The sequence below is a fragment of the Serratia sp. CY31944 genome (assembly GCF_052169175.1).
Taxonomy (GTDB): Bacteria; Pseudomonadota; Gammaproteobacteria; order Enterobacterales; family Enterobacteriaceae; genus Serratia; species Serratia sarumanii.
The window spans coordinates 55,453-111,109 of record NZ_JBJNLG010000020.1 but is presented as its reverse complement, the minus strand read 5'-3'; the positions used below and the strand labels follow the sequence as shown (position 1 = coordinate 111,109).

Genomic DNA, 55,657 nt, shown 5'->3' with positions numbered 1-55,657 from the left:
ATCGGCGGCAGCGACGATCTGGAAACTTTCCTGTCAGCTTAATAAGTAATAACAAAGCCAACGTGAACTTTGGCGGGCTACGGCCCGCCCTTTTTTTACCTTTCAGGAGCGGATATGAAACTGTTGAACGTTGATGTTGCGGTCATCGGCGGCGGCACCGCAGGGCTCGGCGCCTATCGCGCGGCCAAACTGTCTACCCCCAGCGTGGTGATGATCGAAGGCGGGCCTTACGGCACCACCTGTGCGCGCGTTGGCTGCATGCCATCCAAGTTGCTGATCGCCGCTGCCGAAGCGGTACATCAAATCGAACGCGCGCCGGGCTTTGGCGTGCACCCAACCGGTAAAACCCGCATCGACGGGCGCGAAGTGATGGCGCGCGTCAAACGCGAACGCGATCGCTTCGTCGGCTTCGTGCTGGAAGGCGTGGACGAGATCCCGGCCGGCGACAAAATTCAGGGCTATGCCCGCTTTATCGACGACAACACGCTGCAGGTCGACGAGCATACGCGCATCGTGGCGCAGCGCATCGTGATCGCCACCGGTTCCCGCCCCAGCTGGCCGGCGCCGTGGAACGAACTGGGCGATCGTCTGATCGTCAACGACGATCTGTTCAACTGGGATGATTTGCCGCAGTCCGTAGCGGTATTCGGCCCTGGCGTCATCGGGCTCGAGCTGGGGCAAGCGCTGCACCGCCTCGGTGTCGACACCAAGGTCTTCGGCATCGGCGGCGCCGTCGGGCCGCTGACCGACAGCGCCGTGCGCGACTACGCCGCCAACGCGCTGGGGGAAGAGTTCTATCTCGACGCCGACGTGAAGGTAGAGATGATGCAGCGCGAAGGCGACCGCGTATTTATCCGCTATCGGGATCTGCAGGGCCAACCGCAGGAGATCTTGGTGGACTACGTGCTGGCCGCCACCGGCCGCCGCCCCAACGTCGATCGGCTGGGCCTCGAAAACACCGGCTTACAGCTCGACGCCCGAGGCGTGCCGTTGGCCGACCGCCTGACGATGCAAACCAGCGTGCCGCATATTTTCATTGCCGGCGACGCCAGCAACCAGCTGCCGCTGCTGCATGAGGCCAGCGATCAGGCGCGCATCGCCGGCGCCAACGCCGGCAGCTTCCCGGAGATCAATCCGGGCCTGCGCCGCAGCGCGATTTCAGTGGTGTTCTCCGATCCGCAGATCGCCATGGTCGGCTCGACCTTCCGCGAGCTGAGCGAGAAGTTCAGCGCCTGCGGCTGCTTTGAAGTGGGCAAGGTCTCGTTTGAGAATCAGGGCCGCTCGCGGGTGATGCTGCGCAACAAAGGCATTCTGCACGTCTACGGCGAGCAAGGCACCGGCCGTTTCCTCGGCGCGGAAATGATCGGCCCGGACGCCGAACACATCGCGCACCTGTTGGCCTGGGCGCATCAGCAACAGATGACCGTCGATCAGATGCTGGACATGCCGTTCTATCACCCTGTGATCGAGGAAGGCTTGCGCACTGCGCTGCGTGACCTGCAGGCGAAACTCAAACTCGGCACGACCGAAATCGAGCGCTGCCAGCGCTGCCCGGGCGAATAACCTCTCATTCTCCGCTCATCCCCACCGGGCCTTCAGGCCCGGTTTTTTTGCGCAGCACTTTCCACATTTTCCTCCCTCCTCTTGCCTCACGGCCCTTCTGCGTTCATTTTTTATGCTTCGACATTGAAGCGATACCAATAACGATACTAGAATAAAGAAGGGAGCCAGAATGGAGGAAGAACATGGAAAAGCATGAACACTATACCTATCGCATCACCTGGTCAGCGGATGATCGTGAATATGTCGGGCTATGCGCCGAATTCCCCTCGTTGTCCTGGCTGGCGGCCACGCGTACCGGCGCACTGGAGGGTATCGAAAAAGTGGTGAGCGAAACGATCGCCGATATGTTGGCGCAAGGCGAAACGCCGCCGCAGGCGCTGGCGGAAAAGAACTTCAGCGGAAAACTGGTGTTGCGCATGACGCCGGAACAGCATCGGCGGCTGGCGATCGGCGCGATGGAGGAAGGCGTGAGCCTGAACCGCTATCTGTGTGCACGTCTGGCGGGGTAAAGGTTCAAGGGCGGCGCCGGGCCGCCCTTGTCGTCGTCAGGCCAAACGCTGTTTCGCTGCGGCGATTGCCGCGGCCACCTGCTGCGGTGCGACGCCGCCTTTGGCCGCACGCTTGTCCAGGCAGGATTGCAAGGCCAGGATCGGGTAAACGTCGTCGCCGATCGTCGCGCTGAACTGCTGCAAGTCCGCCAGCGGCAACGCTTCCAGCGGTTTGCCCTGGCGAATCGCTTCTACCACCGCCTCGCCGACGATATGGTGCGCCTCGCGGAACGGCACGCCCTTGGCGACCAGGTAATCCGCCAGTTCGGTGGCGTTGGCATAGCCCTGCTCCGCCGCTTCCTGGCAGCGCGGGCGCTTCACCTGAATGCCGTCCAGCACCAGCGCCGCCATCTGCAGGCAGTCCATCCAGGTGTCGAGCGCGTCGAACAGCCCTTCTTTATCTTCCTGCATGTCTTTGTTGTACGCCAGCGGCAGGCCTTTCAGCGTCATCATCATGCCGGTCAGCGCGCCCTGCACGCGGCCGCATTTGCCGCGGATCAGCTCCAGCGCGTCCGGGTTTTTCTTCTGCGGCATCAGCGAAGAGCCGGAGGTCACGCGGTCGGACAGCTCGACAAACGCCGCTTCACCGCTGTTGAAGAAGATCAGGTCTTCGGCGAAGCGCGACAAGTGCACCATGCTGATGGCAGCATTGGACAGCAGCTCCAGCACGTGATCGCGATCGGATACGCTGTCCAGGCTGTTGCGGGTCGCCGAGGCGAAGCCCAGCCAGCCGGCCAGCTGCTCGCGATCGATAGGATAAGCGGTGCCGGCCAGCGCGCCGCTGCCCAGCGGGCTGACGTCCAGCCGTTTCAGGGTATCCTGCAGGCGGCTCTCATCGCGCGCCAGCATCTCGACATAGGCCAGGCACCAGTGCGCGAAAGTCACCGGCTGCGCGCGTTGCAGATGCGTATACCCCGGCATCACCGCATCCTGGTTGGCTTCGGCGGTTTCCACCAGCGCCTGCTGCAGCTGGCCGATCGCCTGATGCAGGTCGCCGACTTGCTGTTTGCACCACAGCTTCAGATCGGTCGCGACCTGATCGTTGCGGCTGCGGCCGGTGTGCAGTTTCTTGCCCAAATCGCCGACCTTCTCGATCAGCTTCTGCTCCACCCAGCTGTGGATGTCTTCGGCATCGCTTTGGACGATCGCCAAAGGATCGGCCTGGACTTCCGTCAGTAGCGCATTCAGCGCCTGCTCCAGCTGCTGTTGCTCCGTTGCCGTCAACACGTTAACGGTCACCAGCGCCTTCGACCAGGCCACCGAGCCCACGATATCCTGCTCCGCCAGGCGATAATCGAACCGCAGCGAATCGTTGAGTTGCTTGAACCGCTGATCCGCCGCCTGAGTGAACCGTCCGCCCCAAAGTGCCATATCTTACTCCTGAATTTTTATGCGAAAGGGCGCAGCATGCTGCGCCCTTGCAGAGTCACGCCAATCGATTATTTATTCTTTTTCTCGTTCAACGCGCGGATGCGTGAAGACAGAGAGAACAGGCGGATAAAGCCGCCCGCGTGGCTGTGATCGTAAACTTCGTCTTCACCGAAGGTGGCGAACTCTTCGGAGTACAGGCTGTTGGCGGATTTTTTCTGGGTCGCCGTCACCTGGCCTTTGTACAGCTGCAGCACGACTTCGCCGTTCACCTCTTCAGCCAGCGCCTCGGCGGAAGCCTGCAGCGAGCGGCGCAGTGGCGCAAACCAGCGGCCGTCGTACACCACATAAGACATCTCCAGGCCCAGCTGCTCGCGCCATTTGAAGCTGTCGCGGTCCAGCACCAACTGCTCGACGGCGCGCAGCGCCGCCACCATGATGGTGCCCCCCGGGGTTTCATAGCAGCCGCGGGATTTGATGCCCACCAGGCGGTTTTCCACGATGTCGATACGGCCGACGCCGTGTTTGGCGCCCAGCGCGTTCAGGGTTTCCAGGCACTGGTACGGCGACAGCGCTTTACCGTTAACCGCCACAACGCGGCCTTTCTCAACGGTCACGGTCACCTGCTCAGGCTGGTCCGGCGCTTCCTGCGGATCGACGGTCCACACCCAGCAATCTTTGTTCGGCGCATTCCACGGGCTTTCCAGCACGCCGCCTTCGGTGGAGATGTGCCAGGCGTTTTCATCGCGGCTGTAGATCTTCTCCAACGACGCGGTAGTCGGGATATTGCGCTCTTTCAGGTAATCCAGCAGCGCTTCACGGGAACGCAGATTCCACTCACGCCACGGCGCCACCACCTTCAGCTGCGGCGCCAGCGCGGTGTAGGTGGTCTCGAAACGCACCTGATCGTTGCCTTTGCCGGTCGCACCGTGGCACAGCGCGTCGGCGCCCACTTTCAACGCCAGCTCGACCTGCGCCTTGGCGATGATCGGCCGCGCCATCGAGGTGCCCAGCAGGTAGCTGCCCTCGTACAGGGCGCCGGTCTGCAGCACCGGATAAACGTAATCGCGGATAAATTCTTCACGCAGATCGACCACGTGACATTCAGAGGCACCGGACTGCAGGGCTTTTTGCTCCACGCCTTCCAGATCGCTGCGCTCCTGACCGATGTCCGCCACGAACGCCACCACTTCACAGCCGCCGTAGTTCTCTTTCAGCCATGGAATGATGGCCGAGGTATCCAGGCCGCCGGAGTACGCCAGAACGATTTTTTTGATGCCTTGGTTTTGCATGATCTATTCCTTTCTAATTCTAAAATTAAGCGAGGATCCGGGTGCCAATCGACACGCCGTTAAACAAAGCAGGAAGCTGATCGGCATGGCGCCAGCTGGCGATATCCACCGGGCGGCCGAGGGTGCGGGCAGCGTCAAGCGCCGCATTCACCTTCACCACCATACCATCGGTGATAATGCCTTGCGCGATCAGTTGTTCCGCTTTTTGCGCCGTCATTTCCGCAATGCGTTGCCCCTTGCCGTCGAGGATGCCGCTGACGTCCGACAGCAGGATAAGATCCGCCCCCAGCGTCGCCGCCAGCGCCGTCGCCGCCTGATCGGCGTTCACGTTCATTAACTGCCCATCGGCGGTGATGCCGATGGAGCTGACAACCGGCAGGTAGCCGGCGCTCAGCAGGGTATTGAGCAGCGCGGGGGAACCGGGCTGCGCGTTGCCGACGTGGCCCAATGCCGGATCGAGTGGGGTCACGACTGCGCTGCCGCCGTCCGCCAGGCTCAGGCCGACGGCGTTGATTTGGTGTTTAATCGCCCACGCCAGCAGCGTTTTGTTGGCGGTGCCAGCCAGCGCGCCGGTGATGATGTCGATCTGATCGGCCGGCGTGACCCGCAGGCCGTTCTTTTTCACCACCGGCAAAGAGAGCTGCTTCATCAGTTCGTCCACCACGCAGCCGCCGCCGTGCACGATCACCAGCGGGCGCTGATGCTGCTGCCGGTAGCTGTCCAGCGCGGTAAACAGACGCTCCAGCGCTTCTTCACTGTCTAATAACACGCCACCTAACTTGATAATTAACGGGTTCATTGCTGTTTACTCACGCTGGTTTAAAGGAGTGACTGGGTTTCCGGGAAGCCGAAACGGATATTCAGGCATTGCACCGCCTGCGCCGCCGCGCCTTTCAGCAGGTTGTCTTCCACCGCCACGGCAATCAGATGCTCGCCCTGCACCGCAAAGCCGATGTCGCAGAACGGCAGCCCCACCACCGCTTTCAGCGCCGGCACGCCCTGGTCGTACAGCCGCACCAGCGGCTTGTCGTCATAGGCGGCGTGATAGGCGGCGGCCACGTCCTGCGCGGTCACGCCGGCCTTCAGGCGGCAGGTGATGGTTTCAAGGATGCCGCGCGGGAAGTTGCCCAAGTGCGGCGTAAAGATGACCGGCACGCCCAGGTGCGCGGCGATCTCCGGCTGGTGCCGGTGGGTGAAAATACCGTACGGCTGCAGGCTCACTTCGCAGAAGCTGGTGGTCATGCTGGCCTTGCGCCCGGCGCCGCTGACGCCGCTGGTGGCGTTGATCACCGGCCACTGGTCGAGGTTCAGCAGCTGTTTTTCGATCAACGGTTTCAGCGCCAGCTGCGCCGCCGTCGGGTAACAGCCCGGCACGGCAATCAGCTGCGCCTGTTTAATCTTGTCGCTCTGCCATTCCGCCAGGCCGTACACCGCCTGCTCCAGCAGGGTGCCATGCTGATGCTCGAAACCGTAGTACTGGCTATAAAAACCGGCGTCCTGCACGCGGAAGGCGCCCGACAGGTCGAACACCACGCAGCCCGCCGCCAGGAAGGCCGGTGCGATATCGTGGCTGACTTCATGAGCGGTGGCGAGGAACACCACGTCGATGCCCTGCGCCGCCTTGGCGACGTCGGTCAACGGCTGCAGCGGCAGATCGACGATGCCTTTCAACTGGGGATGGAGATCGGAAAGCAACTTTCCTGCATCTGCACTTTGCGCTGAAACCGCTAAAGCGGTTATGTTCATGTGTGGGTGGCGATTCAGGTAAGCCGTGAGCTCCGCTCCGGCGTAACCGCTGGCACCAACGATCAGCGTATTCAACATGTGGCCTTTCACCTTCTAAACTGACGTGCGGTCGCTTGCGACCCAGGTAACAGGGCTAGCCAGCGTTGTTGCGCCGTTCACCCACGGAGCCTGGCGTTGATGCTTTTATAAACATCCGGGTATCGGGTTCCCTTACGCGTCGGCTTACTGTATTTTTATTCAAAATAAATGCATGAATATTGATACTATCCTAACCAAAGGCTGTCAACAGTGAAGATGAAATTACCTCCATTTATTGAGCTGTACCGGGCGTTGATCGCAACGAAGTCGATCAGCGCCACCGATGCCGGCCTCGATCAGAGCAATGAGGCGTTAATCAACTTGCTGGCCGGCTGGTTTGCCGACCTGGGCTTTCGCGTCGACGTACAGCCGGTGCCGGAATCGCGCCACAAATTCAACCTGCTGGCCAGCATCGGCGAAGGCAGCGGTGGCCTGCTGCTGGCCGGCCATACCGATACGGTGCCTTACGACGAAGGCCGCTGGACGCGCGATCCCTTCACCCTGACCGAGCACGACAACAAGCTCTACGGCCTGGGCACCGCCGACATGAAAGGCTTCTTCGCCTTTATTCTGGATGCGGTGCGCGACATCGACGCGAGCAAATTGACCAAGCCGCTGTACATTCTGGCGACCGCAGATGAAGAAACGACGATGGCCGGCGCACGTTATTTCGCCGCCTCCACCGCCATTCGTCCGGATTTCGCCATCATCGGCGAACCGACCTCGCTGCAGCCGGTGCGCGCGCACAAGGGCCACATGGCCAACGCCATTCGCATCGTCGGCCAGTCTGGCCACTCCAGCGATCCGGCGCGCGGCGTCAACGCCATCGATCTGATGCACGAATCCATCGGCCGCCTGATGGAGCTGCGCAAAACCCTGCAGGAGCGCTACAACAATCCGGCGTTCGCCGTGCCTTATCCCACCATGAACTTCGGCCATATCAGCGGCGGCGACGCGGCCAACCGCATCTGCGCCTGCTGCGAGCTGCACCTGGATATCCGTCCGCTGCCTGGCATGACGCTCGACAACATCAACGAGCTGATGCATCAGGCATTGGAGCCGGTGAGCCAACGCTGGCCGGGCCGCCTGACCATCGAAGAGCTGCACGCGTCGGTGCCGGGTTACGAATGCCCGACCGACCACCGCATGGTGGCGGTGATCGAGGAGCTGCTGGGCACCCGCACCCAGGTGGTCAACTACTGCACCGAAGCGCCGTTCGTGCAGCAGGTCTGCCCGACGTTGGTGCTCGGGCCCGGTTCCATCGATCAGGCCCACCAGCCGGACGAATACATCGACACCGCGTTTATCGAACCGACGCGCAAACTGCTGGGCCAGCTGGTCAATCACTTTTGCCGGCAGTAAACCCGACATTTAACAGGGGAAACGCGCTATGCTTCCCCTAACTCAAAATAAGTAGAAAACGGCGAAATAAGCCACGCTGATAACCGATGCGGCGTAATTAAATTTCAGAAAATGCGCCGATTTTGATGTTTTTTTGCTAAAAATAGTGTCAATTGACGATTGGACAGGAACGCGATGTGATCAGGCAGGCGATCTGCGCCTGACGCGTGAAATTTATTTACAAGATAAAAATCATACAGAACTGGGTCAGGGGTTATATGAACGAACAATATTCGGCAATGCGCAGTAATGTCAGTATGCTCGGCAAATTGCTCGGCGATACCATCAAAGAAGCGCTGGGCGAGCATATTCTCGATCGCGTTGAGACCATCCGTAAGCTTTCCAAATCTTCACGCGCCGGCAACGAAGCGCATCGCCAGGAGCTGCTCTCCACCCTGCAGAACCTGTCCAACGACGAGCTGCTGCCGGTGGCGCGCGCCTTCAGCCAGTTCCTCAACCTGACCAACGTCGCCGAGCAGTACCACAGCATTTCGCCCAACGGCGAAGCCGCCAGCAACCCGGAAGCGCTGGCGCAGCTGTTCAGCCGCCTCAAAGACAAAAAGCTCAGCGACAAAGAGCTGCAGCACGCGGTGTCGCAACTTTCCATCGAGCTGGTGCTGACGGCGCACCCGACGGAGATCACCCGCCGCACCCTGATCCACAAGCTGGTGGAGGTCAACACCTGTCTCAGCCAGCTCGATCACAACGATCTGGCCGACTACGAGCGCAACAAGATCATGCGCCGCCTGCGCCAGCTGGTGGCCCAGTCGTGGCACACCGATGAAATTCGCAAACATCGCCCTTCCCCGATCGACGAAGCCAAATGGGGCTTCGCGGTGGTGGAAAACAGCCTGTGGGAAGGCGTGCCGGCGTTCCTGCGCGAGTTCAACGAGCAGTTGGAAAACTCCATCGATTACAGCCTGCCGGCGGAAGCGGTGCCGGTGCGCTTCACCTCCTGGATGGGCGGCGACCGCGATGGCAACCCGAACGTGACCGCCGAAATCACCCGCCATGTGCTGTTGCTCAGCCGCTGGAAAGCCTGCGACCTGTTCACCCGCGATATTCAGGTGCTGGTCTCCGAGCTGTCGATGACCGAATGCACCCCGGAGCTGCGCGCCCGCGCCGGCGGTGACGAAGTGCAGGAACCGTACCGCGAAATCATGAAGCAGCTGCGCAGCCAGCTGATGAGCTCCCAGGCCTATCTGGAAGGCCGCCTGAAAGGCGAACGCGTGCTGAAGCCGCGCGACCTGCTGGTGAACAACGAGCAGCTGTGGGAGCCGCTGTATGCCTGCTACCAATCGCTGCAGGCCTGCGGCATGGGCATCATCGCCAACGGTCAACTGCTGGATACCCTGCGCCGCGTGCGCTGCTTCGGCGTGCCGCTGGTGCGCATCGACGTGCGCCAGGAAAGCACCCGCCATACCGAGGCCATCGCCGAGCTGACCCGCTACCTGGGGCTGGGCGACTATGAAAGCTGGTCGGAAGCCGATAAACAGGCGTTCCTGATCCGCGAACTGAACTCCAAACGCCCGCTGGTGCCGCTGAAATGGCAACCGAGCGCCGACACGCAGGAAGTGCTGGAAACCTGCCGGGTGATCGCCGAAGCGCCGCAGGGCTCGATCGCTGCCTACGTGATTTCGATGGCGCGCACGCCTTCCGACGTGCTGGCGGTGCACCTGCTGCTGAAAGAGGCCGGCTGCCCGTTCGCGCTGCCGGTCGCCCCGCTGTTCGAAACCCTCGACGATCTGAACAACGCCGACGACGTGATGACTCAGTTGCTGAACATCGACTGGTATCGCGGCTTTATTCAGGGCAAACAGATGGTGATGATCGGCTACTCCGACTCGGCGAAAGACGCCGGCGTGATGGCCGCGTCCTGGGCGCAGTACCGCGCGCAGGACGCGTTGATCAAAACCTGCGAAAAGGCCGGCGTGGCGCTGACGCTGTTCCACGGCCGAGGCGGCTCCATCGGCCGCGGCGGCGCGCCGGCGCATGCGGCGCTGCTGTCGCAGCCGCCGGGCAGCCTGAAGGGCGGCCTGCGCGTCACCGAACAGGGCGAGATGATCCGCTTCAAGTTCGGCCTGCCGGAAGTCACCATCAGCAGCCTGGCGCTGTATGCCGGCGCGATCCTCGAGGCCAACCTGCTGCCGCCACCGGAACCGAAGAAAGAATGGCGGGCGCTGATGGACGATCTGTCAGACACCTCATGCCGGATGTATCGCGGCTACGTGCGTGAAAACCCGGACTTCGTGCCTTACTTCCGCGCGGCCACGCCGGAGCTGGAGCTGGGTAAACTGCCACTGGGCTCACGCCCGGCCAAACGCAAGCCGAACGGCGGCGTGGAAAGCCTGCGCGCCATTCCGTGGATCTTCGCCTGGACGCAGAACCGCCTGATGCTGCCGGCCTGGCTCGGCGCCGGCGCCGGATTGCAGGAAGCGGTGAAAGCCGGTAAGCAGGCGGAACTGGAGGCGATGTGTCGCGACTGGCCGTTCTTCTCCACCCGCATCGCCATGCTGGAAATGGTGTTCGCCAAGGCCGACCTGTGGCTGGCGGAATACTACGATCAGCGCCTGGTGGATAAATCGCTGTGGCCGCTGGGCCAGCAGCTGCGCGATCAGCTGGAAAGCGACATCAAGGTGGTGCTGACCATCGCCAACGATGCGCACCTGATGGAAGACCTGCCGTGGATCGCCGAATCCATCGCGCTGCGCAACGTTTATACCGACCCGCTGAACGTCTTGCAGGCCGAGCTGCTGCACCGTTCACGCCAGCAGGATCAGCCGGACGCCCGCGTCGAGCAAGCGCTGATGGTCACCATCGCCGGCGTCGCCGCCGGGATGCGCAACACCGGCTAGTGAGCCTAATCGCGGCCCCGTTTATCGGGGCCGTTTTTTTATGTTTCCCCACAAAAAAAGGGCGCCGCGGTAAAGCGGCGCCCTTTTTCAACAGAACAGGCCTGTCAGGCGGCGGCCACCGGGCGCACGCCCAGCGTGTGGCAGATCGCGTAGCTCATCTCGGCGCGGTTCAGCGTATAGAAGTGGAAATCTTTCACCCCTTCGCGGCTGAGGATCTTCACCATGTCCATGGCGATGTTGGCGCCGACCATTTTGCGGGTCTCCGCATCGTCGTCCAGCCCTTCGAACATGCTGGTCATCCAGCTTGGCACCCGCACGTTGGTCATGGTGGCGAAGCGCTGCAGCTGCTTGAAGTTGGACACCGGCAGAATGCCTGGCACGATTTCCACGTCGATACCGGCGGCGACGCAGCGGTCGCGGAAACGCAGGTAGCTCTCGACGTCGAAGAAGAACTGGGTGATGGCGCGGCTGGCGCCGGCGTCGATCTTGCGCTTCAGGTTAATCAAATCGGCCTGGGCGCTCTTCGCCTCCGGATGCACTTCCGGGTAGGCGGCGACGGAAATGTCGAAGTCGCCCACGTCTTTCAGCAGCGCCACCAGATCGGTCGCGTACATGTCCGGCTTGCCGCCGCCCGGCGGCAGATCGCCGCGCAGCGCCACGATATGGCGAATGCCGCTGTTCCAATAATCGGCCGCGATGTCGCGCAGCTGCGCCGGGCTGGCGTCGATGCAGGTCAGGTGCGGCGCCGCCTCCAGGCCGGTGCGCTCCTTGATCCCTTTGATGATGCTATGGGTGCGATCGCGCTCGCCGGAGTTGGCGCCGTAGGTGACGGAAACGAATTTGGGTTTAAGGATGCTCAGACGATCGATCGACTGCCACAGGGTCTCTTCCATCTCGCTGGTGCGCGGCGGGAAGAACTCGAATGATACGTTAATCTGGCCGTTCAACTCCGCCAGACTCTGATTCAGCGCTTCCCGCTGGTTTGCGTGGAAAAAACTCATACCCTGCTCACCTCTTATCAATCACTGTTTTTTTCATCTTGATGAGCGTCTATACGTTTAGACGTCTAGATAGAAAATGCCGCATGTTGGCTAAAGAGTCAACAGGAAAATGAGGGGAATAAGATGATTAATCTTCACCCGCTCAACGAGGGAATTTCATGACGGCGGCAGGGATAAGTATGGCAGGAAAAGCAAAGGGGCGCGGTGAACCCGCGCCCGCAGAGGATTAAAGCAGCTGCGCCAACCGGTTAAGGTCTGACTGGATCGCTCCGGCGGTCACGTCGCGGCCGGCGCCCGGCCCGCGGATCACCAGCGGATTATCGCGATACCAGCGGCTTTCGATGGCGAACACGTTGTCGCACGGCAGCAGCGAGGCCAGCGGATGCTCAGGACGCACCGCCTCCACGCCGACCCGCGCCTTGCCGTTGGCGTCGAAACGCGCCACGTGACGCAGCACCAGGCCCATTTCGCTGGCGGCCTCAAAGCGCTGCTGCATCTGCTGGTTCAGCGCCTCGCCGTTCTCGAAGAACTGATCGACGGAGCCCTGCTCGCAGCCCGCCGGCACCAGCGACTCGACCCGCACCTGGTTAGGTTCGATGTCGTAGCCCGCTTCGCGCGCCAGGATCACCAGCTTGCGCATCACGTCCTGGCCGGAGAGATCGACCCGCGGATCCGGTTCGGTCAGCCCCTGCTGCCAGGCCTGATCCACCAGCTCGGTGAACGGCACCGTGCCGTCATACTGCAAGAACAGCCAGGAAAGCGTGCCGGAGAAGATGCCGCTGATTGCCAAAATGCTGTCGCCGCTGTCGCGCAGATCGCGCACCGTATGGTTGACCGGCAGACCGGCGCCGACGGTGGCGTTGTACAGCCAGTGGCGGCCGGTTTTGGCGAAGGCGTCGCGAATTTGGCGATAGGTATCGCTGCACGAGGCTCCCGCCAGCTTGTTGGCGCTGATCACGTGGAAACCGTAGCTGGCGAAATCCAGATACTGCCCGGCCAGCTCTTCGCTGGCGGTCACGTCGAGCACCACCAGATCGTCGAACGGGTGCGCGCGCATCCACAGGAACAGCGACTCTTCGTCGAGCGCCTGCGCCTCGTCCTCAAAGAACGCCAATGCGCGGCTGGCGTCCAGCCCTTCGTAGTTCAGCAGGCTGCGGCGGCTGTCCACCACCCCCGCCAGGATAAATTCGAAGCCGCTGCGCGCGGAAATATTGGTCTGCTCGCGGGCAAACAGCTCCAGCCAGCGCGACCCAATGTTGCCCTTGCCGAACAGCACCAGACCGATGCGCTTCTCGGCGCGGAACAGGCTTTGGTGCAGCCCCTGGATCAGCAGCGCGGTCGGCCCCTGGCGTAATACCGCCACCAGGCTGATGCCATCTTCCGCCTGCCAGATAAACTCGACCGGCTGATCTTTCAGCTGCTGATAGAAACGGTGGCTGTGCAGCGGGTTCTTGCACACCCCGGCGCCGACCATCGCCACCAGCGCCAACCCTTCGCGCAGGTGCAGTTCACCCGGCAGCGCCGAGGCCTGCAGGATCGCCAGCGCGCTGTTGACCACCTCGGAGGTGTAGCACAGCTGCACCCGATTGCGATCAGGATGGATGCCCACCGCCAAAGGTTTGATCTGCGTGCGCTTGAGCACCAGATCCAACTCTTTCTGCGCCAGTTTGAAGTCATGCTGAGCGGCGACGTGCAGCTCAATCAGGCACACGTCATCGTGGCTGGTGACAATCTTGGCGCCGGTGCCGGACGCCAATACGCGCTCGATGCGCGTCGAGCCCTGCTCCGGCTGGTAGCTGCAGCGCAGTTGAAGATCGATATCGCTGCCGGAGACCGGCTGCAGGGTGCGAGTATGCAACACCGGCGCCGCCAGGCGCGCCAGCTCGCTGGCTTCGTCCAGGCGCAGCAGCGGCAGCAGGCAGGCGTCTTTCACCTTGCGCGGGTCGGCGCTGTACACCCCGGCCACGTCGCTCCAGATGGTGACGCGCGCCGCGCCGGCCAACGCGCCGACCTGAGTGGCGGAGTAGTCGCTGCCGTTACGCCCCAACAGCACGGTTTCCCCGGCGTCATTGCGCGAAATGAAGCCGGTCACCACCAGGCGCTTGCCCGGATGTTGAGCCAACAATTGCTGCAGCAGCGGATAAGAACGGCCTTCATCCACCTGCGGCTGCGCGGCGCGCTCGGCGCGCAGGAAATCACGCGCATCCAGCCAGGCCGCCTGCATATCCAGGTGGTTGAGCACCGCCGCCATCAGGCGCGCCGACCAGATCTCGCCGTGCCCGACCACTTCGGCATAGCACACCTCGTCGACTTTGCCGTCCAGCAGCACCGCCAGACGTTCCAAATCCTGAATGAACTCGGCGATCAGCGGCTCGGCGCTTTCCGGCGGCAGCAGGCCGCTGATAAGATCGCTGTGATAACGACGCAACGTCTGCTGCACCTGGTGCGCAGACAGGCGATCGCTCTGGCTGAGCTTCAGCCAGTTGATCAACTGGTTGGTGGTACTGCCGGCGGCCGATACCACCATCATGTCGCCCGGCTGGCTGTATTCCGCCATAATCCCGGCCACACGCAGATAACACTTCACATCCGCCAGACTGCTGCCGCCAAACTTGTGCAGTTGACGCCCACTCACCGGCCCTGCTACAGCAATTGCATTCATGCTTACCTCGTTGCCGCCGCCTGGAAAGCGCGTTCCAGATCGGCAATCAAATCTTCACTGTCTTCAATACCCACGGAAATGCGCAGCAGGCTCTCGGAGATGCCGGCCGCTGCCCGCGCCTCCGCCGCCATGCCGGCGTGGGTCATGGTCGCTGCATGCGAGATCAGGCTTTCTACGCCGCCCAACGATTCTGCCAGAGTAAACAGCTCAAGGGCAGAGAGAAAACGGCGCAGCACCGCTTCATCGCCGTCCAGTTCAAAACTCAGCATCGCGCCGAAACCGCGCTGCTGCCGGCGGGCGATCTCATGCCCCGGATTCTCCGGCAGGGAGGGATGATACAGCTTTTTCACCAACGGTTGCTGCTGTAAATAGTCAACAATCGCTTCAGCGTTTTGCTGCGCCGCCTTGATGCGCGGCGACAGCGTGCGCATGCCGCGCAGCAAAAGATAGCTGTCGAACGCGCCGCCGGTCACGCCGATGTTGTTCGCCCACCAGGCCAGCTCGACCGCCAGCTCGGGATCTTTGGCGATCACCGCCCCGGCCACCACGTCCGAATGCCCGTTCAGGTATTTGGTGCACGAATGGACCACCAGATCGGCACCGAGTTCGATCGGCTGTTGCAGGGCCGGGCTGAGGAAGGTGTTGTCCACCACCGTCAACGCGCCCGCCGCGTGCGCGGCGGCGCAGATCGCCGCGATGTCCACCACCCGCAGCAGCGGGTTGCTGGGGCTTTCAATCAGCACCAGCTTCGGCTTTTGCGCCAGCGCCTGTTGCAGGGCGGCTTCATTACCCTGATCGACGAACAGCACGCGATAGGCACCGCGTTTGCTCAGGCTGTCGAACAACCGATAGCTGCCGCCGTAGCAGTCGTGCGGCACCACCAGCAGATCGCCGGGCTTCAGCAGCACGGTGGTCACCAGATGGATCGCCGACATCCCGCTGCTGGTCATCACCGCGCCGGCGCCGCCTTCCAGCTCCGCCAACGCGCGTTGCACCACGTCGCGCGTCGGGTTGCCGCGGCGCGAATAATCATGGGCTCGGGGTTGGTTGAAGTCGGTAAAGTTATAGGTGCTGGACAGATGAATCGGCGGGACAACGCAGCCGTACTGTTCGTCGTCGTTCAGGCCGCTGCGTACGGCAATCGTGGCTGGTTTACGCGTCATGGGCTCGCTCGGCTCTCGGTTCGGTGAATGAGGCCTAAAGAGTAATCGCAGGATTGATAGACGTCAATACATCTGGACATCTAAACTTCTCTGCGTATAGATTGAGCAATGGCACAATACCCGCTAAAATTATGCCGATATGACATGACGATAAGATGTTAAGCCGCAATGCCCGGCCGAGGTGGGGCATTCAGTGACCCTGGTCGCGTAAAATTGACATTTATTTAGTGAGAACAGTGAAGATCGGGCATAATTGGCCGGTTTTTAGAATTTTGTAATTTTTCTGACAAAGTTAAGGTGTCCCATGGCTGAGTGGAACGGCGAGTATGTCAGCCCTTACGCTGAACACGGTAAAAAAAGCGAGCAAGTCAAAAAGATCACGGTATCCATTCCGCTGAAGGTCCTGAAAATCCTCACCGACGAACGGACCCGTCGCCAGGTGAACAACCTGCGCCACGCCACCAACAGCGAACTGCTGTGCGAAGCGTTTCTGCATGCCTTTACCGGCCAGCCGCTGCCGAACGATGAAGACCTGCGCAAAGAGCGCAGCGATGAAATTCCGGAAGCCGCGAAAGTGTTGATGCGCGAACTGGGTGTCGATCCCGATACCTGGGAATATTGAGAACCGCCCGGCGAACGCCGGCGGCAGAAACGAAAAAAGGCGCCAAAGGCGCCTTTTTCATCGGACGATAAGAAATCTTATTTCTTAGCGCCTGGTACGCTGAAACGCTTGTTGAAGCGGTCAACGCGGCCACCGGTAGCAACGTCACGCTGCTTGCCAGTGTAGAACGGGTGGCATGCGCCACAAACGTCCAGGTTCAGATCGTGGCCCACGGTGGAGCGGATCTTCATCACGTTACCGCAAGAGCAGTTAGCAGTAACTTCTTCGTATTTTGGGTGGATACCTTGTTTCATGGGAAACCTCAGTTAAGGCCGTGTCGCTATCCAGCCCTGTTTCGCCAGACACCACACGTGGTTGATAATAGAATTTTGGTATCGAATTATACCAAAGGCGGCAAATTATACAGCATTAGCCGGGGCGCGCAATCGGAACCGTACATTTGCCGATGCGCCGTGTAAACTGATGCCCACTTTTTTCAATTTGGATGAGATCATGCCCGTCGTACACGTTGCCTTGCCGGTCCCCCTCGCCCGCACCTTCGACTATCTGCTGCCGCCCGGCATGCAGCCGGTGGCCGGCGCGCGCGTGGGCGTGCCCTGGGGCAGGCAGCATGCGATCGGCATCGTCACCGGCTGCAGCGACACCAGTGAACTGCCGCTGGACAAGCTCAAACCGATCGACAGCGTGATCGACGCCGAATCGCTGTTCTCCCCCAGCCTGTGGCGCATCCTGCGCTGGGCCAGCGATTACTATCACTACCCCATCGGCGAAGTGCTGTTCCATGCGCTGCCGATCCTACTGCGGCAAGGCAAACCGGCCGAGGCCGCGCCGCTGTGGCAATGGTTCGCCACCGAAGAGGGGCGCGCCACCCCGCCCGAAAGCCTGAAACGCGCGCCGAAACAGCAGCAGGCGCTCGCGGCGCTGCTGCAACGCCCGGTCTATCGCCATCAGGTCAGCCAGCTTGAGCTGACGGAAAGCGCCCTGCAGGCGCTGCGCGCCAAAGGGCTGATCGATCTGCGCGCTCAGGTCGCGGATACGCACGACTGGCGCCCCAACTTCGCAGTGCTCGGCGAGCGGCTGCGGCTGAACACCGAGCAGGCTACCGCCGTCGGGGCGATCAGAAGCGAGGATGAGCAGTTCGCCGCCTGGCTGCTGGCGGGGGTAACCGGCTCCGGCAAGACCGAAGTCTACCTCAGCGTGCTGGAAAACGTGCTGGCCAAAGGCCGACAGGCGCTGGTGCTGGTGCCGGAAATCGGCCTGACGCCGCAAACCATCGCCCGCTTTCGCGAGCGCTTCAACGCGCCGGTAGACGTGCTGCACTCCGGGCTGAACGACAGCGAACGGCTGGCGGTTTGGCTGCGCGCGCGCAGCGGCGAAGCCGCCATCGTCATCGGCACCCGTTCGGCGCTGTTCACGCCGTTCCGTCAGCTGGGCGTAATCATCATCGACGAAGAGCATGACAGCTCTTATAAACAGCAGGAAGGCTGGCGCTACCACGCCCGCGATCTGGCGGTGTTCCGCGCCCGGGAAGAGGACATCCCGATGGTAATGGGCTCCGCGACCCCGGCATTGGAAACGCTGCACAACGTGCAGCTGGGTAAATATCGCCAGCTGAAGCTCACCCAGCGCGCGGGCAACGCCAAACCGGCAACGCAGCACCTGATCGATCTAAAGGGGCTGCCGCTGAAGGTCGGCCTGTCGCAACCGCTTTTGAAAAGCATGCAGCACCATTTAAAAGCCGGCAATCAGGTGATGCTGTTCCTCAACCGCCGCGGTTATGCCCCGGCGCTGCTTTGCCACGAGTGCGGCTGGATCGCCGAATGCCAGCGCTGCGATCACTACTACACCTTCCACCAGCATCAGCGCCAGTTGCGCTGCCACCACTGCGACAGCCAGCGGCCGGTGCCGCACCAGTGCCCACAGTGCGGCTCCACCCACCTGGTGTCGGTCGGCGTCGGCACCGAACAGCTGGAGCAGGAGCTGGCGCCGCTGTTCCCCGACACGCCGATCACCCGCATCGATCGCGACACCACCAGCCGCAAAGGGGCGCTGGAGCAGCACCTGGCGGATATTCATCGCGGCGAAGCGCGCATTCTGATCGGCACGCAGATGCTGGCCAAGGGCCACCATTTTCCCGACGTCACGCTGGTGGCGTTGCTGGACGTGGACGGCGCGCTGTTCTCCGCCGACTTCCGCTCCGCCGAGCGTTTCGCTCAGCTGTATACCCAGGTCTCCGGGCGGGCCGGCCGCGCGGGCAAACAGGGTGAAGTGCTGCTGCAAACCCACCATCCGGAGCACCCGCTGCTGCAGGTACTGCTGCAACAGGGTTACGACGCCTTCGCCAAACAGACGCTGGCGGAGCGCAACAGCGTGTTTCTGCCGCCTTACACCAGCCACATCATCGTGCGCGCCGAAGATCACGACAACCAGCAGGCCCCGCTGTTCCTGCAGCAGCTGCGCAACCTGCTGGAAGCCAGCCCGCTGAAGGACGATTCGCTGTGGGTGATGGGCCCGGTGCCGGCGCTGCAGTCCAAACGCGGCGGCCGTTTCCGCTGGCAGCTGCTGCTGCAGCACCCGACGCGGCGCGTCCTGCAACAGCTGATGAAAAGCTCGCTGCCGCTGATCGGCACCCTGCCGCAAACGCGCAAGGTGAAATGGACGCTGGATGTCGATCCGATCGACAGCTGATCCCGGAAAAGTCCGATTTAGCTGCCGCAGTGCAAACGTTTACCCTTGAAATTGCGAGCGAACGCTAAAAAACCTTCTCAGGTCACATTTTTTATGCAAATTAGGTAACAAAGGCGGGGCGTATTCTGTTTAGAATGTCTGCGAGGGCAAATTTTGTCGCCACATCGCAGCGCGACGGAGTGCCCGAACGCGAGTGGCGCTCAATGACAACAATTTCGCCACCGCATGCCGGACATTGTGAGCAAACAGCAGTAGTGGCGTCGGCATGGGGCTGACGCAAGGAGAAAGGCGTTGGAACACAAGAAAGAGTTATCCATGGCGACCATGAAAGACGTCGCCGAAATGGCGGGCGTTTCAACGGCTACCGTATCGCGTGCGCTGATGAACCCGGAAAAGGTGTCAACGCCGACGCGCCAGAAAGTGGAACAGGCCGTGCTGGCCGTGGGTTATTCTCCTCATGCTCTGTCACGCAATATCAAGCGCAACGAATCCCGCACCATCCTGGTGATCGTGCCCGACATCTGCGATCCGTTTTTCGCCGATGTGATCCAGGGGATCGAACAGACCGCCGCCCAACAAGGCTATCTGGTGCTGATCGGCGACTGCGCGCAGCAAAACCAGCAGGAGCGCACCTTCGTCAATCTGATCATCACCAAACAGATCGACGGCATGCTGCTGCTGGGCTCCAACCTGCCGTTCGACGCCAGCAAGGAAGAGCAGCGCAACCTGCCGCCGATGGTGATGGCCAACGAGTTCGCTCCCGAGCTGGAACTGCCGACGGTGCACATCGACAACCTGACCGCCGCCTTTGAAGCCGTGCATTATTTGCATCAATTGGGCCACCGGCAGATCGCCTGCGTCGCCGGGCCGGAACAGATGCCGCTGAGCCATTATAGGCTGCAGGGTTACGTTCAAGCGCTACGTCGTAATGGCATTACCGTCGAAAGCAGCTATATTACCCGGGGTGATTTTACCTACGAAGCCGGCGCGCAAGCACTGACGGCGCTGATGGCACAGCCGAAACCGCCGACGGCGGTGTTCTGTCACAGCGACGTTATGGCGATCGGCGTGCTGTCCCAGGCGAAGAAAATGGGGCTGCGGGTGCCGCAGGATCTGTCGATCGTCGGCTTTGACGACCTCAAGCTGGCGCAGTATTGCGATCCGCCGCTGACCACGGTGGCGCAGCCGCGCTTCCAGATCGGCCAGCAGGCGATGTTGTTGCTGTTGGAGCAGTTGAACGGCCAGACGGTGGCCAGCGGCTCCCGGCTGTTGGACAGTGAATTGATTATCAGAGGCAGCACCGCTGCCCCGAAACGCTAGTCAAATATTTTAGGGTTCAGTAACATGACGGACTTATCCTTTCATCAGGACACAGCGGAATAATAGTGGCACAAAAAGACTATGTAAGCCGTGGGCGCGCAGCAGGAGCTAAGCGTAAAACCCCCAGCCGTAAAAAACGCAGTTCTCCGAAGGTTTCCAAAACCGTGCTGGCGTTAGCCGCCGCGTTGCTGGTTGTCTTTGTCGGTGGCCTCTATTTCATTACGCACAACAAGCCGGAAGACGCGCCGTTGTTGCCTGCGCACACCACGCGCCCCGGCAACGGCCTGCCGCCGAAGCCGGAAGAGCGCTGGCGCTACATCAAAGAGCTGGAAAACCGGCAGATCGGCGTGCAAACCCCGACCGAACCGACGGCCGGCGGCGAGCTCAATTCCAAAACTCAGCTGACCGCCGAACAGCGGCAGTTGCTGGAACAGATGCAGGCCGACATGCAGCAGCGCCCGACGCAGCTGAACGAAGTGCCGTATAACGATCCGGGCCAGGCCAACGCGCGCAGCACCCGCCAGCAGCAGCAGATGCAACAACAGCAAATGCAGCAGCAGCCGGTGCAGCAACAGCAGCAGGTCAGCCAGCCGCCGCGCAACCCGTTCAACAACGGGGCCACCACCGCGCCGGTGCAGCCGCACCCGCAGCCAAAACCGACTACCCAGCAACCGGTGCAGGTGAAACAGCCTGAGCCGAAGCCGCAACCGAAGCCGGAGCCGAAACCGGAAGTGAAACAGGAAACGGCCAAGCAGGAAACCAAGCCGGAATCGAAACAGAAGTGGATGGTGCAATGCGGTTCGTTCCGCGCCACCGATCAGGCTGAATCCGTGCGTGCGCGCCTGGCGTTCGAAGGCATCGAGAGCCGCATCACCGCCGGCGGCGGTTGGAATCGCGTGGTGCTCGGCCCGTACAGCAGCCGCGCCGCCGCGGACAAAACCCTTTCGCGCCTGAAGGGCGTCGGCATGTCGAGTTGCATTCCCCTCTCCGTTGGGGGTTGAAAAGCGTCAATCCCCCCCCATCTATACTCTCAATATGCCTCGTAGCGTCTGCGAAAGCAGGCGCTGCGGGGGCTTCTTTCCGTCTTTAACGAGGGTCTGCTCGTGACAACAATTGTAAGCGTACGCCGCAACGGCCAGGTCGTCATCGGTGGTGATGGCCAGGCAACCCTGGGTAATACGGTGATGAAGGGTAACGTCAAGAAAGTGCGTCGCCTGTATAACGACAAAGTGATCGCCGGTTTCGCCGGTGGCACCGCTGACGCCTTCACGCTGTTTGAACTGTTTGAACGCAAACTGGAAATGCATCAGGGCCACCTGGTGAAAGCCGCCGTCGAGCTGGCGAAAGACTGGCGCACCGACCGCATGCTGCGCAAGCTCGAAGCGCTGCTGGCGGTCGCCGATGAAACCGCTTCGTTGATCATCACCGGCAACGGCGATGTGGTGCAGCCGGAAAACGATCTGATCGCCATCGGCTCCGGCGGCCCTTACGCTCAGGCCGCAGCCCGCGCCATGTTGGAAAATACCGAGCTGAGCGCCCGCGACATCGTTGAGAAATCCCTCAACATCGCCGGCGACATCTGTATTTACACCAACCATTTCCACACCATTGAAGAATTGCCTTCCAAAGCGTAAGGATCGAATACCATGTCTGAAATGACCCCGCGCGAGATCGTCAGCGAACTGGACAGCTATATCATTGGCCAAAACAAGGCCAAACGCGCTGTCGCCATTGCCCTGCGCAACCGCTGGCGCCGGATGCAGCTCAACGAGATGCTGCGTCACGAAGTGACCCCGAAAAACATTCTGATGATCGGCCCGACCGGCGTCGGTAAAACCGAAATCGCCCGCCGTCTGGCGAAGCTGGCCAACGCGCCGTTCATCAAGGTTGAAGCCACCAAGTTCACCGAAGTGGGCTATGTGGGCAAAGAAGTGGACTCCATCATCCGCGATCTGACCGATGCCGCCATCAAAATGGTGCGCATGCAGTCGATCGAGAAAAACCGCACCCGTGCCGAAGAGTTGGCCGAAGAGCGCATTCTCGACGTGCTGATCCCGCCGGCCAAAAACAACTGGGGCCAGCCGGAAGAGCACCAGGAGCCGTCCGCCGCCCGCCAGGCATTCCGCAAGAAACTGCGCGAAGGCCAGTTGGATGACAAAGAGATCGAAATCGATCTGGCCGCCGCGCCGATGGGCGTGGAAATCATGGCGCCTCCGGGCATGGAAGAGATGACCAACCAGCTGCAGTCGATGTTCCAGAACCTCGGCGGCCAGAAGCAAAAGCCGCGCAAGGTGAAGATCAAAGAAGCCTTCAAGCTGCTGGTGGAAGAAGAAGCCGCCAAACTGGTGAACCCGGAAGAGCTGAAAGAGCAGGCGATCGAAGCGGTTGAACAGCACGGCATCGTGTTTATCGACGAGATCGACAAAATCTGTAAGCGCGGCGGCCAGAGCTCCGGCCCGGACGTCTCGCGCGAAGGCGTGCAACGCGATCTGCTGCCGCTGGTGGAAGGCTGCACCGTGTCCACCAAGCACGGTATGGTGAAGACCGACCACATCCTGTTCATCGCTTCCGGCGCGTTCCAGACCGCCAATCCGTCGGATCTGATCCCGGAACTGCAGGGCCGTCTGCCGATCCGCGTTGAGCTGCAGGCGCTGACCACCGAAGACTTCGAGCGCATCCTGACCGAGCCGAGCGCGTCGCTGACCGAGCAGTACAAAGCGCTGATGGGCACCGAAGGCGTCAACATCGAGTTCACCGCCGACGGTATCCGCCGCATCGCCGAAGCCGCGTGGCAGGTCAACGAAAGCACCGAGAACATCGGCGCACGTCGTCTGCACACCGTGCTGGAGCGTCTGATGGAAGATATTTCCTACGATGCGAGTGAAATTAATGGCCAATCCATTACAATTGATGCGGATTACGTGCGCAGTCATCTGGATGAACTGGTGGCGGATGAAGATTTGAGTCGTTTTATCCTATAATCGCTCAATCATTGTCTTGTCAGTCATCTGTGTGGGAGGCATTGCCTCCCACAATTATTTCTAACGGACACCGCAACTTACTGACAGAAGCGAAACATGAGCTCATCGACCCCCACCACCCCGATCTCCGCCTGGCTGGAAAGTCTACGCCCCCGTACCCTGCCGTTGGCCTTTGCCTCCATCGTGGTCGGTTCGGCAATCGCCGCCTGGCACGGCAGCCTGAAACCCGAAGTGGCGCTGCTGGCGCTGTTGACTGCCGGCCTGCTGCAGATCCTCTCCAATCTGGCGAACGACTACGGCGATGCCGTCAAAGGCAGCGACAAAGAAGATCGCATCGGGCCCTTGCGCGGCATGCAAAAAGGCATGATCACCCAGGCGCAGATGAAACGGGCGCTGGTGGTGACGGTGGTGCTGATCGCCCTCGCCGGCTGTTCGCTGATCGCCGTCGCCTGCGAGCAACCCAGCGACGTAGTGGGCTTCCTGGTGCTGGGCGGGCTGTCTATCGTGGCGGCCATCACCTATACCGTCGGCAACAAGCCCTACGGGTATTTGGGGCTGGGCGACATCTCGGTGCTGGTATTCTTCGGCTGGCTGAGCGTAGCCGGCACCTACTATCTGCAAACGCACACCTTCGACAGCGTCGTGATGCTGCCGGCCACCGCCTGCGGCCTGCTGGCGACGGCGGTGCTCAACATCAACAATCTGCGCGATATCGAGAGCGATCGCGAAAACGGCAAGAATACGCTGGCGGTGCGTCTCGGCCCGCACAAGGCGCGCATTTACCATGCCCTGCTGCTCGGCGGCGCGGTGCTGTGTTTCGCGCTGTTTACGCTGTTCAATCTCCACAGCCCATGGGGCTGGCTGTTTGTGCTGGCGATCCCGCTGTTGGTGCGTCACGGCCTGCGCGTACTGCGCGATCCGACGCCGGTCGGCATGCGGCCGATGCTGGAGCACATGGTCAAGGCGGCGTTGCTGGCCAACCTGCTGTTCGCCATCGGCGTGGCGCTCAGTTAAAAACTGATGATTTTGCCAACAGGGCGAATAAAGGGATATACTGAACATTCCAGCGGCAAACAGACGTAAAATCCTATGAAATACGATACTTCCGAACTTTGCGACATCTATCATGAAGAGGTGAACGTTGTTGAACCTCTGTTCTCCAATTTTGGCGGGCGTACTTCATTTGGCGGGCAGATCACCACGGTGAAATGCTTTGAGGATAACGGCCTGTTGTTCGATCTGCTTGAAGAAAACGGCCGCGGCCGCGTGCTGTTGGTCGACGGCGGCGGTTCGGTACGCCGGGCGCTGATCAACGCCGAACTGGCGCGCCTGGCCGCCCAGAACGAATGGGAAGGCATCGTGGTGTACGGCGCGGTGCGTCAGGTGGACGATCTGGAAGAGCTCGACATCGGCATTCAGGCGATGGCGGCGATCCCGGCGGGCGCCGTAAGCGAAGGCGTGGGGGAAAGCGATATCCGCGTCAACTTCGGTGGCGTCACCTTCTTCTCCGGCGATCACCTGTATGCCGACAACACCGGCATCATCCTCTCCGAAGACCCGCTCGACATCGAGTGATTTTCGGTCATGAAAAAGGGCGCCGCAGGCGCCCTTTTCGTTGCTGCCTGGCGTGAGGAATCAGACCTCTTCCATTTTGCCCAGCAGAGCGCGCAGGCGATCTTGCCATACGTGCTGTTCTTCTTTCAGCTGTTGGTTTTCGCGCACCAGCGCTTCGTGGTTGCCGGAGGCAGCCTGAACTTCCTGCGACAGAGAGTTGTTTTTGTCTTTCAGCTCTTCAATTTCCATCTGCAACAAGGTGATGGTATCAATCGCCTGCTGTACTTTTGCTTCCAGTTTCTCAAATACTTCAAATGACATGCTTCAGTCCCCTCATGATAGCAAGGCGTACATCTATAAGTAGCGGCCGCAACGTCGGCTGCAGCTACTGCGAATATTGCATCGCGCTCAGTGACGCGCGCCGTTATGGAAGGCGCGCCAGTCTCGATTCGTTAAAAACGATTGTAAGTAGCCAGTCTCCGCGTGTCTAGCAACATACCGGATCATCGCGCAGTCTGTTGCAATTTTCCTGCCTCCGCCATCAGCAAAAACTGAAAATCCCCGCCGCCGCCGCCGCGAGTTGTTAACGCCCCTCGCCAAACCACTGGTCAGATCACACTTTTATGGCTCAGAAAGAACACTAAACGACGCGAAATCGCTCAATTTTATGACGAGCTACACACATTTTGATTTCGCTATTTCTCGTTTATGTTCGTTAACGATAAATTTACATCACGTCCTCATTCAATAATTGGACGAGATGAAAAAAACTGTGCCCATAGGTCAGATGTATACCTAACTGAGCCTATAAACCAACAACCGCCGTTTTGCAGGACAACAACATTATGAGCCAAACCACCAGTCCGACATTAAAAGGCCAGTGCATCGCCGAGTTCCTCGGCACGGCGCTGCTGATCTTCTTTGGCGTAGGCTGCGTTGCCGCGCTGAAACTGGCGGGCGCCAGCTTCGGCCAGTGGGAAATCAGCATCATTTGGGGCCTGGGCGTCGCCATGGCCATCTATCTGACCGCCGCCATTTCCGGCGCGCATCTCAACCCCGCGGTCACCCTCGCTCTGTGGCTGTTCGCCTGCTTCGACGGGCGCAAAGTGGTGCCTTACATCATTGCGCAGATCGCCGGTGCCTTCTGCGCCGCCGCCCTGGTCTATGGGCTGTACTACAACCTGTTCTTCGACTTCGAAGCGGCTCACCACATGGTGCGCGGCAGCAACGAAAGCCTCGAGCTGGCCGGCATCTTCTCGACTTACCCTAACGCGCATATCTCCGTCGGCCAGGCCTTCCTGGTAGAAATGGTGATCGCCGCCATTCTGATGTGCCTGATCCTGGCGCTGACCGACGACGGCAACGGCATCCCGCGCGGCCCGCTGGCGCCGCTGCTGATCGGTATTCTGATTGCCGTGATCGGCGCCTCCATGGGACCATTGACCGGCTTTGCGTTGAACCCGGCGCGCGACTTCGGGCCGAAACTGTTCGCCTACCTGGCCGGCTGGGGCAAAGTCGCCTTCACCGGCGCACGCGACATCCCGTACTTCCTGGTGCCGATCTTCGCCCCTATCGTCGGCTGTGGCCTGGGCGCTTTCGGTTACCGCGCGCTGATTGGCCGCCACCTGCCGTGCGACGTCTGCGTGACGGAAAAAGAGCCCGACGCCAAGACCCAGCAGCGCAAAGCATGATGGGTGCAGTTTTACACGGTTAACAACAGCAGGATAATTACCATGACTGTAGAAAAAAAATACATTGTCGCACTCGACCAAGGGACCACCAGCTCACGCGCCGTCGTGCTCGATCACGACGCCAACATCGTTGCGGTATCGCAGCGCGAATTCCCGCAGATCTATCCCAAGGCCGGCTGGGTTGAGCACGACCCGATGGAAATCTGGGCGTCGCAAAGTTCGACGCTGGTAGAAGTGCTGGCGAAAGCCGACATCAGTTCCGATCAGATCGCCGGCATCGGCATCACCAACCAGCGCGAAACCACCATCGTCTGGGAAAAAGAGACCGGCAAGCCGATTTACAACGCCATCGTCTGGCAGTGCCGCCGCACCGCCGACATCTGCGAGAAGCTCAAGCGCGACGGCCTGGAAGAGTACATCCGTCACAACACCGGCCTGGTAGTTGACCCGTACTTCTCCGGCACCAAGGTGAAGTGGATCCTGGACAACGTCGAAGGCGCCCGCGAGCGCGCCAAGCGCGGCGAACTGCTGTTCGGCACCGTCGATACCTGGCTGGTGTGGAAAATGACCCAGGGGCGCGTACACGTTACCGATTACACCAACGCCTCACGCACCATGATGTTCAACATCCACGAGCTGGACTGGGATGAGCGCATGCTGGAAGTGCTGGATATCCCGCGCGCCATGCTGCCGAAAGTCCGTCCTTCCTCCGAGGTGTACGGCCAGACCAACATCGGCGGTAAGGGCGGTACGCGTATTCCTATCGCCGGTATCGCCGGTGACCAGCAGGCAGCGCTGTACGGCCAGCTGTGCGTTCAACCGGGCATGGCGAAGAACACCTACGGCACCGGCTGCTTCCTGCTGATGAACACCGGCAAAGAAGCGGTGCGTTCGAAAAACGGCCTGCTGACCACCATCGCCTGCGGCCCGCGCGGCGAAGTGAACTATGCGCTGGAAGGCGCGGTGTTCATCGGCGGTGCGTCTATCCAGTGGCTGCGCGACGAGCTGAAACTGATCAGCGACGCCGCCGACTCCGAATACTTCGCCACCAAGGTGAAAGACAGCAACGGCGTCTATGTGGTGCCGGCCTTCACCGGCCTGGGCGCCCCTTACTGGGATCCGTACGCCCGCGGTGCCATCTTCGGGCTGACCCGTGGCGCCAACAGCAACCACATCATCCGCGCTACGCTGGAATCCATCGCTTTCCAGACCCGTGACGTGCTGGACGCTATGCAGGCCGACGCCAACACCCGCCTGCAATCGCTGCGCGTGGACGGCGGCGCGGTCGCCAACAACTTCCTGATGCAGTTCCAGTCCGATATTCTCGGCACTCGCGTAGAACGCCCCGAAGTGCGTGAATCGACGGCGCTGGGCGCCGCGTTCCTGGCGGGCCTGGCCATCGGCTACTGGAACGATCTGGATGAAGTGAAGAGCAAAGCGGTGATTGAACGCGAATTCCGCCCAAGCATCGAAACCACCGAACGCAACTACCGCTACGGCGGCTGGAAAAAAGCGGTGGCGCGCGCTCAGGCGTGGGAAGATCACGAGTAATCCCGAAGCTGCCGTTTCACCAACAAGCGCTGCCTGCGGGCGGCGCTTTTTTTTGCCCCGCCCCGCCGCCACCGCGCTGTGATAAACTTTGCCGATATTTTCTTCCTTTTCTCACAGACAGGTTTGCCATGAAACGTGAATTAGCCATCGAATTTTCCCGCGTTACCGAAGCCGCCGCGCTGGCGGGCTACAAATGGCTGGGACGCGGCGACAAGAACGCCGCCGACGGCGCGGCGGTCCACGCCATGCGCATCATGCTTAACAACGTGGATATCGATGGCCGCATCGTGATCGGCGAAGGCGAGATCGACGAAGCGCCGATGCTGTATATCGGCGAACAGGTCGGCACCGGCCAGGGCGACGCGGTCGACATCGCGGTCGATCCGATCGAAGGCACCCGCATGACCGCCATGGGCCAGTCCAATGCGTTGGCGGTATTGGCGGTGGGCGATCGCGGCACCTTCCTGCACGCGCCGGACATGTACATGGAGAAGCTGGTGGTCGGCCCGGCGGCGCGCGGCGCCATCGATCTCGACCTGCCGCTGGCGGAGAACCTGCAGAACGTCGCCGCACGGCTGGGCAAACCGCTGTCGCAGCTGACGGTGATCGTCTTGGCCAAACCGCGCCACGACGGCGTCATCGCGCAGATGCAGCAGCTCGGCGTGCGGGTGTTCGCCATTCCTGACGGCGACGTGGCGGCCTCCATTCTCACCTGTATGCCGGAAAGCGAGGTCGATGCGATGTACGGCATCGGCGGCGCGCCGGAAGGGGTGATCTCAGCCGCGGTGATCCGCGCGCTGGACGGCGACATGCAGGCGCGTTTGCTGCCGCGCCATGAGGTGAAAGGCGACAGCGCCGAGAACCGCCGCATCGGCGAACAGGAGCTGGCGCGCTGCCGGGAGATGGGTATCGAGGCCGGTCAGGCGCTGCGTCTGGACCAGATGGCGCGCAACGACAACGTGATCTTCTCCGCCACCGGCATCACCAAGGGCGATCTGCTGGAGGGCATCAGCCGCCAGGGCAACATGGCCACGACCGAAACCCTGCTGATCCGCGGCAAGTCGCGCACCATCCGCCGCATCCGTTCGACCCACTATCTGGATCGCAAGGACCCGGCGCTGCACGAGTTTTTGCTGTAACGAAACAGGGCGCCGAATGGCGCCCTGATGATTGATGACAAACCTCATGACCTTGCCGAGTTGGCAGAGAGCAACGAATAGAAAACCAGGAAAATCAATTTATTGATTTTCGGCTGATAACCACAAAGGGGGAAAAATCACGCTTTTTCCCCCTTTGTCAACTGCATGAGGGCGCCGAATGGCACCCTGTCGTTATGCGGTATGCCCCTGATGTTGCATCCGGTTGGACAGCGGCCACCAGCACAGCAGGATCAGCAGCGCCATCGCGAACATCAGCAATCCGAGGCTGAACTGCCCGGTTTGCGGCAGCATGGCGGAAAGCCAGGTCGCGAGACCCGATCCCATATTCTGCATGCCGCCCACCAATGCGCCCGCCGCGCCGGCCAGGTAAGGGAACGGCTCCATCGCCCCGGTGGTCGCCAGCGGGAACAGCATGCCGGCGCCGAAGAAGAACAGTGCGGCCGGCACGATCAGCGTCCAGATGTTCATCACGCCGAACCAGCCCGGGATCCACATCATCGCCCCCGCCAGCAGGCAGCTAATCACCGAATGCCACATCAGCGTGTGGAAGGTCTTGCCGTCGCGCCCGGCGTACCAGGCGCCGAAAAACGCCGCCGGGATCGGCAGAATGAACAGGATGCTGACGGTCAGGCCACTGAGCCCTAACACGCCGCCCATCAACACGCCGCAGCTGGCCTCGAATACCGCAATGCCCGCCAGCGCGCCGATCAGCATCACCAGATAGCAACTGAAGGTGCTGTCAGCCAGCAGCTGGCGGAAACTGGCCAGCATGCGGCGTTTTTCCGTTTGCATCGGGCGGGTTTCCGGCAGCCAGCGGAACATGGCGAAAGCGACGCAGGCGCACAGCGCCAGCAGGAAGGCGTAGCTGGCACGCCAGCCGAACACCATCGCCAATGCGCCGCCGATCACCGGCGCCAGCAGCGGGCTGACCAAAATCCCCATATTCAGCAGGCTGTTGGCATAGCGCAGCGCGGTGCCGGCATACAGATCGCGCGGCATGGTGCGCGCCATCACGCCCGCCACGCCGGTGCCCATCCCCTGAATGGCGCTGGCGGCGACCAGCATCGTCAGGTTGGTGGACAGCAGCGCGCCCAGGGCGCCGATCAGGAAGATCATCATGCCGGTCAGGATCACCGGACGACGCCCGATACGATCCGATATCGGCCCGTAAATCAGCTGGGAGAAACCGTAGGTCAGCAGATACGCCGCCATCACCCGTTGCACGGCGCCGGTGCGAACCGACAGATCGTGGGCGATATCAGCAATAACGGGAACATAAATGGTTTGCGCCATCTGGCCGACGGCGACCAACAGGATAAGCATCACCAGCAGGTGAAAATTCTCTAGTTTTCTCATTATCTTCGTTAACGTTTCAACTCGTCACAGCGTCCCGGAATGGCCGTTGCAGCAGCCAGAACGGCGAGCAGCCCTCTATGGCGGCATAAACTAATCAAATCTGATTTTTTTAGCGAGTTTCAGGCAGATATTGATCCAGGTCACACTGGCAGCAAACCCGACCAGGCTCGTAAATTAAACTGTACGTCTAACGCTTTGGAGTTAAAAATAGCGCCCTTGCAGTAGCCGCGCTTTAGCATTTAATCGATAATTCTTTTCATCAACTTGAAATAAAATAACACCATAGGGATTTGGTTCATGAAAACACCTGAGCTGATTTTATTGCAGTTAAAGGCTCTCGGCCCGCACTCGGCCAAAATGCTGGCGGAGCGTCTGGACATTACGCCGATGGGTATCCGACAACATCTGCAATCCCTGGAAAAACGTGAGTTGGTTTGTTACGAAGAAGCGCGCAGCAAGGTCGGCCGCCCGACGCGCTACTGGTCGCTGACCGAGCGAGGGCATGCCTTTACGGCCGCCGACCAGGAGCGGTTGCGGGCATCCGCGCTGCAGCTGTTTGGCGGCGCCGGGGTGGAACCGTTGCTCAGCGCGCGCGAAGAGCAGCTTTATCTGCGTTATGCCGAAGAGCTGTCCGCCGAGCGTAGCCACCATGATCGGTTAGCCCGACTGGTGCGCCTGCGGCAACATGACGGTTACATGGCTGAATTGCTCGACCACCCGCACGGCGCGCTGCTGGTGGAAAACCACTGCCCGATCGGCGTGGCCGGCTCCAGCTGCAGTAGCCTGTGCAATTCCGAGCTGCAGCTGTTTCACCGCCTGTTCGGCAACGACTACCGGGTAGAGCGCACCGCGCACGCCATTTCCGGCTCACGACATTGTGCTTATTTGATTCGACCACGGGAGCTTTAGAGTATGGCTGAATGGGTAAACGGCAAGGTTACGCAGGTAAAACAATGGACCGACGGGCTGTTCAGCCTGGTGGTCAATGCCCCTATCGATCCTTTCACCGCCGGGCAATTCGCCAAGCTGGCGCTGGAGATCGACGGCGAACGGGTGCAGCGCGCCTACTCCTACGTCAATGCCCCCGACGACGCCAATCTGGAGTTCTATCTGGTCACCGTGCCGGAAGGCAAACTGAGCCCGCGCCTCAATCAACTGCAGCCGGGCTCGGACGTGATGGTAACCAAAGAAGCCGCCGGCTTCTTCGTGCTGGACGAGGTGCCCGACTGCGACACGCTGTGGATGCTGGCGACCGGCACCGCCATCGGCCCCTATTTATCGATTCTGCAGCAGGGCATCGGGCTGGAGCGCTTCAACAACCTGGTGCTGGTGCACGCCGCGCGCTTTGCGCGTGACCTGAGCTACCTGCCGCTGATGCAGCAACTGCAGCAGCGCTACAACGGCAAGCTGCGCATCCAGACCGTCGTCAGCCGCGAAGAGGCGCCCGGTTCATTGACCGGCCGCGTACCGGCGCTGATCGAGGACGGCCGGTTGGAAGCGGCGATCGGCTTGACCATCGACGCCGAAACCAGCCACGTGATGCTGTGCGGCAACCCACAAATGGTGCGGGACACCCAGCAAACGCTGAAAGACCACCGCCAAATGCGCAAGCACCTGCGCCGCAAGCCGGGCCACATCACCAGCGAACACTACTGGTAACCCGAAGGGGATCAGCGGAACTTCACCGGTTCGGCTTCCGGGCCGAACCGGTTATCCCCCGGCGTGCCGACGAAGGCCCCCAGATCGATCATCATCATCACGATAATCAGCGTCGGAATGAAACGCCCGACGCCCCATTGCCAGATCGGCGCCAGCATCTGCCAGTTCCCCGCCGCCAGCATCCACGCCAGGATCAGCAGCAGCGCCCACCAGCCGGCCTTGTTGCGATCGTGCAGGCGCTTGACCAGCACCGCCGCCGTCGGCCACAGCAACGCCACGATAAAGAAGGCGATGGATTGGATGGCGATCAGCTGATAATTGGCCAGCGTAAACGCCGCCGCCATCAGCGCCAACCACAGCCCCATCCAAATCCAGAAGTCGCGCCGCCCGATGCGGCCCTTAAAAGAAAAACACCACTGTTGTAACGTCATCGATTCCTGCGCTCTAAGCCTGCCCATATTCTGCGCCGCAGTGTAACATAGGCGCTGCCGGGCCGAGTTTTCCGCCTTGCATAACGCGGTGCGCCGCACAGCTTTCTCGTCAGCGAACCGATAATGGCGTGGGATCTTTGACAAGCCCCGCGGGTTATCGCTTTAATCGGAGCCATCTTTGTCCTTGATGCCATACGCCATGCTGAGAAAAACCCTCGTCATCGCCTGCCTGCTGCAGGCGGCCGCCAGCGCCTGGGCCGATCCGCCGCCCACCGAAGCGACGCCCGCCGCACCTTACCTGCTGGCCGGGGCGCCGACGTTCGATCTGACGGTGGTCAAATTCCGCGAAAAATACAACCGCGACAACCCGAAGCTGCCGATTGGCGAATTCCGCGCCATTCCCGCCGCCGAAGACGATTCGCCGCTGCTGACGCGCGCCGCCAGCAAACTCAACGAAAACCTGTACGCCTCCACCGCGCTGGAGAAAGGCACCGGTAAAATCAAAACGTTGCAGATCACTCACCTGCCGCTGCAGCAGGCCAATGAAGAAAAAGCCGCGCGCGCCATCGCCATCAGCTACATGGCGGCGCTGATGCGCCAGTTCGAACCGGCGTTGACGGTGGAACAGAGCCAGAACAAGGTGAACAACCTGCTGGAAAAAGGCAAAGGATCGCGCTTTTACCAACAGCAGGTCGGCGCCATTCGCTATGTCGTTTCGGACAACGGCGATAAAGGTGTAACCTTCGCGGTTGAACCGATTAAGCTGGCGCTTTCCGAGCCGTAACGGCGCGGCATTTAATGACGAAAAGCAAAGCCTTCGCGCTTAATGATCTCTATACTGTTGGGCAGGTAAACTGCCGGTCCGGCAGTTGTCATTTCGACTCTCGCGTTCCCTAGTTGGAGGAAAAAACATGCGTCATCCATTAGTTATGGGTAACTGGAAGCTTAACGGCAGCACCCACATGGTCAACGAACTGATCGCCGGCCTGCGCAATGAGCTGAGCAGCGTTGACGGCTGTGGCGTCGCCATCGCCCCGCCGGTGATGTATCTGGATCAGGCCAAGCACGCGCTGGCCGGCAGCCGCATCGCGCTGGGCGCGCAGAACGTGGACGTTAACCTGTCCGGCGCCTTCACCGGTGAAGTTTCCGCCAACATGCTGAAAGACGTCGGTGCCCAGTACATCATCATCGGCCACTCCGAGCGCCGCACCTACCACAAAGAAAGCGACGAAGTCATCGCCGAGAAATTCGCCGTGCTGAAAGAAGCCGGCCTGATCCCGGTGCTGTGCATCGGTGAAACCGAAGCGGAAAACGCCGCGGGCAAAACCGAAGAAGTGTGCGCGCGCCAGATCGACGCCGTGCTGAAAACGCTGGGCGCACCGGCGATGAAAGGCACCGTGATCGCCTATGAGCCGGTCTGGGCCATCGGCACCGGCAAATCCGCTACCCCTGCGCAGGCGCAGGCCGTGCACAAATTTATCCGTGACCACATCGCCAAGCACGATGCCGCAGTTGCCGCTGAAATCATCATCCAGTACGGCGGTTCGGTGAACGACAAGAACGCCGCAGAGCTGTTCTCTCAGCCGGACATCGACGGCGCGCTGGTTGGCGGCGCCTCGCTGAAAGCCGACGCTTTCGCCGTGATCGTCAAAGCCGCTGCCGCAGCGAAAAAAGCCTGATTCCCTTAGGCCTGCCATAAAAAAACCCCGGCAAGCCGGGGTTTTTTATTGCCGCTCAACCGGCATCAGCGTTTGCTTATCTCGTCGAACACGCCGCCGGTGGCGAAGTGCACCTTCTGCGCTTCGGTCCAGCCGCCGAAGGTGTCATCCACGGTGAACAGCTTCAGCTGCGGGAACTGCCCGGCAAACTTGGCCGCCACCGCCGCATCGCGCGGACGGTAATAGTGTTGCGCCGCGATGGTCTGCCCTTCCGGCGAATACAGATACTTCAGGTAGGCGGTCGCCACGTCGCGGGTACCGCGTTTATCGACCACCTTATCCACCACCGACACCGTCGGTTCGGCCAGGATCGATTCGCTCGGCGTAATAATCTCGAACTTGTCTTTGCCGAGCTCTTTCTCCGCCAGCAGCGCTTCGTTTTCCCAGGCGATCAGCACATCGCCGATGCCGCGCTCAACGAAGGTGTTGGTCGCGCCGCGCGCGCCGGAATCCAGCACTTCAACGTTCTTGTACAGGTTTTTGACGAAGTCCTGCGCCTTGGCCTTATCGTTGTTATTGTGGTGCAACGCGTAACCCCAGGCGGCCAGGTAGTTCCAGCGGGCGCCGCCGGAGGTTTTCGGGTTCGGGGTGATCACCGACACGCCCGGCTTGATCAAATCGGGCCAGTCGTGAATTTGTTTCGGGTTGCCTTTGCGCACCAGGAAGACGATGGTCGAGGTGTAAGGCGCCGAGTTGTCCGGCAGGCGCTTGATCCAGTCTTTCTCGATGCGCCCGCGTTCGGCGATGGCGTCGACGTCATAAGCTAACGCCAGCGTCACCACGTCGGCCTCGATGCCGTTGATCACCGAGGTCGCCTGTTTGCCGGATCCGCCATGCGACTGGCGCACCGTCACCTTGTCGCCGGTTTCCGCCTGATAGTGCTTGCTGAATGCCGTGTTGTAAGCCTGATAGAACTCACGCGTCGGATCGTATGACACGTTCAGCAACTGAATATCCTTCGCCATGGCGCCGGACGCCAACAGCACCAATGTCAGACCTACACCCCATTTACGCATCGACAGGCTCTCCCAGAAAATTAAGCGCAACCTCAATCGGTTGGTTTAGCATCAGAGCCTGCCAGAAACTTTCCCGGCAATTAAAGAATAAAAAATTTTGGGATAGATGATTACGGAATATATCGCCGGCGGGCATCAAAAAGCCCCCGCAAGCGGAGGCTCTTTTGTCGTGCGGTGAGCGGCGTATCAGTACAGTTTTTTCGCCGTTTCCAGCCAGTCGCCCTTGAACGGACGCTTCATGTTTTCGATCGCGTCGATGATGTCGTGGTGCACCATTTTTTCGTTCTGGATACCGACGCAGCGGCCGCCGTAGCCCTGCAGCAGCAGCTCGATGGCGTAGGCGCCCATGCGCGAGGCCAGGATGCGGTCGTAGGCAACCGGTGAACCGCCGCGTTGAATGTGGCCCAGCACGGTGGCGCGGGTTTCACGCTTGGTTTCCTGCTCGATGTGGCGCGCCAGCTCATCGATGTCGCAGATGTGCTCGGTGATCGCCACGATGGCGTGTTTTTTACCCTTGGCGATACCGGCCTTGATTTCGCACACCAGGTCTTCGCGGTTGAATTCGATTTCAGGCAGCACGATGAATTCGCAACCGCCGGCAATCGCCGCCGCCAGCGTCAGATCGCCGCAGTAACGGCCCATCACTTCCACGATGGAGATACGCTGGTGCGAAGAGGAGGTATCGCGCAGGCGGTCAATCGCTTCCACCACGGTTTCCAGCGCGGTGAAGTAACCGATGGTGTAGTCGGTGCCGGCAACGTCGTTATCGATGGTGCCCGGCAGACCGATGCACGGGAAGCCTTCTTCCGTCAGGCGTTTGGCGCCCATGTAGGAACCGTCGCCGCCGATCACCACCAGCGCGTCGATGCCGCGATTCTTCAGGTTTTCAATCGCCTTGGCGCGCACGTTTTCATCCCTGAACTCCGGGAAGCGGGCAGAGCCGAGGAAGGTGCCGCCGCGGTTGATCATGTCGGACACGCTATAGCGGTCCAGCTGCTCCATGCGATCTTCGTACAAGCCAAGGTAGCCATCGTAAATACCAAAAACTTCCAGACCTTCTGAAAGCGCAGAACGCACAACGCCGCGGATTGCAGCGTTCATACCCGGCGAATCACCGCCGCTCGTCAGTACACCGATTTTCTTGATCATGACTACCTCTGAACTGTGTAGATGCAATTTCTTAAGAATTCTGTCTCCGCCGATCGTCTTGAAACCTCTCCGGCTGCAGAAAACCAGCTTTACGGCTTATTGCTGGATATTATATCAAAAACACCCAGCTGAATTGATTCAAGTCACGCAATATAACGGTAAAAATACCGCATGGCACGCTGAGCTAACTCAGATATTCATGATAATACTTCGATCTGTGCCTCTATCTGATTATAGCTCCCAATGCCCCTGCCTACCCGGCGGCACCACGGAGCACGGATCCAGGTGAATGATGACGTCCGCCCCCGCAAAACGGTGCCGCAGCGCCTGTTCCACCTGATCGGCCAACCGGTGCGCCTCGCGCAGCGGCAGCGTGTCTTCCATCTCCAGATGCAGTTGGATGAAACGCGTCGGCCCCGACTGCCGCGTGCGCAGATCGTGCGCGCCTTTCACCCCGGGCCAGGAGGAAACCACCTCGATAATCGCCTGGCGTTCGTCATCCGGCAACGCCCGATCCAGCAGCGACTGCACCGCTTCGTAGCCCATGCGCAGCGCGCTATACAGGATGTAAACGCCGATGCCCAGCGCGAACAGCGCGTCTGCCCGCCGGAAGCCGTACCAGCTTAGCCCAAGAGCGATAAGAATAGCACCATTCATCATGACATCTGACTGATAATGCAGCATATCTGCACGCACCGCCTGGCTGCGCGTTTTTCTGACCACCCAACGTTGATAGGTGACCAGAATCAGGGTGCTGATCAACGCGATCACCGTCACGACGACCCCAACGCCGGGATCGCGCAGCGTTTGCGGCGCATACAAATGCTGGAAGCCGGTGAGGAACAGAAACAGGGCGGAGCCGGAAATAAACATGCTTTGCGCCAGCGCCGCCAGCGATTCCGCTTTGCCGTGGCCAAAGGTGTGCTCGGCATCGGCCGGCTGCAGCGAATAACGCACCACCAGAAGGTTGGTCAGCGAGGCGGCAATATCGACCAGCGAATCTACCAGCGCCGCCAGCAGGCTGACCGAACCGGTGTGGTACCAGGCGACGATTTTGATCAACAGCAGTGACGACGCCAGCGCGGTAGCGGCCAACGCAGCGGACTTTACCAGGCGTGCATAGCGCTGTTCCATCAAGGGATCCCGGTCAAAAGGTGTGGCGCTCAATATAGCGAAATGTCGGATAAAAAAAACCCCGCCATCATGGCGGGGAAGACAGGGATGGTGTCTATGGCAAGGAAAAACAGGGGACTACTCAGTCGTACTTCACTTCTGGGCAGAAGCTTGCTGCAAACCAGAAATTTGTTGCTCCATCTGCTGCATACGCTGCTGATGTTTCTGGTCTAAAACACTTTTTTGCTCTGGCGTCAGCAGGTTATACATTTGGTTGCGCACCCGGGCCATTTCGACCTGGCGCTTGACCTGCTGTTGGGCCATCTTTTCCGCCTGGGCATACACGGCGGCTTCGTCAAATTTCTCTGCGGTCACCAGTTTATGCATGGCTTCCATTTCAGCTACATTGACACCAGGCAGATCGTGCCGGGCCTGGCGCATCAAATCGCGCATTTGCTGGCGCTGCTGTTCGCTGAGGCTGACACCGTCGAACATATGGTGTTGGCCGGGTATTCGGGTCATCGCGTCGTTGCCGGGAGGTTGGGCTGTGTCCGGTATAGTGTCGGCAGCGAAGGCAGCGGTCGAACCAATTGCCAGCAGTGATGCCATAACTAATGCGGTCACCTTACGCATTTCAACTCCTCAAGCTTTCTCACTTTGCGAATCAACGAGGAGCAGTGTACCGCTACACCTGAAAACCTGCGTCAGTGCATGTAAAACTACGTAAAGTCATGGAATGGCAACAGTTGATGACGTATTTTGCGTCTGGAGGTAAATCATAATGAACAAGATTCTGTTAGTTGACGACGACCGCGAGTTGACCTCGCTGTTAAAAGAACTGCTTGAAATGGAAGGTTTTAATATCGTCGTCGCGCACGATGGCGAGCAGGCGTTGTCGCTGCTGGACAGCTCCGTCGATCTGCTGCTGCTCGACATCATGATGCCGAAGAAAAACGGCATCGATACGCTGAAAGAACTGCGCCAACATCACCAGACGCCGGTCATCATGCTGACCGCGCGCGGCAGCGAACTGGACCGCGTGCTGGGCCTGGAGCTGGGCGCCGATGATTACCTGCCGAAACCCTTTAACGATCGCGAGCTGGTCGCGCGCATTCGCGCCATTCTGCGCCGTTCCAACTGGAGCGAACAGCAGCAGCAGGTCGACAGCGGCGCCCCGACGCTGGATGTCGATGGCCTGCAGCTGAACCCCGGTCGCCAGGAGGCCAGCTTCGACGGCCAGGTGCTGGATCTGACCGGCACCGAATTCACCCTGCTTTACCTGCTGGCGCAGCATCTCGGCCAGGTGGTGTCGCGCGAACTGCTGAGCCAAGAAGTGCTGGGCAAACGCCTGACCCCGTTCGATCGCGCCATCGACATGCACATCTCCAACCTGCGGCGTAAGCTGCCGGATCGCAAAGACGGGCATCCGTGGTTCAAAACCCTGCGCGGGCGTGGTTATTTGATGGTATCTGCAACATGATCAACAGTTTGACGGCACGCATCTTCGCCATTTTCTGGTTCACGTTAGCCCTGGTGCTAATGTTGGTGCTGATGGTGCCCAAGCTCGACTCCCGCCAAATGACCTCGCTGCTCGACAGCGAACAGCGGCAGGGATTGATGCTGGAACAGCACGTCGAGGCCGAGTTGCAAAACGATCCGGCCAACGATTTGATGTGGTGGCGCCGCCTGTTCCGCGCCATCGACAAATGGGCGCCGCCGGGCCAACGCCTGCTGCTGGTCACCAGCGAAGGCCGGGTGATCGGCGCGCAGCGCAATGAAATGCAGATCGTCCGCAACTTCATCGGCCAATCCGACAACTCGGATCATCCGAAGAAGAAAAAGTACGGCCGCGTCGAGCTGGTAGGGCCGTTCGCGGTGCGCGACGGCGAAGACAACTACCAGCTGTACCTGATCCGTCCCGCCAACAGCCCGCAATCCGATTTCATCAACCTGATGTTCGACCGGCCGCTGCTGCTGCTGATCGTCACCATGCTGATCAGCGCCCCGCTGCTGCTGTGGCTGGCCTGGAGCCTGGCGAAACCGGCGCGCAAACTGAAAAACGCCGCCGATGAAGTAGCGCGCGGCAACCTGAAGCAGCATCCGGAACTGGAGGCCGGCCCGCAGGAATTCCTGGCCACCGGCGCCAGCTTCAACCAGATGGTCAGCGCGCTGGAACGCATGATGAATGCTCAGCAACGCCTGATATCGGACATCTCGCACGAGCTGCGCACGCCGCTGACGCGCCTGCAGCTGGCCACCGCGCTGATGCGCCGCCGCCACGGCGAAGGCCACGAACTGGCGCGCATCGAAACCGAAGCGCAGCGGCTGGATTCGATGATCAACGATCTGCTGGCGCTGTCGCGCGGTCAGCAGAAGAGCGAGCTGGCGCGCGAGCAGCTGAAGGCCAACGAACTGTGGGCCGACGTGCTGGACAACGCCCGTTTCGAAGCGGAACAGATGGGCAAGCAGTTGGAGATCACCGCGCCGCCCGGCCCATGGACGCTGTTTGGCAACGCGAGCGCGCTGGACAGCGCGTTGGAAAACATCGTGCGCAACGCCCTGCGTTATTCGCACACCCGCATCGCCGTGGCGTTCAGCGCCGACAATCAGGGCGTGACCATCCAGGTTGACGACGACGGCCCCGGCGTCAGCGCCGAAGACCGCGAGCAGATCTTCCGTCCGTTCTATCGCACCGACGAGGCGCGCGACCGCGAATCCGGCGGCACCGGCCTCGGCCTGGCAATAGTCGAGGCGGCTATCAACCAGCATCGCGGCTGGGTGAAGGCCGAAGACAGCCCGCTTGGCGGCCTGCGGTTGGTGCTGTGGCTGCCGCTGCATCATCAACGTCTGTCGACTAAGACAGAACAGTAAGAGTTTGCTATCCTGCGCCCCTCGTTCACGAGGGGCCTGCAACATGCTGAACATCGTTTTATTTGAACCCGAAATTCCACCCAACACCGGCAATATCATCCGCCTGTGCGCCAATACCGGCTTTAACCTGCACCTGATCGAACCGCTGGGTTTCCCGTGGGACGACAAGCGCCTGCGCCGCGCCGGGCTGGACTACCATGAGTTCACCCGCGTCAGCCGTCATGCCGATTACGCCGCCTTTCTCGCCGCCGAAAAGCCGCAACGGCTGTTTGCCCTCACCACCAAAGGCACGCCGGCGCACAGCGCCGTCAGCTATCAGGCCGGCGACTACCTGCTGTTCGGCCCGGAAACGCGCGGGTTACCCGCCGATATCCTCGATGCGCTGCCTGCGCAGCAAAAAATCCGCATCCCGATGCAGGCGCAAAGCCGCAGCATGAACCTGTCGAATGCCGTCTCGGTGGTCGTGTATGAGGCCTGGCGGCAGTTGGACTATGCCGGCGCGCTGATCAAGGCGTAATCCGCGACGACGCGCCATACTGAAAGGGTCATCCTCTCCAGAGCACGGCACATGGCTTTCGTCGCAGATATTGTCACCCAGCTTCGCCGGCTTGAGCCGGCGCTGAACGAGGCGCTGTTGCGGCTGCAACAGGCGCAAGACACCGAAGCGCTGCACGACTTGCGCGTCTGTCTGCGCCGCATTCGCAGCCTGCTGCGCCCGTTGCGCGGCTGCCCCGGCGCAACGCGGCTCGATCGGGCCGCCGCCGAGTTGGGCAGGCTCACGACGCCGCTGCGCGATCTCGAGGTGCTGATCGCCGAACTGGCGCGCCATCGCCTGGATTGGCAGGCCAACGTGCGCCAGAGCGATCTTCAGGCCCGCTACCGTCAACTGCTCGCCCATCCGCAGATCATCGACTTTCCCTCGCTGTTGCACGCCTGGCCGCGCCGCTTCCGCCGCACCGCGCGACGCACCGCCAAACACCGCCTGAACCGACGCCTGCAGCGCCAGCAACAGCAATTGCGCCGGGCATTGGCCGATACCGGCTACGATCGCCACCGCCTGCGGCTGCTGATAAAGCGCCTGCGCTACGCGGCCGAAGCCTATCCGCGACGCCTTCCCCTCTCTCCCGCCGCGATGGCGGGCCTCAAGGCGGCGCAAAGCGCCCTCGGCGACTGGCACGATCGTGAGGTCTGGTGCCTGCAGGCAGAACATCAGGCGGATCTCTGGCCCTTGTTGCCCCGGTGGCAAGCTGAGCAACGCCAGACGCTGGCCAAGGCGGACGACTTGCTCGCCGCCTTATCATCGGCGCTGGCGGCGAAAACCGGCGGCGCATCACGATCCTGAAAAAAGGCCGCGGCAGGGCACGCCCGGCCCCGAAAATGCCCGATGAGGCGTAGATAATGCGCTATGTTTTGTAAGGGTAATCACCACTCATCATAGGAAACCATATGAAGAAACAACGCTTGAGCGTTGCCATGGCGGTTCTGGCAGCGGGCCTGTTGCTGGCGGGTTGTTCGTCCAAAGTCACCCAAACGTCGCAGTATTCGGGCTTCTTGTCCGATTACAGCAAACTGCAGGAAACCACCTCGCCAAGCGGCCATAAAACGCTGCGCTGGATAGATCCAAGCTACAAGGAATCCAACTATCGCGGCCTCTATTTCCAACCGGTGGTCTATTTCCCGGCGGAGAAACCCACGGCGCGCGTCAGCCAGGACACGCTGAACAAGATTAAGACCTACGCGACCCAGCGGATCAAAACCGCGCTGCAGAACCGCTTCACCATTCTGCCAAGCCCGACGGGCTCGCGCGTGCTGGTGGCCAAGCTCGCCATCACCGCCGTTTCCGCCGAAAATGAAGACATGAAATTCTATGAGGTGGTGCCGGTCGCCGCGGTGGTCGCCAGCACCATGGCTGCTACCGGGCACCGGACGCAAAATACCGCGCTGTATATCGAAGGCGAGCTGATCGACCAAGATACCGGTAAAACGGTGATGGAAGTGGTACGCAAGGCCTACGGCAAAACCGTCAACAACGACAGCACGCCGGTCACGGCGGATGACGTCAAGGCGGCGATCGACGACATCGTCACCGATATCACCAACTTCCCGAAACAGGGCTGACCGCCGCCTGAAAAACACAGAGGGAGCCGAAGCTCCCCCTGAATGGCTGCACAGACGGCGCTCAAATGCCGTCGCCGTACTCGAAGCCGTGATTGGTGCCGTTAAAGTATTGGTCCATATCCATCGACGGCGTATCGCTCTCCGGCCGCCCGACGATGCGCGCCGGCACGCCGGCGGCGGTGGTGTGCGGCGGTATCGCCTGCAAGACCACCGAGCCCGCGCCGATCTTCGCGCCCTTGCCCACTTCGATATTGCCGAGAATTTTGGCGCCGGCGCCAATCATCACCCCTTCGCGGATTTTCGGGTGACGGTCGCCGCTGGTTTTACCTGTACCGCCCAGGGTGACCGACTGCAGGATAGAGACATTGTTCTCCACCACCGCCGTCTCACCGATCACGATGCCGGTGGCATGGTCGAGCATGATGCCGCAGCCGATGGTCGCCGCCGGGTGGATGTCCACGCCGAAGGCGACGGAAATTTGATTTTGCAGGTAGATAGCCAGCGCTTGCCGCCCTTGCTGCCACAGCCAGTGACCGATGCGGTAAGCCTGCAGCGCATGGAACCCTTTCAGGTAAAGCAGCGGCGTGGAGTATTTATCGACCGCCGGGTCGCGCAGCCGTACCGCGAGGATATCGCGCGCCGCCGACACGATCATCTGGTTGTCGGACTTGTAGGCCTCTTCCACCACCTCGCGCACCGCGATGGCGGGCATGATCGGTGTCGCCAGCTTGTTGGCCAGCATATAGCTGAGCGCGCTGCCCAGGTTCTCGTGCTTGAGCAACGTCGCATGGAAAAAGCTGGCCAGCATCGGTTCACAATCAGCCAGTGCTCGCGCTTCTGATTTAATGCTGTTCCAGACCTGTTCCAACTCTTCTGACGACATCACATTCCCCTCTGCCTTGCCAAACGGGCCGCTTCACACGGTAGCGCGAAGCGGCCCAGGTCATTAGCGGGGTCAGCATGCTGCCCCGACATATCGTTTTATGTCACGCGCTGGGTTTTTCGTCCTTTCGGGCTCGCCCCAGCAGGCTCAGCGCCGCTTCGCGGGCGTCTTTATGGCAGTAAAGCACCTGATAAATCTGTTCGGTGATCGGCATTTCCACACCGTGCCGCTGCGCCAGCGCCAACACCTCTTTGGTATTGCGATAGCCCTCGACCACCTGACCGATGCTGTCCTGCGCTTCCTGCACGCCTTTGCCCTGCCCCAGCATAATGCCGAAGCGGCGGTTGCGCGATTGGTTGTCCGTGCAGGTTAGCACCAGATCCCCCAGCCCCGCCATGCCCATGAACGTCGAAGGATCGGCGCCGAGCGCAGAACCCAGACGGCTCATTTCCGCCAGCCCGCGTGTAATCAACGCGGTGCGGGCGTTGGCGCCAAAACCGATGCCGTCGGACATGCCGGCGCCAATGGCGATCACGTTCTTCACCGCGCCGCCAAGCTGCACGCCGATGAAATCGGGATTGCTGTAGACGCGGAAGCTCTTGCCGCAGTGCAACAGCTGTTGCAGATCGTCGGCGAACTGCGCATCGGTCGCCGCCAGCGCGATCGCCGTCGGCAGGCCGGCGGCCAGCTCTTTGGCGAACGTCGGCCCGGAGAGCACCGCCAGCGGGATCGCCTCGCCCAACGCTTCACGCGCCACGTCCTGCAGCAACCGGCCGGTTTCCGCTTCCAGCCCCTTGGTAGCCCACACGATGCGGGCGTCCGGGCGCAGATGCGGCTTCAGCTGGCGCAGCACGTCGCCGAACACGTGGCTCGGCACCACCACCAGCACGTCGCGGCTGGCCGCCAGCGCCCGCGCCAAATCGGCTTCAAGCAGCAGGGTATCGGGGAAGGGAACGTCGGGCAGAAACGCCTGATTGCAGCGATCTTGCTGCAACGTTTGAACTTGCGCGGGGTTATGTCCCCACAGCACCACGGTGTGGCCGTTACGCGCCAGCGTAATGGCCAATGCGGTGCCGTACGAGCCGGCACCGATGACAGTCATTGAAGCATTGACGGTGTTCATCAGGCATCCTGATGTGGTGCGGCACCTTCGCCTTCCGCCTGCTGCTGCAGATAGTTCATGAACAGCGCGTCAAAGTTGACCGGTGCCAGGTTCAGCTGCGGGAACGTACCGCGGGAAACCAGGCTGGTGATGCACTCGCGCGCATACGGGAACAGGATGTTCGGGCAGTATGCGCCCAGGCAATGCGCCAGCTGCGTGCCTTCGATGCCTGCTACCGAGAAGATGCCCGCCTGTTGCACTTCGCACAGGAACGCGGTCTCTTCGCCCAGGGTCGCCGTCACGGTTACGCGCAGTACCACTTCATACACTTCGTCAGCCAGCTGGCTGGACGCGGTATCCAGATCAAGTTTAACTTCCGGCTGCCATTCCTGCTGGAAAACCTGCGGCGCATTCGGCGCTTCGAAAGAGATGTCCTTGGTATAAATACGTTGGATCTGGAAAGCCATTTCGGTGCTGTTTTGTTCTGACATGTGAGTAATACCCTTGGTTAAACGTCCTTATTGACACTCGGTGAACCGGCAAGCTGCTTAAAGCAGTGGATCCAGGCCGCCGCGAGCATCGAGTTCATATAAATCATCGCAGCCGCCGATATGCCGGCCATCGATGAAAATCTGCGGCACGGTGGTGCGCCCGCTGCGCTCGATCATCACTTCGCGCTTGGCGTTATCGCCGTCGATGGCGATCTCGTTAAACGCCGCGCCCTTGCTGTTCAACAGCGCCTTGGCGCGATGGCAGAACGGACAGGTCGCTTTGGTGTAGATATCAATGTTAGCCATGGATTGCCACCTCAAATAGGTTAAACGGTTACTTACCGCGCACCAGCGGCAGGTTTTCTCCGCTCCAGCCGGAAATGCCGTCTTTCAGCATAGTCACCTTTTCAAAACCGGCCTTGCTCAGGTTCTCCGCCGGCTCGCGGGAAGCGGTGCCGTTGGCGCACACGACGATGATCGGCTGCGCTTTGTGTTTTTCCAGCTCGCCCAGGCTGCCGCTTTTGATTTCGCTGGCGGTCAGGTTGATGGCGTTGGCCAGGTGACCACGGCGAAAATCGTCGCGGCTGCGGGTGTCGACCACCACGGCTTCTTCTTTGTTGATCAGACGAATAGCTTCACCGCGGGCGATCTCTTTGACCTTGGAAAAACGGCTTTTGAAGGTCATGACGATCACGGCGACCAGCAGAGCGATCCAAGCCAGGCTCAGAATAGGGTGTCTGCTTACGAATGGCATAATTTCTTGCAGCATGGGGTGTAACAACTCCCGTCAGTTAAGGGATAAATAAGTCAAGGTTCCAGAGTATACCTGCCGAGTGCGGCAAATACAGCCAATAAGCAAGCGCGATTGCAGAAACTGCGGGCTGCGCTGAGAAATTCCCGACGTCAGAGCATAAAAGCCCGCGCGATTCGCCGCAACCTTGATCTCTTTGGGCTATTTATCGCCGGCGGCGATGTAAAATCAGCCGGTTTTTCGAGGGTGAATAGCCATGCTTGCGGCGGGCGCATGGCTATTCGCAGCTTAAAAAGTTCATAAGAGGTCAATGCAATGTCGAGCAACAAAAAACCGATGGTTCTGGTGATCCTGGACGGTTACGGCCACCGTGAAGAGCGGCAGGACAACGCGATCCTGAACGCCGGCACTCCGGTGATGGATCGCCTGTGGCGGGAGCAGCCGCATACGCTGATCGCCGCCTCCGGGCTGGATGTCGGCCTGCCCGATGGGCAAATGGGCAACTCCGAAGTCGGCCACGTCAACCTGGGCGCCGGGCGCATCGTGTACCAGGATCTGACCCGGCTGGACAAAGCGATCGCCGACGGCGACTTCTTCGCCAACCCGGTGCTGACCGCCGCCGTCGATAAGGCCGTAGCGGCCGGCAAGGCAGTGCATATCATGGGCCTGCTGTCGCCGGGCGGCGTGCACAGTCACGACGAGCACATCCTGGCCATGATCAAGCTGGCCGCCCAACGCGGCGCCAAAGCCGTTTATCTGCATGCCTTCCTCGACGGGCGCGACACGCCGCCGCGCAGCGCCGAAGCCCCGCTGCAACGCTGCCGCGACGCCTTCGCCGCGTTGGGCGTCGGGCGCATCGCCTCGCTGATCGGCCGCTACTACGCGATGGACCGCGACAACCGCTGGGATCGCGTGCAGCTGGCCTATGACCTGCTGACCGCGGCCAAAGGCGACGCCGTGGCCGAGGATGCGGTCGCCGGTTTGCAGGCCGCCTACCAGCGCGGTGAAAACGACGAGTTCGTCAGACCGACCGTGATCCGCGCCGCCGGTGAGGCCGATGCCGCGATGCAGGACGGCGACGCGTTGATCTTCATGAACTTCCGCGCCGACCGCGCGCGCCAGATCACCCGCGCCTTCGTGAACGCAGATTTCGACGGTTTCCCGCGCGCCAAGCAAGTGCAGTTCGGCGATTTCGTGATGCTGACCGAATACGCCGCCGACATCGCGACCGCTTGCGCCTATCCGCCGGCGTCGCTGGCCAACACCTTCGGCGAATGGCTGATGAAGCACGACAAAACCCAGCTGCGCATCTCGGAAACCGAAAAATACGCCCACGTTACCTTCTTCTATAACGGCGGCGTGGAAGCGCCATTCAAGGGCGAAGACCGCGTGCTGGTCAACTCGCCGAAGGTCGCCACCTACGATCTGCAGCCGGAGATGAGCGCCGCCGAGCTGACCGACAAGCTGCTGAGCGCCATCCGCAGCGGCAAATACGACGCCATTATCTGCAACTACCCGAACGGCGACATGGTGGGGCATACCGGCGTGTATGAAGCGGCGGTCAAAGCAGTGGAAACGCTGGACGCCTGCATCGCCCAGGTGGTTGATGCGGTGCGCGACGTCGATGGTCAGCTGCTGATCACCGCCGATCACGGCAACGCCGAGCAGATGCGCGATCCGGCCACCGGCCAGGCGCACACCGCCCACACCAGCCTGCCGGTGCCGCTGATTTACGTCGGTAAACCGGCGCGGGCGGTCGAAGGCGGCAAGCTTTCGGACATCGCGCCAACCCTGTTAACGCTGATGGGAATGGAAATCCCGCAAGAGATGACTGGTAAGCCGCTGTTCATCGTGGAATAATCCTTCTCCATGAGGGAGAAGGCGTTTTTTGCACTATCAAGGGTAACCCGAAGCGCAAACGCAGGCAGCCGGCCGCTGCCTGAACGCACCGCGCCAAGGACGTTCACCGCCATGTGCGCCAGCGTATTTTGCGCTGGCGTCTTGCTGTTGCCGCTCGCCGGCCAGGCGGCGGAGGACAATAAATCCCAGCTGAAAGACATCCAGCAGAGCATCGCCGAGAAAGAAAAGGCGGTGAAGCAGCAGCAACAGCAGCGCAGCTCGCTGCAGGATCAGCTGCGTCAGCAGGAAAAAACCATCGCCCAGGCCAGCCGCCAGCTGCGCGACACCCAGAGCACGCTCACCCAGTTGGGCAAGGACATTGCCGGCCTGAACGCCTCGATAGCCAAACTGCAAAAGCAGCAATCAACCCAACAAAACCTCCTCGCCAAACAGCTCGACGCCGCCTTCCGGCAAGGGCAGCACAGCGCCGTGCAGCTGATCCTCAGCGGTGAAGAAAGCCAGCGCAGCGAACGTATTCTGGCCTATTTCGGCTATCTGAACGAAGCGCGTCAGAAAACCATCGAAGAGCTGAAGCAGACCCGCGCCGAGCTGGCGAAGCAAAAAACCACGCTGGTGGCCAAACAGGGCCAGCAAAAATCCTTACTGGGCGAGCAACAGACGCAGCAGCAGAAGCTGGAGCAGGCGCGCGGCGCCCGCAAGAAAACGCTGACCGCGCTGGAAGCCTCGCTGGAAAAAGACCAACAACGCCTGGTGGAACTGCGCCAGAACGAAGCCCGCATGCGCGACAAGATCGCCCGGGCGGAGCGCGAAGCCCGTGCGCGCGCCGAACGCGAAGCGCGTGAAGCGGCCAAGGTGCGCGAACAGGTGCGCATCAAGGAGCAGCAGGCGAAGAAAACCGGCACTACCTACAAACCTAGCGAAGCCGATCGCTCGCTGATGGCGCGAACCGGCGGCCTCGGTCGTCCGGCCGGCCAGCTGATGTGGCCGGTGCGCGGGCGCACGCTGCACGGCTTTGGCGAACAGCAGCAGGGCGAGCTACGCTGGAAAGGCATGGTGATCGAAGCCCGCGAAGGCAGCGAAGTGAAAGCCGTCGCCGATGGCCGCGTGCTGCTGGCCGACTGGCTGCAAGGCTATGGCCTGATGGTGGTGGTCGAACACGGTAAAGGCGACATGAGCGTGTACGGCTACAACCAGAGCGCGTTGGTCAACGTCGGGGCGCAGGTGCGCGCCGGCCAGCCGATCGCTCTGGTCGGCACCAGCGGCGGCCAGGGAACGCCGTCGCTCTATTTCGAAATCCGTCGTCAGGGACAGGCGGTTAACCCACTGCCGTGGTTGGGAAGATAGATTTGCGCTATGTCAAAACCCGTACAGCTCTGTTAATAGGCTGTCTGCTGCAGGTTTACGCTGCGCAGGCAGGAAAACTCTCCATCGTCATCGATGACGTGGGCTACCGCCCTCACGAAGAAAACGCGGTGCTGCAAATGCCGACGGCGATCTCGGTCGCGGTGTTGCCCAACGCGCCGCATGCCCGCCTGATGGCCACCCGCGCCCACAGCCAGGGCCGCGAAGTCTTGATCCACATGCCGATGGCGCCGCTCAGCAAGCAGCCGCTGGAACGCGATACCCTGCAGCCTTCCATGAGCAGCGACGAGATCCAGCGCATCATCCGCAACGCGGTGAACAACGTGCCCTACGCGGTCGGCATGAACAACCACATGGGCAGCGCCATGACCTCCAGCCTGCCGGGCATGCAGAAAGTGATGCAGGCGCTCGAAAGCTACCGACTGTATTTCCTCGACAGCATGACCATCGGCAGCAGCCAGGCGACCCGCGCCGCGGCCGGCACCGGCGTGAAGGTGATCAAACGCAAGGTATTCCTCGACGATACCGCGAACGAAGCCGACATCCGCCGCCAGTTCAACCGCGCGGTCGAATTGGCGCGGCGCAACGGCTCCGCCATCGCCATCGGCCACCCGCGCCCGGCGACGGTGAAGGTGCTGCAGCAGATGCTGCCGTCGCTGCCCGCCGATATCGTGCTGGTCAAGCCGAGCGCGCTGCTGAACGAACCGCAGGGCAACGGTGGCGGCGGCTACGTCCCACCGCCGGTCAAACCGCAAAAACCGCAGCCGAAGAACCCGTTCAGCGGCGGCATCAAGCAGTGCAAGGTCAAACCGCCGAAGGAAAAAACCAACGCCGGCACCGCGCTGGGCGTCATCGCCGACAGCATCGCCACCTCGCCGCCGGTGACCTTCATCAAGCGTCATTGGCAGCACTGGACGCAAGCCAAACCGCAAGCGTAAAAAAAGGGCCGGAATTCCGGCCCTTGTCACGTCTGCCGAGATTAATCCCAGCTCAGCACCACTTTACCCGACTTGCCGGAGCGCATGGCGTCGAAGCCCTGCTGGAACTCGTCGATCGAGAATCGGTGGGTGATGATCGGGCTCAAATCCAGACCGGACTGGATCAGCGCCGCCATCTTGTACCAGGTTTCGAACATTTCGCGGCCGTAAATCCCTTTGATAAACAGCCCTTTGAAGATGACCTGGTTCCAGTCGATCGACATATCCGAAGGCGGAATGCCCAGCATGGCGATGCGCCCGCCGTGGTTCATCGCATTGAGCAGCGTGCGGAACGCCGGCGGCGCGCCGGACATTTCCAGACCGACGTCGAACCCTTCGGTCATGCCCAGCTCGGCCATCACGTCGCTGAGGTTTTCCTTGCTGACGTTCACCGCGCGGGTCACACCCATCTTCCGCGCCAGTTCCAGGCGGTATTCGTTAACGTCGGTGATCACCACATGGCGAGCGCCGACGTGTTTGCACACCGCCGCCGCCATGATGCCGATCGGGCCGGCGCCGGACACCAGCACGTCTTCCCCGACCAGATCGAACGACAGCGCGGTGTGCACCGCGTTGCCGAACGGATCGAAGATCGAAGCCAGTTCGTCGGAGATATTATCCGGGATCTTGAAGGCGTTGAACGCCGGGATCACCAGGTATTCCGCAAAGCTGCCCGGACGGTTCACGCCCACGCCGACGGTGTTGCGGCACAGGTGCGTGCGGCCGCCGCGGCAGTTGCGGCAATGGCCGCAGGTGATGTGGCCTTCGCCGGACACGCGATCGCCGATGCTGAAGCCTTTGACTTCCTGACCGATCGCCACCACTTCGCCGACGTATTCATGGCCGACCACCATCGGAACCGGAATGGTTTTTTGCGACCACTCGTCCCAGTTGTAGATATGCACATCGGTGCCGCAGATCGCGGTTTTGCGGATTTTGATCATGATGTCGTTGTGGCCCAGCTCCGGCTGAGGCACGTCGGTCATCCAAATCCCTTCTTCCGCTTTCAGTTTTGACAGTGCTTTCATGGTTTTACCTTATGCAATAACGCCAAGATCCTTACCGATACGTGTAAACGCCGCCACTGCGCGTTCGATTTGCTCCGGGGTGTGGTCGGCAGACATCTGGGTACGGATGCGCGCCTGGCCTTTCGGCACCACCGGATAGAAGAAACCGGTCACATAGATACCTTCCTTGAGCAACGCATTGGCGAATTCCTGCGCCAGCTTCGCCTCACCCAGCATGACCGGGATGATGGCATGATCGGCGCCGGCCAACGTGAAGCCGGCGGCGGTCATTTTTTCGCGGAACAGACGCGCATTGGCCCACAGGCGATCGCGCAGGGCATCGCCCTCTTCCAGCAGTTCCAGCACTTTGATCGACGCGGCGACGATCGCCGGCGCCAGCGAGTTGGAGAACAGGTACGGGCGCGAACGCTGACGCAGCCACTCCACCACTTCTTTCCTGGCGGCGGTGTAGCCGCCGGACGCGCCGCCCAGCGCTTTGCCTAACGTACCGGTGATGATATCGACGCGGCCCATCACTTCGCAGTATTCATGGGTGCCGCGCCCGTTGGCGCCGACAAAGCCCACCGCGTGGGAGTCATCCACCATCACCAGCGCCTGGTACTCGTCCGCCAGATCGCACACCCCTTTCAGGTTGGCGATCACGCCGTCCATCGAGAAGACGCCGTCGGTGGCGATCAGGATGTGGCGCGCGCCGTCGGCTTTGGCCTGCTTCAGCTGCGCGGCCAGCTCGGCCATGTCGTTATTGGCGTAGCGATAGCGCTTGGCCTTGCACAGGCGCACGCCGTCGATGATCGACGCGTGGTTCAGCGCATCGGAGATAATGGCGTCTTCCGGGCCGAGCAGGGTTTCGAACAGCCCGCCGTTGGCATCGAAGCAGGAGGAGTAGAGGATCGCGTCTTCCATGCCCAAGAAGGCCGCCAGTTTCTGTTCCAACTGCTTGTGGCTGTCCTGGGTGCCGCAGATGAAGCGCACCGACGCCATGCCGAAACCGTGGCTGTCCATGCCCGACTTGGCGGCGGCGATCAGCGCCGGATGGTTGGCCAGGCCCAGGTAGTTATTGGCGCAGAAGTTGATCACATGGCTGCCGTCGGCGACGGCGATATCCGCCTGTTGCGCGGAGGTGATGATGCGTTCTTCCTTGAACAGCCCTTCACTGCGAGTGGCGGCAAGCTGTTGTTCCAACTGCTGATAAAAAGACGCTGACATTCGGTTATCTCCAGGATTGGGCTATTTGCGGCATATTTTACTGATTTGTAACCAAACTGACGAGAATGCGCGGGAGAGAATATTAAAATTGCAGCAGATATCACGGCAAAAAGCGGACTTCAATGGCAATGCGGGATATTCGGAGCCCTTCCGCTGTTTGCCGCGGCATGAAATGCTATTATAACCGCCATTGAGCGTGGGGCATTGTGCCCCGCCAGGCAGCTTAGCAGGGGTAACCCAATGATTATCGTCACAGGCGGCGCCGGCATGATCGGCAGCAACATCATTAAGGCACTGAACGACAAGGGATATCGCGATATCCTGGTGGTGGATAACCTGAAAGACGGCACCAAGTTCGTCAACCTGGTCGATCTGGACATCGCCGACTATATCGATAAAGAAGACTTTATCGCCAGCATCGTGGCCGGCGACGATCTGGGCGATATCGAAGCGGTCTTCCACGAAGGCGCCTGCTCCGCGACCACCGAGTGGGACGGCAAGTACATGATGGACAATAACTATCAGTACTCCAAAGACCTGCTGCACTACTGCCTGGATCGCGAAATCCCATTCCTGTACGCCTCCTCCGCCGCCACTTACGGCGGCCGCGAAGAGTTCATCGAAGAGCGTGAGTATGAAGCGCCGCTCAACGTGTACGGCTACTCCAAATTCCTGTTCGATCAGTACGTGCGCGAGATCCTGCCGGAAGCGGACTCGCAGATCTGCGGCTTCCGCTACTTCAACGTTTACGGCCCGCGCGAAGGCCACAAAGGCAGCATGGCCAGCGTCGCCTTCCACCTGAATACCCAGATCAACCGCGGCGAAAACCCGAAACTGTTCGCCGGCAGCGAAAACTTCAAGCGTGACTTCATTTACGTCGGCGACGTGGCGGCGGTTAACCTGTGGTTCTGGGAAACCGGCAAATCCGGCATCTTCAACTGCGGCACCGGCCGGGCGGAAACCTTCCAGGCGGTGGCCGACGCGGTGGTGGACTTCCACCAGAAGGGCGCGGTGGAATACATCGAGTTCCCGGAGAAGCTGAAGGGCCGCTATCAGGCGTACACCCAGGCCGATCTGACCAAGCTGCGCGCCGCCGGCTACGACGCACCGTTCAAAACGGTCGCCGAAGGGGTGAAAGAGTACATGGCCTGGTTGAACCGCACCGCATAAGCTGAAGGAATTAACGCTGGGTATGAAAATACTGGTTATCGGCCCTTCTTGGGTTGGCGACATGATGATGTCGCAAAGTCTCTATCGCACCCTGAAGGCCGAATACCCGTCGGCGGAGATCGATGTGATGGCGCCGGCCTGGTGCCGCCCGCTGCTGGCGCGCATGCCGGAAGTCAATCAGGCGCTGGCGATGCCGCTGGGCCACGGCGCGCTGGGGCTCGGCGAGCGCCGCCGCCTGGGGCGCGCCCTGCGCGCCAACCGTTACGATCGCGCTTACGTTCTACCCAACTCATTCAAATCCGCGCTGGTGCCCTTCTTCGCCGATATCCCGCAGCGCACCGGCTGGCGGGGCGAAATGCGTTACGGCCTGCTGAACGACGTCCGCGTGCTCGACAAGGCGGCCTTCCCGCTGATGGTGCAGCGCTACGTGGCGCTGGCCTATGACAAAGGCCGCATTCAGCGCGCCGACGATCTGCCGCAGCCGCTGCTGTGGCCACAGCTGCAGGTGAGCGACGAAGAGATCGCCGACACCACCGCGGCCTTCAACCTGACCGACAGCCGGCCGATCGTCGGCTTCTGCCCGGGTGCGGAGTTCGGCCCCGCCAAACGCTGGCCGCACTATCACTACGCGGCGCTGGCTCAGCGGCTGATCGAGAACGGCTATCAGATCGCGCTGTTCGGCTCGGCGAAAGACCACGAGGCCGGCGAACAGATCCGCGCCGCGCTGCAGGAAGACGCCCGCGATTTCTGCCTTAACCTGGCCGGAAAAACCCAGCTGGAGCAGGCGGTGATCCTGATCGCGGCCTGCCGGGCGGTGGTCAGCAACGACTCCGGTTTAATGCACGTTGCCGCAGCGTTGAACAAACCGCTGATAGCCTTGTACGGCCCGAGCAGCCCCGACTTCACGCCGCCGCTCTCGGACAAGGCGCGGGTAATTCGCCTGATCAGCGGCTACCACAAGGTGCGTAAGGGCGATGCCGAGCAGGGATACCACCAAAGTTTGATCGATATTCAGCCGCAGCAAGTGTTGGACGCGCTGACGCCGTTACTTGTCGCCAGCGAGGAATAGTCATGCAGGTGTTAATCGTAAAAACCTCCTCAATGGGGGACGTGCTGCATACGCTGCCCGCCCTGACCGACGCGCTGCAGGCCATTCCCGATATCCGCTTCGACTGGGTGGTGGAAGAAGGTTTCAGCCAAATCCCGACCTGGCACCCGGCGGTGGATCGCGTGATCCCGGTGGCCATTCGCCGCTGGCGCAAGAACTGGTTCGGCAACGACACCCGGCAACAGCGCTGCGACTTCAAGCGCGCGCTGCAAGAACGCCGTTATGACGTAGTGATCGACGCGCAGGGCCTGATCAAAAGCGCCGCGCTGATCACGCGCATCGCCAAAGGCAACAAACATGGCCTGGGCTGCAAGAGCGCGCGCGAGCCGTTCGCCAGCTGGTTCTACAACGTGCGCCATGAGATAGACAAGCAGCAGCACGCGGTGGAACGCACGCGCGAACTGTTCGCCAAAAGCCTTGGCTACGATAAACCGGGAAGCTACGGCGATTACGCCATCGCCGCGCGCTTTCTCAGCAGCCCGCCGGCCGATGCCGGGCGGTATTTGGTGTTTTTGCACGCGACGACGCGTGACGACAAGCACTGGCCGGAGCAAAACTGGCGCGAGCTGATCGCGCTGACGGCGGACAGCGGGTTGAAGATCAAACTGCCGTGGGGTGCAGAGCATGAACATCAGCGCGCGCTGCGCTTGGCGGAAGGTTTTTCACATGTCGAAGTGCTGCCGAAGCTCAGCCTGCAGCAGGTGGCCGAGGTGCTGGCCGGCGCCAAGGGCGTGGTCTCGGTCGACACCGGACTCAGCCATTTGACCGCCGCGCTCGACAAACCGAACATCACGCTGTTCGGGCCGACCGATCCCGGCCTGATCGGCGGCTACGGGCAAAATCAGCACTCGTTGATTTCGCCGGAAAAAAGCATGGCGACAATCGACGCCGATACGGCATGGCAGGCGTTGCAAAAGGTTATAGCATGAAAAAACTGCACATTATCAACCTGGGTAAAATGGGCGGCGTCGAACGCCTGTTCCTGCAGTACATCAACGATACCACCGACGGCAGCAACCAGGTCTTGTGCATCAGCGGCGACAT

The 55,657-nt window shown here is 60.9% G+C and carries 54 protein-coding genes (2 of these 54 running past the window's edge); 32 read left to right on the top strand and 22 right to left on the bottom strand.

Annotation, left to right across the window (positions count from 1 at the left end; translation table 11 throughout):
* The 3 genes from ACJ8IN_RS19650 to ACJ8IN_RS19640 all read left to right on the top strand — a co-directional run.
* Positions 1–42: the 3' end of a glutathione peroxidase gene (locus ACJ8IN_RS19650; RefSeq protein WP_019452251.1), read on the top strand. Its footprint begins 690 nt before the window's first position; 42 of the gene's 732 nt are visible here — the last part of the coding sequence; its start codon lies off the left edge, out of view; its stop codon occupies positions 40–42.
* Between the two features lie 72 nt (positions 43–114).
* Complete coding sequence (locus ACJ8IN_RS19645; protein WP_308326124.1) at positions 115–1,563, top strand: dihydrolipoyl dehydrogenase; 1,449 nt, start codon at positions 115–117, stop codon at positions 1,561–1,563.
* A 182-nt stretch (positions 1,564–1,745) separates the two neighbouring features.
* Positions 1,746–2,072, top strand: coding sequence for a type II toxin-antitoxin system HicB family antitoxin (locus ACJ8IN_RS19640; RefSeq protein ID WP_047570060.1), 327 nt, complete (start codon positions 1,746–1,748; stop codon positions 2,070–2,072).
* Between the two features lie 36 nt (positions 2,073–2,108).
* Here the strand turns inward: ACJ8IN_RS19640 and argH are convergent, their stop codons facing one another.
* From argH to argC, 4 genes are all read right to left on the bottom strand, one after another.
* Entirely contained in the window at positions 2,109–3,482 is a 1,374-nt protein-coding gene (gene argH, locus ACJ8IN_RS19635; RefSeq protein ID WP_060424818.1) for an argininosuccinate lyase, read from the bottom strand.
* Between the two features lie 68 nt (positions 3,483–3,550).
* A complete protein-coding gene (locus ACJ8IN_RS19630; RefSeq protein ID WP_019452247.1) occupies positions 3,551–4,771 on the bottom strand; it encodes an argininosuccinate synthase in 1,221 nt (406 codons plus the stop codon).
* 25 nt (positions 4,772–4,796) lie between these two features.
* Positions 4,797–5,570, bottom strand: a complete 774-nt coding sequence (argB, locus tag ACJ8IN_RS19625; RefSeq protein WP_033636427.1) for an acetylglutamate kinase — start codon at positions 5,568–5,570, stop codon at positions 4,797–4,799.
* A 20-nt stretch (positions 5,571–5,590) separates the two neighbouring features.
* Complete coding sequence (gene argC / locus ACJ8IN_RS19620) at positions 5,591–6,595, bottom strand: N-acetyl-gamma-glutamyl-phosphate reductase (RefSeq protein WP_049205319.1); 1,005 nt, start codon at positions 6,593–6,595, stop codon at positions 5,591–5,593.
* Between the two features lie 216 nt (positions 6,596–6,811).
* Here argC and argE point away from each other — a divergent pair, with 216 nt between their 5' ends.
* On the top strand, positions 6,812–7,957 hold the full coding sequence (gene argE, locus ACJ8IN_RS19615) for an acetylornithine deacetylase (protein ID WP_033649896.1): 1,146 nt from the start codon (positions 6,812–6,814) through the stop codon (positions 7,955–7,957).
* Between the two features lie 257 nt (positions 7,958–8,214).
* Complete coding sequence (ppc, locus tag ACJ8IN_RS19610) at positions 8,215–10,851, top strand: phosphoenolpyruvate carboxylase (protein ID WP_308326125.1); 2,637 nt, start codon at positions 8,215–8,217, stop codon at positions 10,849–10,851.
* A 104-nt stretch (positions 10,852–10,955) separates the two neighbouring features.
* Here ppc and metF read toward each other — a convergent pair whose 3' ends face one another.
* The 3 genes from metF to metB all read right to left on the bottom strand — a co-directional run bounded on the left by metF (position 10,956) and on the right by metB (position 15,677).
* A complete protein-coding gene (metF, locus tag ACJ8IN_RS19605; RefSeq protein ID WP_033636430.1) occupies positions 10,956–11,852 on the bottom strand; it encodes a methylenetetrahydrofolate reductase in 897 nt (298 codons plus the stop codon).
* Positions 11,853–12,078: 226 nt separating this feature from the next.
* Complete coding sequence (locus ACJ8IN_RS19600; RefSeq protein ID WP_060452108.1) at positions 12,079–14,514, bottom strand: bifunctional aspartate kinase/homoserine dehydrogenase II; 2,436 nt, start codon at positions 14,512–14,514, stop codon at positions 12,079–12,081.
* A 2-nt stretch (positions 14,515–14,516) separates the two neighbouring features.
* Positions 14,517–15,677: a cystathionine gamma-synthase gene (gene metB / locus ACJ8IN_RS19595; protein WP_308326126.1), complete on the bottom strand. Its 1,161-nt coding sequence runs from the start codon at positions 15,675–15,677 to the stop codon at positions 14,517–14,519.
* 304 nt (positions 15,678–15,981) lie between these two features.
* Here metB and metJ point away from each other — a divergent pair, with 304 nt between their 5' ends.
* A complete protein-coding gene (metJ, locus tag ACJ8IN_RS19590; protein ID WP_006317756.1) occupies positions 15,982–16,299 on the top strand; it encodes a met regulon transcriptional regulator MetJ in 318 nt (105 codons plus the stop codon).
* Between the two features lie 77 nt (positions 16,300–16,376).
* Here metJ and rpmE read toward each other — a convergent pair whose 3' ends face one another.
* Positions 16,377–16,592, bottom strand: a complete 216-nt coding sequence (gene rpmE / locus ACJ8IN_RS19585; protein ID WP_004931078.1) for a 50S ribosomal protein L31 — start codon at positions 16,590–16,592, stop codon at positions 16,377–16,379.
* Positions 16,593–16,791: 199 nt separating this feature from the next.
* On the opposite strand from rpmE, the gene priA reads away from it, so the two are divergent.
* From priA to rraA, 7 genes are all read left to right on the top strand, one after another.
* On the top strand, positions 16,792–18,987 hold the full coding sequence (gene priA, locus ACJ8IN_RS19580) for a primosomal protein N' (RefSeq protein WP_043148438.1): 2,196 nt from the start codon (positions 16,792–16,794) through the stop codon (positions 18,985–18,987).
* A gap of 291 nt (positions 18,988–19,278) precedes the next feature.
* A complete protein-coding gene (gene cytR, locus ACJ8IN_RS19575) occupies positions 19,279–20,307 on the top strand; it encodes a DNA-binding transcriptional regulator CytR (RefSeq protein WP_004931082.1) in 1,029 nt (342 codons plus the stop codon).
* 65 nt (positions 20,308–20,372) lie between these two features.
* On the top strand, positions 20,373–21,308 hold the full coding sequence (gene ftsN, locus ACJ8IN_RS19570; protein ID WP_033654538.1) for a cell division protein FtsN: 936 nt from the start codon (positions 20,373–20,375) through the stop codon (positions 21,306–21,308).
* A 102-nt stretch (positions 21,309–21,410) separates the two neighbouring features.
* The gene (gene hslV, locus ACJ8IN_RS19565) at positions 21,411–21,941 is read left to right on the top strand and encodes an ATP-dependent protease subunit HslV (protein WP_004931085.1); all 531 of its coding nucleotides are present in this window, start codon (positions 21,411–21,413) and stop codon (positions 21,939–21,941) included.
* A gap of 12 nt (positions 21,942–21,953) precedes the next feature.
* On the top strand, positions 21,954–23,288 hold the full coding sequence (gene hslU, locus ACJ8IN_RS19560) for an HslU--HslV peptidase ATPase subunit (protein WP_025304663.1): 1,335 nt from the start codon (positions 21,954–21,956) through the stop codon (positions 23,286–23,288).
* Positions 23,289–23,384: 96 nt separating this feature from the next.
* On the top strand, positions 23,385–24,302 hold the full coding sequence (locus tag ACJ8IN_RS19555; RefSeq protein WP_033636436.1) for a 1,4-dihydroxy-2-naphthoate polyprenyltransferase: 918 nt from the start codon (positions 23,385–23,387) through the stop codon (positions 24,300–24,302).
* 75 nt (positions 24,303–24,377) lie between these two features.
* On the top strand, positions 24,378–24,863 hold the full coding sequence (gene rraA, locus ACJ8IN_RS19550) for a ribonuclease E activity regulator RraA (protein WP_004931090.1): 486 nt from the start codon (positions 24,378–24,380) through the stop codon (positions 24,861–24,863).
* Between the two features lie 60 nt (positions 24,864–24,923).
* Here the strand turns inward: rraA and zapB are convergent, their stop codons facing one another.
* Positions 24,924–25,163, bottom strand: a complete 240-nt coding sequence (gene zapB, locus ACJ8IN_RS19545) for a septal ring assembly protein ZapB (protein WP_004931092.1) — start codon at positions 25,161–25,163, stop codon at positions 24,924–24,926.
* A gap of 524 nt (positions 25,164–25,687) precedes the next feature.
* On the opposite strand from zapB, the gene ACJ8IN_RS19540 reads away from it, so the two are divergent.
* The 3 genes from ACJ8IN_RS19540 (at position 25,688) to glpX (ending at position 29,223) form a co-directional block, all read left to right on the top strand.
* On the top strand, positions 25,688–26,533 hold the full coding sequence (locus ACJ8IN_RS19540) for an MIP/aquaporin family protein (protein ID WP_308326127.1): 846 nt from the start codon (positions 25,688–25,690) through the stop codon (positions 26,531–26,533).
* A 42-nt stretch (positions 26,534–26,575) separates the two neighbouring features.
* Positions 26,576–28,084 (top strand): glycerol kinase GlpK, encoded by a 1,509-nt coding sequence (gene glpK, locus ACJ8IN_RS19535; protein WP_033649890.1) that lies wholly within the window; start codon positions 26,576–26,578, stop codon positions 28,082–28,084.
* Positions 28,085–28,212: 128 nt separating this feature from the next.
* A complete protein-coding gene (gene glpX / locus ACJ8IN_RS19530; RefSeq protein WP_308326128.1) occupies positions 28,213–29,223 on the top strand; it encodes a class II fructose-bisphosphatase in 1,011 nt (336 codons plus the stop codon).
* Positions 29,224–29,415: 192 nt separating this feature from the next.
* On the opposite strand, the gene emrD is transcribed toward glpX, so the two are convergent.
* On the bottom strand, positions 29,416–30,600 hold the full coding sequence (emrD, locus tag ACJ8IN_RS19525) for a multidrug efflux MFS transporter EmrD (RefSeq protein WP_049195681.1): 1,185 nt from the start codon (positions 30,598–30,600) through the stop codon (positions 29,416–29,418).
* 297 nt (positions 30,601–30,897) lie between these two features.
* Here emrD and ACJ8IN_RS19520 point away from each other — a divergent pair, with 297 nt between their 5' ends.
* Complete coding sequence (locus ACJ8IN_RS19520; protein WP_039569507.1) at positions 30,898–31,509, top strand: helix-turn-helix transcriptional regulator; 612 nt, start codon at positions 30,898–30,900, stop codon at positions 31,507–31,509.
* Between the two features lie 3 nt (positions 31,510–31,512).
* Positions 31,513–32,259: a ferredoxin--NADP(+) reductase gene (fpr, locus tag ACJ8IN_RS19515; RefSeq protein WP_033636442.1), complete on the top strand. Its 747-nt coding sequence runs from the start codon at positions 31,513–31,515 to the stop codon at positions 32,257–32,259.
* A gap of 11 nt (positions 32,260–32,270) precedes the next feature.
* On the opposite strand, the gene ACJ8IN_RS19510 is transcribed toward fpr, so the two are convergent.
* On the bottom strand, positions 32,271–32,690 hold the full coding sequence (locus ACJ8IN_RS19510) for a DUF805 domain-containing protein (RefSeq protein ID WP_033639143.1): 420 nt from the start codon (positions 32,688–32,690) through the stop codon (positions 32,271–32,273).
* Between the two features lie 199 nt (positions 32,691–32,889).
* Here ACJ8IN_RS19510 and ACJ8IN_RS19505 point away from each other — a divergent pair, with 199 nt between their 5' ends.
* Complete coding sequence (locus tag ACJ8IN_RS19505; RefSeq protein ID WP_047570043.1) at positions 32,890–33,474, top strand: DUF1454 family protein; 585 nt, start codon at positions 32,890–32,892, stop codon at positions 33,472–33,474.
* Positions 33,475–33,601: 127 nt separating this feature from the next.
* The gene (gene tpiA / locus ACJ8IN_RS19500; protein WP_004931113.1) at positions 33,602–34,369 is read left to right on the top strand and encodes a triose-phosphate isomerase; all 768 of its coding nucleotides are present in this window, start codon (positions 33,602–33,604) and stop codon (positions 34,367–34,369) included.
* A 65-nt stretch (positions 34,370–34,434) separates the two neighbouring features.
* Here the strand turns inward: tpiA and ACJ8IN_RS19495 are convergent, their stop codons facing one another.
* From ACJ8IN_RS19495 to cpxP, 4 genes are all read right to left on the bottom strand, one after another.
* A complete protein-coding gene (locus ACJ8IN_RS19495) occupies positions 34,435–35,424 on the bottom strand; it encodes a sulfate ABC transporter substrate-binding protein (RefSeq protein ID WP_033636447.1) in 990 nt (329 codons plus the stop codon).
* Positions 35,425–35,610: 186 nt separating this feature from the next.
* On the bottom strand, positions 35,611–36,573 hold the full coding sequence (pfkA, locus tag ACJ8IN_RS19490) for a 6-phosphofructokinase (protein ID WP_004931116.1): 963 nt from the start codon (positions 36,571–36,573) through the stop codon (positions 35,611–35,613).
* A gap of 231 nt (positions 36,574–36,804) precedes the next feature.
* Positions 36,805–37,707, bottom strand: a complete 903-nt coding sequence (gene fieF, locus ACJ8IN_RS19485; protein WP_047570041.1) for a CDF family cation-efflux transporter FieF — start codon at positions 37,705–37,707, stop codon at positions 36,805–36,807.
* A 132-nt stretch (positions 37,708–37,839) separates the two neighbouring features.
* Positions 37,840–38,319 carry a cell-envelope stress modulator CpxP gene (gene cpxP / locus ACJ8IN_RS19480; RefSeq protein WP_004931122.1) on the bottom strand — a complete coding sequence of 160 codons (480 nt, stop codon included), beginning with the start codon at positions 38,317–38,319 and terminating at the stop codon, positions 37,840–37,842.
* A gap of 148 nt (positions 38,320–38,467) precedes the next feature.
* Here cpxP and cpxR point away from each other — a divergent pair, with 148 nt between their 5' ends.
* The 5 genes from cpxR (at position 38,468) to ACJ8IN_RS19455 (ending at position 42,675) form a co-directional block, all read left to right on the top strand.
* On the top strand, positions 38,468–39,166 hold the full coding sequence (cpxR, locus tag ACJ8IN_RS19475) for an envelope stress response regulator transcription factor CpxR (RefSeq protein WP_004931124.1): 699 nt from the start codon (positions 38,468–38,470) through the stop codon (positions 39,164–39,166).
* Complete coding sequence (gene cpxA / locus ACJ8IN_RS19470) at positions 39,163–40,557, top strand: envelope stress sensor histidine kinase CpxA (protein ID WP_033636450.1); 1,395 nt, start codon at positions 39,163–39,165, stop codon at positions 40,555–40,557. The genes cpxR and cpxA overlap by 4 nt, the downstream gene beginning before the upstream one ends.
* Positions 40,558–40,600: 43 nt before the next feature.
* On the top strand, positions 40,601–41,074 hold the full coding sequence (trmL, locus tag ACJ8IN_RS19465) for a tRNA (uridine(34)/cytosine(34)/5-carboxymethylaminomethyluridine(34)-2'-O)-methyltransferase TrmL (protein WP_033636451.1): 474 nt from the start codon (positions 40,601–40,603) through the stop codon (positions 41,072–41,074).
* Positions 41,075–41,125: 51 nt separating this feature from the next.
* Complete coding sequence (locus tag ACJ8IN_RS19460; RefSeq protein ID WP_060431541.1) at positions 41,126–41,899, top strand: CHAD domain-containing protein; 774 nt, start codon at positions 41,126–41,128, stop codon at positions 41,897–41,899.
* A 104-nt stretch (positions 41,900–42,003) separates the two neighbouring features.
* A complete protein-coding gene (locus tag ACJ8IN_RS19455) occupies positions 42,004–42,675 on the top strand; it encodes a DUF3313 domain-containing protein (protein ID WP_033654532.1) in 672 nt (223 codons plus the stop codon).
* Positions 42,676–42,736: 61 nt separating this feature from the next.
* Here ACJ8IN_RS19455 and cysE read toward each other — a convergent pair whose 3' ends face one another.
* The 5 genes from cysE to ACJ8IN_RS19430 form a co-directional block, all read right to left on the bottom strand.
* Positions 42,737–43,558 (bottom strand): serine O-acetyltransferase, encoded by an 822-nt coding sequence (gene cysE / locus ACJ8IN_RS19450; protein WP_004931135.1) that lies wholly within the window; start codon positions 43,556–43,558, stop codon positions 42,737–42,739.
* Between the two features lie 103 nt (positions 43,559–43,661).
* The gene (gpsA, locus tag ACJ8IN_RS19445; protein ID WP_033636456.1) at positions 43,662–44,681 is read right to left on the bottom strand and encodes an NAD(P)H-dependent glycerol-3-phosphate dehydrogenase; all 1,020 of its coding nucleotides are present in this window, start codon (positions 44,679–44,681) and stop codon (positions 43,662–43,664) included.
* On the bottom strand, positions 44,681–45,151 hold the full coding sequence (gene secB, locus ACJ8IN_RS19440) for a protein-export chaperone SecB (RefSeq protein WP_004931139.1): 471 nt from the start codon (positions 45,149–45,151) through the stop codon (positions 44,681–44,683). Before secB ends, gpsA begins: the two co-directional genes overlap by 1 nt.
* Before the next feature lie 57 nt (positions 45,152–45,208).
* Entirely contained in the window at positions 45,209–45,457 is a 249-nt protein-coding gene (gene grxC / locus ACJ8IN_RS19435; RefSeq protein ID WP_004931142.1) for a glutaredoxin 3, read from the bottom strand.
* A 28-nt stretch (positions 45,458–45,485) separates the two neighbouring features.
* Positions 45,486–45,920, bottom strand: coding sequence for a rhodanese-like domain-containing protein (locus tag ACJ8IN_RS19430; protein WP_033649725.1), 435 nt, complete (start codon positions 45,918–45,920; stop codon positions 45,486–45,488).
* A 297-nt stretch (positions 45,921–46,217) separates the two neighbouring features.
* Here ACJ8IN_RS19430 and gpmM point away from each other — a divergent pair, with 297 nt between their 5' ends.
* From gpmM to ACJ8IN_RS19415, 3 genes are read left to right on the top strand one after another with little or no spacing between them, the layout of a single operon-like run.
* Positions 46,218–47,762, top strand: coding sequence for a 2,3-bisphosphoglycerate-independent phosphoglycerate mutase (gpmM, locus tag ACJ8IN_RS19425; protein ID WP_197653442.1), 1,545 nt, complete (start codon positions 46,218–46,220; stop codon positions 47,760–47,762).
* Positions 47,763–47,771: 9 nt separating this feature from the next.
* Positions 47,772–49,106, top strand: a complete 1,335-nt coding sequence (envC, locus tag ACJ8IN_RS19420) for a murein hydrolase activator EnvC (RefSeq protein WP_033649727.1) — start codon at positions 47,772–47,774, stop codon at positions 49,104–49,106.
* A 2-nt stretch (positions 49,107–49,108) separates the two neighbouring features.
* Positions 49,109–50,062, top strand: a complete 954-nt coding sequence (locus ACJ8IN_RS19415) for a divergent polysaccharide deacetylase family protein (protein ID WP_033649728.1) — start codon at positions 49,109–49,111, stop codon at positions 50,060–50,062.
* Between the two features lie 41 nt (positions 50,063–50,103).
* On the opposite strand, the gene tdh is transcribed toward ACJ8IN_RS19415, so the two are convergent.
* Entirely contained in the window at positions 50,104–51,129 is a 1,026-nt protein-coding gene (tdh, locus tag ACJ8IN_RS19410; protein WP_033649729.1) for an L-threonine 3-dehydrogenase, read from the bottom strand.
* Positions 51,130–51,138: 9 nt separating this feature from the next.
* Positions 51,139–52,335: a glycine C-acetyltransferase gene (kbl, locus tag ACJ8IN_RS19405; protein WP_033636462.1), complete on the bottom strand. Its 1,197-nt coding sequence runs from the start codon at positions 52,333–52,335 to the stop codon at positions 51,139–51,141.
* A 240-nt stretch (positions 52,336–52,575) separates the two neighbouring features.
* Between kbl and rfaD the strand changes: the two genes are divergently transcribed.
* The 4 genes in view from rfaD to ACJ8IN_RS19385 are tightly spaced (at most 22 nt apart) and all read left to right on the top strand, a layout consistent with a single transcriptional unit that may run on beyond the window.
* Complete coding sequence (gene rfaD, locus ACJ8IN_RS19400; RefSeq protein ID WP_016929696.1) at positions 52,576–53,505, top strand: ADP-glyceromanno-heptose 6-epimerase; 930 nt, start codon at positions 52,576–52,578, stop codon at positions 53,503–53,505.
* A gap of 22 nt (positions 53,506–53,527) precedes the next feature.
* Complete coding sequence (rfaF, locus tag ACJ8IN_RS19395) at positions 53,528–54,574, top strand: ADP-heptose--LPS heptosyltransferase RfaF (RefSeq protein ID WP_060439587.1); 1,047 nt, start codon at positions 53,528–53,530, stop codon at positions 54,572–54,574.
* Between the two features lie 2 nt (positions 54,575–54,576).
* Positions 54,577–55,542: a lipopolysaccharide heptosyltransferase RfaC gene (rfaC, locus tag ACJ8IN_RS19390; protein WP_060439585.1), complete on the top strand. Its 966-nt coding sequence runs from the start codon at positions 54,577–54,579 to the stop codon at positions 55,540–55,542.
* Positions 55,539–55,657 carry the beginning of a glycosyltransferase gene (locus ACJ8IN_RS19385; protein WP_033654528.1) on the top strand. It continues 1,048 nt past the right edge of the window, so 119 of the gene's 1,167 nt are visible here — the first part of the coding sequence; it begins with the start codon at positions 55,539–55,541; the stop codon falls past the right edge of the window. Before rfaC ends, ACJ8IN_RS19385 begins: the two co-directional genes overlap by 4 nt.

What these genes read in the sequence shown, in the direction of transcription:
- grxC (WP_004931142.1), bottom strand. Translation starts at nt 45,457, where the DNA reads ATGGCTAACATTGATATCTACACCAAAGCGACCTGTCCGTTCTGCCAT.
- hslU (WP_025304663.1), top strand. Translation starts at nt 21,954, where the DNA reads ATGTCTGAAATGACCCCGCGCGAGATCGTCAGCGAACTGGACAGCTAT.
- ACJ8IN_RS19460 (WP_060431541.1), top strand. Translation starts at nt 41,126, where the DNA reads ATGGCTTTCGTCGCAGATATTGTCACCCAGCTTCGCCGGCTTGAGCCG.
- tpiA (WP_004931113.1), top strand. Translation starts at nt 33,602, where the DNA reads ATGCGTCATCCATTAGTTATGGGTAACTGGAAGCTTAACGGCAGCACC.
- emrD (WP_049195681.1), bottom strand. Translation starts at nt 30,600, where the DNA reads ATGAGAAAACTAGAGAATTTTCACCTGCTGGTGATGCTTATCCTGTTG.
- argB (WP_033636427.1), bottom strand. Translation starts at nt 5,570, where the DNA reads ATGAACCCGTTAATTATCAAGTTAGGTGGCGTGTTATTAGACAGTGAA.
- cysE (WP_004931135.1), bottom strand. Translation starts at nt 43,558, where the DNA reads ATGTCGTCAGAAGAGTTGGAACAGGTCTGGAACAGCATTAAATCAGAA.
- ACJ8IN_RS19640 (WP_047570060.1), top strand. Translation starts at nt 1,746, where the DNA reads ATGGAAAAGCATGAACACTATACCTATCGCATCACCTGGTCAGCGGAT.
- ACJ8IN_RS19510 (WP_033639143.1), bottom strand. Translation starts at nt 32,690, where the DNA reads ATGACGTTACAACAGTGGTGTTTTTCTTTTAAGGGCCGCATCGGGCGG.
- metF (WP_033636430.1), bottom strand. Translation starts at nt 11,852, where the DNA reads ATGAGTTTTTTCCACGCAAACCAGCGGGAAGCGCTGAATCAGAGTCTG.
- ACJ8IN_RS19455 (WP_033654532.1), top strand. Translation starts at nt 42,004, where the DNA reads ATGAAGAAACAACGCTTGAGCGTTGCCATGGCGGTTCTGGCAGCGGGC.
- zapB (WP_004931092.1), bottom strand. Translation starts at nt 25,163, where the DNA reads ATGTCATTTGAAGTATTTGAGAAACTGGAAGCAAAAGTACAGCAGGCG.
- ppc (WP_308326125.1), top strand. Translation starts at nt 8,215, where the DNA reads ATGAACGAACAATATTCGGCAATGCGCAGTAATGTCAGTATGCTCGGC.
- glpX (WP_308326128.1), top strand. Translation starts at nt 28,213, where the DNA reads ATGAAACGTGAATTAGCCATCGAATTTTCCCGCGTTACCGAAGCCGCC.
- tdh (WP_033649729.1), bottom strand. Translation starts at nt 51,129, where the DNA reads ATGAAAGCACTGTCAAAACTGAAAGCGGAAGAAGGGATTTGGATGACC.
- ACJ8IN_RS19505 (WP_047570043.1), top strand. Translation starts at nt 32,890, where the DNA reads ATGCTGAGAAAAACCCTCGTCATCGCCTGCCTGCTGCAGGCGGCCGCC.
- trmL (WP_033636451.1), top strand. Translation starts at nt 40,601, where the DNA reads ATGCTGAACATCGTTTTATTTGAACCCGAAATTCCACCCAACACCGGC.
- ACJ8IN_RS19520 (WP_039569507.1), top strand. Translation starts at nt 30,898, where the DNA reads ATGAAAACACCTGAGCTGATTTTATTGCAGTTAAAGGCTCTCGGCCCG.
- argC (WP_049205319.1), bottom strand. Translation starts at nt 6,595, where the DNA reads ATGTTGAATACGCTGATCGTTGGTGCCAGCGGTTACGCCGGAGCGGAG.
- cpxP (WP_004931122.1), bottom strand. Translation starts at nt 38,319, where the DNA reads ATGCGTAAGGTGACCGCATTAGTTATGGCATCACTGCTGGCAATTGGT.
- pfkA (WP_004931116.1), bottom strand. Translation starts at nt 36,573, where the DNA reads ATGATCAAGAAAATCGGTGTACTGACGAGCGGCGGTGATTCGCCGGGT.
- glpK (WP_033649890.1), top strand. Translation starts at nt 26,576, where the DNA reads ATGACTGTAGAAAAAAAATACATTGTCGCACTCGACCAAGGGACCACC.
- cpxA (WP_033636450.1), top strand. Translation starts at nt 39,163, where the DNA reads ATGATCAACAGTTTGACGGCACGCATCTTCGCCATTTTCTGGTTCACG.
- ACJ8IN_RS19600 (WP_060452108.1), bottom strand. Translation starts at nt 14,514, where the DNA reads ATGAATGCAATTGCTGTAGCAGGGCCGGTGAGTGGGCGTCAACTGCAC.
- secB (WP_004931139.1), bottom strand. Translation starts at nt 45,151, where the DNA reads ATGTCAGAACAAAACAGCACCGAAATGGCTTTCCAGATCCAACGTATT.
- rpmE (WP_004931078.1), bottom strand. Translation starts at nt 16,592, where the DNA reads ATGAAACAAGGTATCCACCCAAAATACGAAGAAGTTACTGCTAACTGC.
- kbl (WP_033636462.1), bottom strand. Translation starts at nt 52,335, where the DNA reads ATGTCAGCGTCTTTTTATCAGCAGTTGGAACAACAGCTTGCCGCCACT.
- argH (WP_060424818.1), bottom strand. Translation starts at nt 3,482, where the DNA reads ATGGCACTTTGGGGCGGACGGTTCACTCAGGCGGCGGATCAGCGGTTC.
- gpsA (WP_033636456.1), bottom strand. Translation starts at nt 44,681, where the DNA reads ATGAACACCGTCAATGCTTCAATGACTGTCATCGGTGCCGGCTCGTAC.
- ACJ8IN_RS19645 (WP_308326124.1), top strand. Translation starts at nt 115, where the DNA reads ATGAAACTGTTGAACGTTGATGTTGCGGTCATCGGCGGCGGCACCGCA.
- ACJ8IN_RS19540 (WP_308326127.1), top strand. Translation starts at nt 25,688, where the DNA reads ATGAGCCAAACCACCAGTCCGACATTAAAAGGCCAGTGCATCGCCGAG.
- fpr (WP_033636442.1), top strand. Translation starts at nt 31,513, where the DNA reads ATGGCTGAATGGGTAAACGGCAAGGTTACGCAGGTAAAACAATGGACC.
- fieF (WP_047570041.1), bottom strand. Translation starts at nt 37,707, where the DNA reads ATGGAACAGCGCTATGCACGCCTGGTAAAGTCCGCTGCGTTGGCCGCT.
- ACJ8IN_RS19430 (WP_033649725.1), bottom strand. Translation starts at nt 45,920, where the DNA reads ATGCTGCAAGAAATTATGCCATTCGTAAGCAGACACCCTATTCTGAGC.
- cpxR (WP_004931124.1), top strand. Translation starts at nt 38,468, where the DNA reads ATGAACAAGATTCTGTTAGTTGACGACGACCGCGAGTTGACCTCGCTG.
- rraA (WP_004931090.1), top strand. Translation starts at nt 24,378, where the DNA reads ATGAAATACGATACTTCCGAACTTTGCGACATCTATCATGAAGAGGTG.
- argE (WP_033649896.1), top strand. Translation starts at nt 6,812, where the DNA reads ATGAAATTACCTCCATTTATTGAGCTGTACCGGGCGTTGATCGCAACG.
- envC (WP_033649727.1), top strand. Translation starts at nt 47,772, where the DNA reads ATGAGGGAGAAGGCGTTTTTTGCACTATCAAGGGTAACCCGAAGCGCA.
- priA (WP_043148438.1), top strand. Translation starts at nt 16,792, where the DNA reads ATGCCCGTCGTACACGTTGCCTTGCCGGTCCCCCTCGCCCGCACCTTC.
- metJ (WP_006317756.1), top strand. Translation starts at nt 15,982, where the DNA reads ATGGCTGAGTGGAACGGCGAGTATGTCAGCCCTTACGCTGAACACGGT.
- ACJ8IN_RS19630 (WP_019452247.1), bottom strand. Translation starts at nt 4,771, where the DNA reads ATGCAAAACCAAGGCATCAAAAAAATCGTTCTGGCGTACTCCGGCGGC.
- rfaD (WP_016929696.1), top strand. Translation starts at nt 52,576, where the DNA reads ATGATTATCGTCACAGGCGGCGCCGGCATGATCGGCAGCAACATCATT.
- metB (WP_308326126.1), bottom strand. Translation starts at nt 15,677, where the DNA reads ATGACGCGTAAACCAGCCACGATTGCCGTACGCAGCGGCCTGAACGAC.
- rfaF (WP_060439587.1), top strand. Translation starts at nt 53,528, where the DNA reads ATGAAAATACTGGTTATCGGCCCTTCTTGGGTTGGCGACATGATGATG.
- rfaC (WP_060439585.1), top strand. Translation starts at nt 54,577, where the DNA reads ATGCAGGTGTTAATCGTAAAAACCTCCTCAATGGGGGACGTGCTGCAT.
- gpmM (WP_197653442.1), top strand. Translation starts at nt 46,218, where the DNA reads ATGTCGAGCAACAAAAAACCGATGGTTCTGGTGATCCTGGACGGTTAC.
- ACJ8IN_RS19495 (WP_033636447.1), bottom strand. Translation starts at nt 35,424, where the DNA reads ATGCGTAAATGGGGTGTAGGTCTGACATTGGTGCTGTTGGCGTCCGGC.
- ACJ8IN_RS19555 (WP_033636436.1), top strand. Translation starts at nt 23,385, where the DNA reads ATGAGCTCATCGACCCCCACCACCCCGATCTCCGCCTGGCTGGAAAGT.